At 72.0% G+C, this 49,857-nt stretch carries 42 protein-coding genes, 3 tRNA genes and 1 pseudogene; 20 read left to right on the top strand and 26 right to left on the bottom strand.

Translation table 11 applies throughout. The features are described from left to right. Positions 1-66 precede the first annotated feature (66 nt). Positions 67-345 (bottom strand): hypothetical protein, encoded by a 279-nt coding sequence (locus tag ACZ3YO_RS13605; protein WP_465568896.1) that lies wholly within the window; start codon positions 343-345, stop codon positions 67-69. Between the two features lie 33 nt (positions 346-378). Beyond that, a complete protein-coding gene (locus ACZ3YO_RS13600; RefSeq protein WP_465568895.1) occupies positions 379-1,539 on the bottom strand; it encodes a rhodanese-like domain-containing protein in 1,161 nt (386 codons plus the stop codon). Positions 1,540-1,858: 319 nt separating this feature from the next. Between ACZ3YO_RS13600 and ACZ3YO_RS13595 the strand changes: the two genes are divergently transcribed. Next, positions 1,859-4,621, top strand: coding sequence for an ATP-binding SpoIIE family protein phosphatase (locus tag ACZ3YO_RS13595; protein ID WP_465568893.1), 2,763 nt, complete (start codon positions 1,859-1,861; stop codon positions 4,619-4,621). Between the two features lie 149 nt (positions 4,622-4,770). Here the strand turns inward: ACZ3YO_RS13595 and ACZ3YO_RS13590 are convergent, their stop codons facing one another. Both ACZ3YO_RS13590 and ACZ3YO_RS13585 read right to left on the bottom strand, forming a co-directional pair. Continuing rightward, a complete protein-coding gene (locus ACZ3YO_RS13590) occupies positions 4,771-5,547 on the bottom strand; it encodes a hypothetical protein (RefSeq protein WP_465568891.1) in 777 nt (258 codons plus the stop codon). A gap of 214 nt (positions 5,548-5,761) precedes the next feature. Then, positions 5,762-7,582 carry a phosphatidylglycerol lysyltransferase domain-containing protein gene (locus ACZ3YO_RS13585; RefSeq protein ID WP_465568889.1) on the bottom strand — a complete coding sequence of 607 codons (1,821 nt, stop codon included), beginning with the start codon at positions 7,580-7,582 and terminating at the stop codon, positions 5,762-5,764. A 338-nt stretch (positions 7,583-7,920) separates the two neighbouring features. Between ACZ3YO_RS13585 and ACZ3YO_RS13580 the strand changes: the two genes are divergently transcribed. After that, entirely contained in the window at positions 7,921-8,571 is a 651-nt protein-coding gene (locus tag ACZ3YO_RS13580) for a response regulator (protein WP_465569295.1), read from the top strand. Then, positions 8,568-9,710, top strand: coding sequence for a sensor histidine kinase (locus ACZ3YO_RS13575; RefSeq protein WP_465568887.1), 1,143 nt, complete (start codon positions 8,568-8,570; stop codon positions 9,708-9,710). Before ACZ3YO_RS13580 ends, ACZ3YO_RS13575 begins: the two co-directional genes overlap by 4 nt. Before the next feature lie 111 nt (positions 9,711-9,821). Here the strand turns inward: ACZ3YO_RS13575 and ACZ3YO_RS13570 are convergent. Further along, positions 9,822-9,905: transfer RNA gene (locus ACZ3YO_RS13570), tRNA-Leu, on the bottom strand. Positions 9,906-10,324: 419 nt separating this feature from the next. Between ACZ3YO_RS13570 and ACZ3YO_RS13565 the strand changes: the two genes are divergently transcribed. The 6 genes from ACZ3YO_RS13565 to pknB all read left to right on the top strand — a co-directional run bounded on the left by ACZ3YO_RS13565 (position 10,325) and on the right by pknB (position 18,933). Further along, complete coding sequence (locus tag ACZ3YO_RS13565) at positions 10,325-11,191, top strand: FhaA domain-containing protein (RefSeq protein WP_465549153.1); 867 nt, start codon at positions 10,325-10,327, stop codon at positions 11,189-11,191. A gap of 46 nt (positions 11,192-11,237) precedes the next feature. Further along, positions 11,238-11,777: an FHA domain-containing protein FhaB/FipA gene (locus tag ACZ3YO_RS13560; RefSeq protein WP_396322966.1), complete on the top strand. Its 540-nt coding sequence runs from the start codon at positions 11,238-11,240 to the stop codon at positions 11,775-11,777. Between the two features lie 53 nt (positions 11,778-11,830). Next, entirely contained in the window at positions 11,831-13,477 is a 1,647-nt protein-coding gene (locus ACZ3YO_RS13555; protein ID WP_465568885.1) for a PP2C family protein-serine/threonine phosphatase, read from the top strand. Between the two features lie 141 nt (positions 13,478-13,618). After that, positions 13,619-15,088, top strand: a complete 1,470-nt coding sequence (locus ACZ3YO_RS13550) for an FtsW/RodA/SpoVE family cell cycle protein (protein WP_396322968.1) — start codon at positions 13,619-13,621, stop codon at positions 15,086-15,088. Then, complete coding sequence (locus tag ACZ3YO_RS13545) at positions 15,085-16,539, top strand: peptidoglycan D,D-transpeptidase FtsI family protein (RefSeq protein WP_465568883.1); 1,455 nt, start codon at positions 15,085-15,087, stop codon at positions 16,537-16,539. Before ACZ3YO_RS13550 ends, ACZ3YO_RS13545 begins: the two co-directional genes overlap by 4 nt. A gap of 261 nt (positions 16,540-16,800) precedes the next feature. After that, the gene (gene pknB, locus ACZ3YO_RS13540; RefSeq protein WP_465568881.1) at positions 16,801-18,933 is read left to right on the top strand and encodes a Stk1 family PASTA domain-containing Ser/Thr kinase; all 2,133 of its coding nucleotides are present in this window, start codon (positions 16,801-16,803) and stop codon (positions 18,931-18,933) included. A 94-nt stretch (positions 18,934-19,027) separates the two neighbouring features. Here the strand turns inward: pknB and ACZ3YO_RS13535 are convergent, their stop codons facing one another. The 5 genes from ACZ3YO_RS13535 to ACZ3YO_RS13515 form a co-directional block, all read right to left on the bottom strand. Continuing rightward, on the bottom strand, positions 19,028-19,873 hold the full coding sequence (locus tag ACZ3YO_RS13535; protein ID WP_465568879.1) for a class E sortase: 846 nt from the start codon (positions 19,871-19,873) through the stop codon (positions 19,028-19,030). Positions 19,874-19,939: 66 nt separating this feature from the next. Then, complete coding sequence (locus ACZ3YO_RS13530; protein WP_465568877.1) at positions 19,940-21,190, bottom strand: class E sortase; 1,251 nt, start codon at positions 21,188-21,190, stop codon at positions 19,940-19,942. A 5-nt stretch (positions 21,191-21,195) separates the two neighbouring features. Continuing rightward, positions 21,196-21,858, bottom strand: a complete 663-nt coding sequence (locus tag ACZ3YO_RS13525; RefSeq protein ID WP_465549166.1) for an aminodeoxychorismate/anthranilate synthase component II — start codon at positions 21,856-21,858, stop codon at positions 21,196-21,198. 54 nt (positions 21,859-21,912) lie between these two features. Further along, positions 21,913-22,089, bottom strand: coding sequence for a hypothetical protein (locus ACZ3YO_RS13520; RefSeq protein ID WP_465568876.1), 177 nt, complete (start codon positions 22,087-22,089; stop codon positions 21,913-21,915). 185 nt (positions 22,090-22,274) lie between these two features. After that, positions 22,275-23,036, bottom strand: a complete 762-nt coding sequence (locus ACZ3YO_RS13515) for a DUF881 domain-containing protein (RefSeq protein WP_465568874.1) — start codon at positions 23,034-23,036, stop codon at positions 22,275-22,277. Between the two features lie 174 nt (positions 23,037-23,210). Between ACZ3YO_RS13515 and crgA the strand changes: the two genes are divergently transcribed. Beyond that, positions 23,211-23,462, top strand: a complete 252-nt coding sequence (gene crgA / locus ACZ3YO_RS13510; protein WP_209415492.1) for a cell division protein CrgA — start codon at positions 23,211-23,213, stop codon at positions 23,460-23,462. 338 nt (positions 23,463-23,800) lie between these two features. Here crgA and ACZ3YO_RS13505 read toward each other — a convergent pair whose 3' ends face one another. After that, the gene (locus ACZ3YO_RS13505) at positions 23,801-24,706 is read right to left on the bottom strand and encodes a rhomboid family intramembrane serine protease (protein ID WP_465568873.1); all 906 of its coding nucleotides are present in this window, start codon (positions 24,704-24,706) and stop codon (positions 23,801-23,803) included. A gap of 365 nt (positions 24,707-25,071) precedes the next feature. Between ACZ3YO_RS13505 and ACZ3YO_RS13500 the strand changes: the two genes are divergently transcribed. After that, complete coding sequence (locus ACZ3YO_RS13500; RefSeq protein WP_465568872.1) at positions 25,072-25,944, top strand: DUF5324 family protein; 873 nt, start codon at positions 25,072-25,074, stop codon at positions 25,942-25,944. A gap of 85 nt (positions 25,945-26,029) precedes the next feature. Here the strand turns inward: ACZ3YO_RS13500 and ACZ3YO_RS13495 are convergent. The 13 genes from ACZ3YO_RS13495 to dnaA form a co-directional block, all read right to left on the bottom strand. Beyond that, positions 26,030-26,102, bottom strand: a tRNA-Ala gene (locus ACZ3YO_RS13495). A gap of 191 nt (positions 26,103-26,293) precedes the next feature. Further along, positions 26,294-26,422 carry a DLW-39 family protein gene (locus ACZ3YO_RS13490; RefSeq protein ID WP_014137031.1) on the bottom strand — a complete coding sequence of 43 codons (129 nt, stop codon included), beginning with the start codon at positions 26,420-26,422 and terminating at the stop codon, positions 26,294-26,296. A 349-nt stretch (positions 26,423-26,771) separates the two neighbouring features. Beyond that, positions 26,772-27,086 carry a DUF6191 domain-containing protein gene (locus tag ACZ3YO_RS13485; protein WP_465568870.1) on the bottom strand — a complete coding sequence of 105 codons (315 nt, stop codon included), beginning with the start codon at positions 27,084-27,086 and terminating at the stop codon, positions 26,772-26,774. A gap of 120 nt (positions 27,087-27,206) precedes the next feature. Beyond that, positions 27,207-27,283: transfer RNA gene (locus ACZ3YO_RS13480), tRNA-Ile, on the bottom strand. A gap of 16 nt (positions 27,284-27,299) precedes the next feature. Then, the gene (locus ACZ3YO_RS13475; RefSeq protein WP_465568868.1) at positions 27,300-28,685 is read right to left on the bottom strand and encodes a class I SAM-dependent methyltransferase; all 1,386 of its coding nucleotides are present in this window, start codon (positions 28,683-28,685) and stop codon (positions 27,300-27,302) included. A gap of 241 nt (positions 28,686-28,926) precedes the next feature. Next, a complete protein-coding gene (locus tag ACZ3YO_RS13470; RefSeq protein ID WP_465568867.1) occupies positions 28,927-29,679 on the bottom strand; it encodes a DUF3566 domain-containing protein in 753 nt (250 codons plus the stop codon). A 150-nt stretch (positions 29,680-29,829) separates the two neighbouring features. After that, entirely contained in the window at positions 29,830-32,433 is a 2,604-nt protein-coding gene (gyrA, locus tag ACZ3YO_RS13465) for a DNA gyrase subunit A (RefSeq protein ID WP_465568865.1), read from the bottom strand. 56 nt (positions 32,434-32,489) lie between these two features. Continuing rightward, positions 32,490-34,514, bottom strand: a complete 2,025-nt coding sequence (gene gyrB, locus ACZ3YO_RS13460; RefSeq protein WP_465568863.1) for a DNA topoisomerase (ATP-hydrolyzing) subunit B — start codon at positions 34,512-34,514, stop codon at positions 32,490-32,492. Between the two features lie 259 nt (positions 34,515-34,773). Next, on the bottom strand, positions 34,774-35,268 hold the full coding sequence (locus ACZ3YO_RS13455) for a DciA family protein (protein ID WP_396323003.1): 495 nt from the start codon (positions 35,266-35,268) through the stop codon (positions 34,774-34,776). A 293-nt stretch (positions 35,269-35,561) separates the two neighbouring features. Beyond that, entirely contained in the window at positions 35,562-36,695 is a 1,134-nt protein-coding gene (gene recF / locus ACZ3YO_RS13450; protein ID WP_396322982.1) for a DNA replication/repair protein RecF, read from the bottom strand. A gap of 48 nt (positions 36,696-36,743) precedes the next feature. Further along, complete coding sequence (gene gnd, locus ACZ3YO_RS13445) at positions 36,744-37,619, bottom strand: phosphogluconate dehydrogenase (NAD(+)-dependent, decarboxylating) (RefSeq protein ID WP_396322983.1); 876 nt, start codon at positions 37,617-37,619, stop codon at positions 36,744-36,746. A gap of 157 nt (positions 37,620-37,776) precedes the next feature. Continuing rightward, positions 37,777-38,907, bottom strand: coding sequence for a DNA polymerase III subunit beta (gene dnaN / locus ACZ3YO_RS13440; protein WP_396322984.1), 1,131 nt, complete (start codon positions 38,905-38,907; stop codon positions 37,777-37,779). 930 nt (positions 38,908-39,837) lie between these two features. Then, positions 39,838-41,727, bottom strand: a complete 1,890-nt coding sequence (gene dnaA, locus ACZ3YO_RS13435) for a chromosomal replication initiator protein DnaA (RefSeq protein ID WP_465568861.1) — start codon at positions 41,725-41,727, stop codon at positions 39,838-39,840. Positions 41,728-42,191: 464 nt separating this feature from the next. Here dnaA and rpmH point away from each other — a divergent pair, with 464 nt between their 5' ends. From rpmH to ACZ3YO_RS13390, 9 genes are all read left to right on the top strand, one after another. Continuing rightward, a complete protein-coding gene (gene rpmH, locus ACZ3YO_RS13430) occupies positions 42,192-42,329 on the top strand; it encodes a 50S ribosomal protein L34 (RefSeq protein ID WP_148643823.1) in 138 nt (45 codons plus the stop codon). 19 nt (positions 42,330-42,348) lie between these two features. Next, positions 42,349-42,777 (top strand): ribonuclease P protein component, encoded by a 429-nt coding sequence (gene rnpA, locus ACZ3YO_RS13425; protein WP_396322986.1) that lies wholly within the window; start codon positions 42,349-42,351, stop codon positions 42,775-42,777. Beyond that, the gene (gene yidD, locus ACZ3YO_RS13420; RefSeq protein ID WP_396322987.1) at positions 42,774-43,145 is read left to right on the top strand and encodes a membrane protein insertion efficiency factor YidD; all 372 of its coding nucleotides are present in this window, start codon (positions 42,774-42,776) and stop codon (positions 43,143-43,145) included. Before rnpA ends, yidD begins: the two co-directional genes overlap by 4 nt. Beyond that, positions 43,142-44,314, top strand: a complete 1,173-nt coding sequence (gene yidC / locus ACZ3YO_RS13415; RefSeq protein ID WP_465568858.1) for a membrane protein insertase YidC — start codon at positions 43,142-43,144, stop codon at positions 44,312-44,314. The genes yidD and yidC overlap by 4 nt, the downstream gene beginning before the upstream one ends. Positions 44,315-44,396: 82 nt before the next feature. Then, positions 44,397-44,927, top strand: coding sequence for a Jag family protein (locus ACZ3YO_RS13410; protein WP_396322989.1), 531 nt, complete (start codon positions 44,397-44,399; stop codon positions 44,925-44,927). Positions 44,928-45,107: 180 nt separating this feature from the next. Beyond that, positions 45,108-45,959: a 16S rRNA (guanine(527)-N(7))-methyltransferase RsmG gene (gene rsmG / locus ACZ3YO_RS13405; protein ID WP_465549190.1), complete on the top strand. Its 852-nt coding sequence runs from the start codon at positions 45,108-45,110 to the stop codon at positions 45,957-45,959. 357 nt (positions 45,960-46,316) lie between these two features. Beyond that, positions 46,317-47,270, top strand: a complete 954-nt coding sequence (locus ACZ3YO_RS13400) for a ParA family protein (protein WP_465549213.1) — start codon at positions 46,317-46,319, stop codon at positions 47,268-47,270. Further along, positions 47,267-48,379 carry a ParB/RepB/Spo0J family partition protein gene (locus tag ACZ3YO_RS13395; protein WP_465549192.1) on the top strand — a complete coding sequence of 371 codons (1,113 nt, stop codon included), beginning with the start codon at positions 47,267-47,269 and terminating at the stop codon, positions 48,377-48,379. The genes ACZ3YO_RS13400 and ACZ3YO_RS13395 overlap by 4 nt, the downstream gene beginning before the upstream one ends. 122 nt (positions 48,380-48,501) lie before the next feature. Next, the gene (locus ACZ3YO_RS13390) at positions 48,502-49,119 is read left to right on the top strand and encodes a GNAT family N-acetyltransferase (protein ID WP_465549194.1); all 618 of its coding nucleotides are present in this window, start codon (positions 48,502-48,504) and stop codon (positions 49,117-49,119) included. A 98-nt stretch (positions 49,120-49,217) separates the two neighbouring features. Here the strand turns inward: ACZ3YO_RS13390 and trxA are convergent, their stop codons facing one another. Both trxA and ACZ3YO_RS13380 read right to left on the bottom strand, forming a co-directional pair. Further along, on the bottom strand, positions 49,218-49,544 hold the full coding sequence (trxA, locus tag ACZ3YO_RS13385) for a thioredoxin (RefSeq protein ID WP_396322993.1): 327 nt from the start codon (positions 49,542-49,544) through the stop codon (positions 49,218-49,220). 136 nt (positions 49,545-49,680) lie between these two features. Continuing rightward, positions 49,681-49,857: pseudogene (locus ACZ3YO_RS13380) on the bottom strand (thioredoxin-disulfide reductase); the annotation flags it as partial.

Below are 49,857 nucleotides of genomic sequence, written 5' to 3'. Positions count from 1 at the left end.
CCCGGACGGGCGCCGCCGGTCCGTCCCGGCTCGGTCGCGCGCCCATCCTGCCCTACTCCCGTGGGCTCAGCGGAGCGTGTCCGGCGCGGGCGGCGGGGGGCCGGCGTCGCCGCGGTGCGCCCCGGACGCGTCGGCGATCGCCGACCGGCGCCTCCGGACCGCCCGCAGGGCGGTCATCGCGACGATCCAACCGAGCGCGGCGACCCCGACGGCGACCAGCGGTCGGCCCGTCGCGACGGTGACCTGAGCGACCACCTCGATGATCAACCCGAACACGACCACCAGCACCGGCCCGTGCCGGAGCCACCACCCGCCCTCCGCCGGCGCGACCGTCTCCGGTGGCATCTCCGGCTCCCCCCAGGCTTCCCCGATCGATCGCTACAGGACGTACGCGTCCTGGCCGTTGCTGCCCACCATCGGACGGCCGGCGCCCTCCCAGGCGTACATGCCGCCGTCCACGTTGACCGCGTCCCGGCCGTTCTGCACCAGGTACTGGACGACCTGTGCGGAGCGCCCGCCGACCCGGCAGAGCACGTACAGCTTCTCGTCCGGCAGCTCGCCGATCCGCGCGACCAGCTGTCCCATCGGGATGTGCAGCGCGCCGTCCACGTGTCCGGCGTCCCATTCGTCCTGCTCACGGACGTCCAGCAGAGCGGCGTCGGCGGGCACGGAGGCGGCGTCGGCGGTGGGGATCTGGGCGAACATCGTCTGACTCTCCTGGGGCTCGGTCCGGTCACCGCCATTGTCCCCCACCGGCCGGGCTCCGAGGAGCCGCTCCAGCTCGGCCTGCTGGGCGGCGGCCTTGGCGAGCAGCTGCTCGGCCAGCTCCTCCAGCAGCCCGTCCGGGTCCTGCGGGGCGAGGGCGAGCAGCTGGCCCATCGCGGTGTTCTCCAGCCGGACCTGCTCGGTGGCGGTCGCGGCGATCTTGGCGTTGAGCCACTCCAGCCGGCGGCGCAGCCAGCCGAGCCGGTCGGGCGAGTCGAGCGCGGGCGCCGCCTCGGGGGCGGTGGACCACTCGGCGGCCAGGCCCTCCAGTGCGACGCTGTCGCCGTACGCGTAGGCCTCGTTGACCCGGGCGATGAAGGCGGCCCGGCGCTCCTGCTCCGCCGGGTCGGTGGTCAGGTCGGGGTGGGCGCGGCGGACGAGGTCACGGTAGATCCGCTGGGCCTCCCGGCCGGGCCGCACCCGGGCCGGAGCGGCCGGCGGCGGGGCCGCGTCCTGCTCCCGCACACTGTCGAACAGCACGTCCAGGTCGGGGAGTTCGTCCACCCGCCGGCGCGCCTCGGCGGCCAGCCGGAGGTCCTCCGGGCGCCCGGTCCGGGCGGCCACCGTCTCGGCCACCAGCGCGTCCAGCTCGTCCAGCCGGGCGTAGAGCGGGCCGAGCAGCTGGTGGTGGATCAGGGCGAAGTTGTCGATCTCGACCCGCAGCGTCTGCATGTCGACGTCCATGGTGAGCCAGGCGAGTTCGGCGGCGGCGACCCGCTCCTCCAGCTCCTGCTGCTCCGGGTCCGTCCAGCGGACGGGGATCTGCGCGGTCACTTCTCGCCTCTGTCTCGTCCTGTCGCGGCCTGGACCGGTCCGGCCCGGCCGGCCCTGCGGGCGACCCTCCCGGTACGGCGTACCCGCGCCCCGGGCGGCCCGGCCGCCCACCCTACCCTCGCACGCGCTGCTCCGACCGGGTGGACAAGGAGTGCGGAGCGGCACACACCCAGTGACACGCAACTGATACTGATGAATCTCCCCGTTTCGCTATCGAGCCCGGCCCTGTCCATGCTTCGCTGGTATCCGCACAGCGTGCCTTCCCCCAGAGAGACGGCCGCCTCCAGGCGTGGCGGCCAGGCGGGAGCAGACCGAATCCATGGTGGACGAGCCCAACTCCACACCGCGCCCGGCGGCCACCGCCGCCGAGCCCGCGGCCGCGCCGGGTGACCAGCCGTCAGGCGTGGTCGCCCTGGTGCGGCTCGCCCTCGTGCTGGTCGACCGGTCGGGCCGGATCGCCCAGTGGAGCCGGGCCGCCGAGGAGCTCTTCGGGCACCGCGCCGAGGTCGTCCGCGACCGCCCGGCCACCGGGCTGCTGCCCGCCGTCGAGCCACGCGGCGTCCCCGGGCCCGCCGGCACCGCCCGCCGCCGCTGCGACGCACTGGACACCCTCGCCGCGCTGACCGCCGACGGCCGCCCGTGGGCCGGGCGGATGCCGGTCGTCGACCGCGAGGAGCACCTGCGCGACGTGCTCTGGTGGGCCTACCGGCCGGCCGGCCCGGGCAGCGGCCTGCTGGCCCTGGCCGCCGACGCCCGCCCGCTGCGCTCGGCCGGCCCGCGGCTGGCCCTCGGCGAGCGCCTGCTGCCGTTCGCCGCCGCGCCCGCCGCCCGCGGCGGCTTCCACCGCCTCTCCGCCGCGCTCGCCCCGCCCGGCCGCCCGGTGCCCGAACCGCTCGCCCGGATGCTGCCGGCCGGCCCCGCCGACCACCGGGAGCAGCTGCTCGACGGGCTGGGCCGGGCCGGGCTCCCCGCCCTGCGGCTCGACCCGGTCACCGTGCTGCCCGTGCTGCCCGCCGACCCGCCGGCCGGCACCGCGCACGCGGCCGCCGGAATCGGCCGCCGCTACCCGACGGCCCAGCAGCGCGCCGCCCGGCTCGGCCCACCGCCGCCGCCCGAACAGGGCGCTCCCGGTCGGCGCCCGCCCGGCCCGCTGCCCACCCAGCGTGAGACCGCCGAGCGGCCCGCCCGACCCGCCGGCGCCGTCGGCGGCGCGCCCGCCGCGGCCCCGTCCGTCCCGGCCCCGCCCAGAGGAGGCGCCACCATCGAGCAGGCCGCCGTCGAGTCGTCCGCCAACGGCCACCAGGCCCGTCGGGGCGACCAGGCCCCACCCGCGACCGTCCCCGCCCCCTCCGGTGCGGACGGCGGCGCTCCGCCCGGCGGGCGGCTCGGCCCGTTCCTCACCAACGGCCAGGCCGGTGAGCAGCTGGCGCTGCTGAACGAGGTCGGCGGCAAGGTCGGCACCACCCTGGACCTCGGCTTCACCGCGCACGAGCTCTGCCAGGTGCTCGTCCCCCGGGTCGCCGACTTCGCCTGCGTCGACCTGGTGGACGGCCTGATCTCCGACTCCGAGCTGCCCGAGGCCCGGCCGGACGACGACACGATGCTGCGCCGGGTCGCCCTGGTCTTCAACGAGTCCGCCGGCCAGTGGGACCACGTCCTCACCGAGGGCTCGCTGGTCGCGATGCCCCGCCACACCCCGCCCGGCATGGCCCTCCAGCTGAACCAGCCGGTCCTGGTCCCGGTGGTCAGCCAGGACGTCGCGGTCGACTACGCCGTCGCGCTCGGCGGCGCCCGGCTCGCCTCGGTGGTCTCCGGCCGCTCGATGCTGGTGGTGCCCCTCTCCGCCCGGGGCACCGTGCTCGGCATCCTCAAGCTGCTCCGGCTGCCCGACCGCGCCCCCTTCGACGAGGGCGACGCCGCCACCCTCAAGGAGCTGGCCGCCCGCGCCGCGCTCTCGCTGGACAACGCCCGGCTGCACCGCGCCGAGTCCAAGGTCGCCACCACCCTGCAACGGTCGATGATCCCGACCCGCCCGCCGCAGATCCCCGGCGTGCAGATCGCCCACCGCTACCTGCCGGGCGACTCCAAGGCCGAGGTCGGCGGGGACTGGTTCGACGCGATCCAGCTCCCCGGCAGCCGGGTCGCCCTGGTCGTCGGCGACGTGATGGGTCACGGCCTGCACTCCGCCGCCGCGATGGGCCGCTTCCGCACCGCCATGCAGACCCTCGCCGCCCTCGACCTGCCGCCCGGCCAGCTGCTGCGCCATCTGGACAACCTGGCCCACAAGCTCGGCGACGACCATCTCGCGACCTGTCTGTACGCGGTCTACGACCCGATCAACCGGACGTGCGAGCTGGCCAGCGCCGGCCACGTCCCCCCGGTACTGGTGCACCCGGACGGCCGCGGCGAGCTGCTGGAGATCCCGGCCGGCGCGCCGATCGGCGTCGGCGGGGTGCCCTTCGTCGCCAAGACCATCGAGGTCACCGACGGCTCGATGCTGGTGCTCTGCACCGACGGCCTGGTCGAGGTCCGGGGCGGGGACATAGGAGCCGGGCTGGCCGCGCTCTGCGGCAACCTGATCGACCCTCAGCAGAGCCCCGAGCAGGCCTGCGACGTGGTGCTGGAGCGGCTGCACTCGGACGACCGCAAGGACGACGTCGCCCTGCTGGTGGCCCGCTTCGACGGGGTCGCACCGACCGAGGTGGCCACCTGGGACCTCACCGTGGACCACCGCGAGGTCCGCCGGGCCCGCGCGCTCGTGCGCGAGCAGCTGGCCGGCTGGCACCTGGAGGCGCTCGCCGACACCACCGAGCTGCTGGTCAGCGAGCTGGTGACGAACGCCGTCCGGGTCGCCCGGGACCGCGTCCAGCTCCAGCTGATCCGGGTGGACAAGCTGCTGGTCGAGGTCAGCGACGACAACCACAACCTGCCGTCGCTGGAGCCGGCCGAGCAGCTCGGCGAGACCGGCCGCGGTCTCACCCTGGTCACCAAGCTGGCCGAGCGCTGGGGTACGGCCCGCAAGGCGGTCGGCAAGGTGGTCTGGTTCGAGCTGCCGCTGCCGCCGGCCCCGCCCGGCGGCTGACCGCCGTCACCGGGTGCGGGCTCCGGCCCGCCCCCGGGGGTACCGGGCGCCGTCGCGCGAGTCACCGCTCCGGGCCGGAGGGTGGGCCCGGCGGTCGGGCCGGCTCTCACCACCGGATCCGGGCGCCCCCAAAGAGGCGTGCGGGCGGGTTACGGCAGGGCCGCGCCTGCGGGCGTCCGCCGCCGGGCCTCCGCCGCCACCTCGATCGAGGCCGCCGCGGCCACGGAGGTCGCCGCCCCCACCCCGGCCAGGACCCGTGGCCAGAAGTCCCCGAAGACCTCCACCGAGACGGCGATCAGCAGCGCGCTGATCACTGCGACGACGTGCTCCAGGCCCGCCAGGTTCGGCAGGATGACCGCCTCGCCGACCATCAGCGCCGTCACCAGCCCGGCCGTGAACCACGCCCGGCAGCGGAACGCGATGCAGATCGCCAGAGCCACCACGGCCGCCGAGGGGCCGGTGTCGCGGACGTACGCCACCCACTTCGGGAAGCCGAACATGTGGTGCGGCCCGATCGCCACGCCCACTCGGGCGAACAGCGTCCCGGCCAGGGTGCAGGCGTAGGCCACCACCAGGGTCAGCCGCCGCCCGAGCACGATCTCGGCGATGCCGAAGACCACGAAGACCTGGGCCAGCGCTCCCCAGACCGGGAGGTCCAGCGCCGGCACGTACAGCGAGAGCGGCGTGCGCAGCAGCGAGACGTCCAGCGGCAGTGCCGCCTTCACCACCCCGATGTGGGTGACGAACCGCTCGCCGCCCGGCAGGTGCTGCACGACGCTGAACAGCAGGATCAGGGCGGTCGCCGAGGTGGCGAGCGGAACGGCGGCGAGTTTCTTCGCCACCAGCCGCTCACGGACCACCCCGAACAACGTTCCCCACTCGGCGACAGCGGCCGCACCGGCAATAGCCAGCGGCCCCTTCCGCACGCCCCCCGCGTGGGTCCTGTGAATCACAGCCGTCTCTCCAAATCCCCGAAGCCATCCCCGAAGCCGGAACGCCTTCCCGACCACTCCAACATTAGAAGCCGATTAATGAATCCACATCGGCATAAATGTTGATCGCCGTCATCCTCTGGGGGGAGACATAACCCCGAAGCACCCCCATTCGGACGACGGTCCCCTCCGCCCCCCGGCGGAGGGACTACCCCTTCCCATCCCGCGCCGCCACCGGCACCCGGGGAGCCGCGGTCACGGCTCCGGAGTGTCGACGACGGAACAGGGCGGGCAGGCTCGGTGCGGTGATGAAGCCCTCGGCCCGCGCGCTGGCGATACCGATCCGCGGAATCTCACTGCTCTTCTCGAACAGCAGGTAGCGCGGCTCCCAGATCGGCCGGTACTTGGCGTTGGCCCGGTACAGCGATTCGATCTGCCACCAGCGCGAGAAGAAGCCCAGGACCGAGCGCCAGAGCCGGAGGACCGGCCCCGCACCGAGCCGTGAACCACGCTCGAAAACGGAACGGAACATCGCGAAGTTCAACGACACCCGGGCCAGTCCGACCTCGTCCGCCCGCTGGAGAAGTTCGATCACCATGAACTCCATCAGGCCGTTCTCGGTGTCCCGGGCCCGGCGCATCAGATCCAGCGACAGTCCGTCCGCCCCCCACGGCACGAAGCTCAGCAGCGCCTTCAGCTCGCCGTCCCCGTCGTGGCACTCCAGCATCACGCAGCGCCCGTCGCCCGGGTCGCCGAGCCGGCCGAGCGCCATCGAGAAGCCGCGCTCGGTCGCCCCGTCGCGCCACTGGTCGGCCTTGGCCACCAGGTCGGCCATCTCCGACTCGGGAATGGACTCGTGGCGGCGGATCCGCACGGTGTAGCCGGCCCGCTTGACCCGGTTGTAGGCCTGGCGCACCACCCGCATCGCCCGGCCGTCCAGCGAGAACTCGTCCAGCTCGACGATCGCCTCGTCGCCCAGCTCCAGCGCGTCCAGCCCGTGCCGGGCGTAGATCACCCCGGCCTCCTCGGAGGCGCCCATCACGGCCGGCGCCCAGGCGTGCTCGCGGGCCTCGGCCAGCCACGCGTCGATCGCGCCGGGCCAGGCCTCCGGGTCCCCGATCGGGTCGCCCGAGGCGAGCGAGACACCACCGACAACCCGGTACGTCACGGCCGCCTTGCCGCTGGGGGAGAAGACCACGGCCTTGTCCCGGCGCAGCGCGAAGTAGCCCAGCGAGTCCCGCTCGCCCTGCTTGTCCAGCAGCCCGCGCAGCTTCGCCTCGTCCTCCTCGGTCAGCAGCTCCTTGTCCCTGGGGCTGCGGAACGCCACGTAGAGCACCAGCAGGAACAGCGCCCCGCCCATGAAGTTGATGACGGCGTCCACCCAGGTCGGCGAGTCGATCACCGAACGCAGGTGCTGGGTCGGCGTGATGGTGATCATCCGGCCGACCGAGTAACGGAAGAGGTCCCAGAAGCCGGCGCCCGTGAGGCCGTTGTTCAGCCAGACCAGCAGCGCCCCGACCAGGCCGCCGAAGACCAGGCCGCCGACGAAGGTCGCGGCCGCCGTCTTCGGGTTGGAACGGTCGCCCTTGGAGGTGAACTCCTTCCGCCCGACCAGCAGCGCCAGCACGAACAGGCAGGTCAGCATGGTGGAGATGTAGTTCAGCGCGTGGTGGTTGAACCGCTCGCCCGGGAGCACCATGGCGACCAGGTAGAGCACCGCGAAGAGCCCGGCCAGCGCCATGTTGAAGATCCACGCGGCCCGCTTGCGCCGCCGCATCGCGACCGCCAGGAACGCCGACAGCACCGCGCTGCTCAGGCCGGCCGTCATCAGGTAGGGAGTGAAGTACTCGCCCTCGTTGTGCTCGGTCACCTGGTCCTTGAACGGCACCAGCAGCACCGTCACCAGGTTCAGCAGAGCCAGCAGCCGCAGGTACCAGACGGTGGCCGCGGCGGCCCGCGGCCGCCAGCGCTCACTCAGGGCGGCGGACCTGGGCTCGGCGGACGGCTCCGGCTTCACAGTGGACGACACAGCTCAATTCCAAACGATCAGATGGTGGGGCGCATCCGCACACGGCCCGGCGCCGGGCGCCCGCACGGGCCCGACGGACTGACCGGCGGCCCGGGAACCGCGGCCGTGGAACCGCAAAGGGGCAGCCAACTCCATGGTTCCCCACCCAAGCTGAGAATTGCGTGAACCCGGTTGCCGATTCCGACCCCCGCCGAACGGCGGGGGTCCGCCCGCCGCGCGTTTCGGCACCCCGGGCCGTCACGCCCTAGTCTCGAACTGCTCAGGGAGACTGCACCGAACGGACCGGCCCGCCCGGCCGCCCGAACCGAGGAGGGACCATCACCACCACCCGCGTGCTGATCGTGGACGACGAGATCCTGGTCCGCTCCGGCCTCGGCCTCATCGTCGGTTCCGCGCCCGATCTGGAGGTGGTCGGCGACTGCTCCGGCGGCCAGGCCGAGCAGTGCGTCCAGCGCCTGCGACCGCACGTGGTACTGCTCGACATCCGGATGCCCGACCTGGACGGCATCTCGGTGCTGCGCCGGCTGCGCGCCCTGCCCGAGCCGCCGGCCGTGGCGATGCTCACCACCTTCGACAGCGACGAGTACATCGGTACCGCGCTGCGCGCCGGCGCGGCCGGGTTCCTCCTCAAGGACACCGCCCCGGACCAGCTCGTCCACGCCGTCCGGGTGCTCGCGGCCGGCGGCAACATCCTCTCCCCGACCGTGACCCGCACCGTGATCGGCGGCTACGTGGACGGCGGCGGCCCGGACGCCGAGGCCGCCACGCTGGCCCGTACCCTCACCAGCCGCGAGCTCGACGTGCTGGCACTGCTCGGCGAGGGCCTGTCCAACGCCGAGATCGCCGACCGCCTCTTCCTCGGCACCGGCACCGTGAAGGACCACATAAGCGCGATCCTCGGCAAGCTCGGCGCCGCCAACCGGGTCCAGGCCGCCGTCATCGCCCACCGGGCCGGTCTGGTCCGGCCCAAGCCCGGCGACGGGGCATGACCGCCGAGCCGGCCCCCGCCAGACGCACCCCGGCCTGGTTCACCGCACCCTGGCTGATGCTGCTGCTGCCCACCCTCTACTCCCTGGTGGACGCCGCGCTGGTGGCCCGGGACGCGCCCTGGTGGCAGGTGGCGCTCTCCACGCTCGCCGCCGTCGTCCTGCTCTGGCGCCGGCGCTTCCCGGTCACCGTGCTGCTGCTGACCATGCCCGGCAGCTACATCGACGACATCTGGCTCGCCCCGATCACCGCCGTCTACACGGTGGCCGCCGAGCGCTCCAGCCCGCGCGTGGTGGTGCCGTGCGCGACCCTCTTCGCCCTGGTCGAGTTCTTCCACTGGCCGATCTCCGAACAGAGCTTCGCCCTCAGCCGGGACACCGCGCTGTACGCCATCCAGTCCGTGATGCTGGCCGCCGGCCCGGCCGCCACCGGCATGCTCGCGCGGACCAGGCGGGAGCTGGCGACCCGGCTGGACGAGCTGACCCGGGGCCAGGAGCGGGAGAGCCGGCTGCTCGCCGAGCGGGTGCTGATCACCGAGCGCGGCCGCCTCGCCCGGGAGATGCACGACGTGGTCTCCCACCAGGTCAGCCTGATCAGCATCCAGGCCGGCGCACTCCAGGTCAGCACCGCCGACCCGGCCGCCGCGGCCACCGCCCGGACCATCCGGGAGCTCTCCGTGCGCACCCTCGACGAGCTGCGCCAGATGGTCGGGGTGCTGCGCGCCGCCGGCACGCGCGGGGACGCCCCGCTGGCCCCGCAGCCCCGGCTGGCCGACCTGACCCGCCTGATCGAGGAGAGCGGCCTGGCCGCCGAGGCCGAGCTGTCCCCCGGTGACCGACCGTGGCCGGAGGCGGTCGAACGGGCCGCCTACCGCACCGTGCAGGAGGCGCTCACCAACATCACCAAGTACGCCCCGGACGCCGCCGTGCACGTGAAGGTCCGGGCCCGCGGCCACCGGCTGCGGGTGGAGGTCCGCAACGACGCCCCGCCGGTCCGGCCCGCCGAGACCCTGCCCGGCGGCGGCCACGGCCTGGTCGGCCTGCGCGAGCGCGCCCAGCTGCTCGGCGGCACCCTGTCGGCCGGCCCGACCGCCGACGGCGGCTTCGAGGTCCGCGCCGACCTCCCCGCCGCCCGCGGGTGAAGCCACCGCCACCGGGGGCCGCACGGTGGCGGCCCGCTCGGGGCGGCCCGGGTGGGACTCTCCGGGGAACGAGAAAGCCCCGCAGATCCGAAGATCTGCGGGGCTTCGCTGTGCGCGAGGGGGGAGTTGAACCCCCACGCCCTTTCGGGCACTGGAACCTGAATCCAGCGCGTCTGCCTATTCCGCCACCCGCGCATGGGTGTTTGTCGTGGTTGCCAGCCGATCAGCCGACCCGCTCGGTACCATGTGGCCTTCGCGGTTCTTCGATCCGGCTCCCTTGCGGGCGCCCCTTCCGACGTGGAAAACAGTAGCACGACCTGCGGGTCACCTCCGAATCCGTTTCCCGGGGAGGCCGAGCGCATCCGAACGGATGCCCGGCGAACAGGCGAGCGAGGGATGGCAGCCCCCTCCGGCGGGTAGCCCTGGCATGCTGCCGCCGGGATGCGTCACCCTGTGTGTCCGATCCCACCTGCGGTCACCACTCGGTCGGGGAACCGTACGGATGGCCCCGGCGTGGATACGATCAGTACGGAAGTACCGCAAGTAGGCGTCACCGGCTCTCCCCCGGGATCCGGTCGGCAGGCAGGCGAACGAACCCTGGAAGGGGGTGCCCCATGGGAGTGCTGAAGAAGTTCGAGCAGCGACTTGAGGGTCTCGTCAACGGCACCTTCGCCAAGGTGTTCAAGTCCGAGGTCCAGCCCGTGGAGATCGCCGGCGCTCTGCAGCGTGAGTGCGACAACAACGCGAGCATCTGGAACCGCGACCGCACGGTCGTGCCCAACGACTTCATCGTCGAGCTGAGCCCGCACGACTTCGAGCGCCTGAGCCCCTACTCCGGCCAGCTGGGCACCGAGCTCGCCGGAATGGTCCGCGAGTACGCGGAGGCCCAGCGGTACTCCTTCATGGGCCCGCTCCAGGTGAACCTGGAGAAGGCCGACGACCTGGACACCGGTCTGTACCGGGTGCGCAGCCGCACGCTGGCCTCCGAGGAGCCGCAGCAGCAGGCCCCGGCGCAGCCCGCCCCGGGCGGCTACGGCCGCCCGCCGGCCGCCCCGGCCCCCGGCGCACCGTGGCAGCAGCAGGGCGCCGCCCAGTACGGTGCGCCCCCGCCGCCGGCCGCGCCCCCCGCCATGCCCCCGGGCCAGCCCGCTCCCGCCGGCGGCAACGTCCGCCCGTTCCCCGGTGCCGGCCACGGCACCTCGGTCCGCCGCTGGATCGAGGTGAACGGCGCCCGCCACCAGATCACCGGGAACGCCTGCGTGCTCGGCCGCTCCACCGAGGCCGACGTGCGGATCGACGACCCCGGGGTCTCCCGCAAGCACGCCGAGATCCGTCCCGGAACGCCCTCGATGGTGCTCGACCTGGGGTCCACCAACGGCATCGTGGTGGACGGACAGCACACCCAGCGCGCTACGCTCCGCGACGGCTCTCGAATCGTCGTGGGCTCCACCACCATCGTCTACCGACAGGTCGAAGGGTAGTGTCCGATTTGTTCGCTCGCTTCGCTCACTCACGGGCGGGCCGGCCATGTCAGAACTGACCCTCACGGTCATGCGGCTGGGCTTCCTCGCCGTACTGTGGCTGTTCGTCATCGTCGCGGTCCAGGTGATCCGCAGTGACCTGTTCGGGACGCGGGTGAACCCCCGTTCCTCCCGCCGTGGCGGCGCCGCCGCGGCGGCCGCTGCGCCGGCTCCCGCGCCCGGGCGCGCCCCACAGGGCCCGTCCGGCGCCCCCGCTGTCCAGCAGACCCAGGGCGGCGGGCGCCGCCGCGGTGCCCCGACCCAGCTGGTCGTGGTGGCGGGCTCGCTGGCCGGCACGACCGTTGCGCTGCAGGGCCAGACCATCACGCTGGGCCGCGCTCACGACTCCACCATCGTGCTGGACGACGACTACGCGTCCTCCCGGCATGCCAGGATCTATCCGGATCAGACTGGGCAGTGGACGGTCGAGGATCTAGGCTCCACCAACGGCACCTATCTGGACCGGCAGCGCCTGACGGCGCCGACGCCACTCCAGCCGGGCATGCCGATCCGTATCGGCAGGACCGTCATCGAACTGCGGAAGTAGTAGCGCATGAGGGACAGCATCCCGTCCATGACCCAGAGGGGGGCTCAGGTCGCATGACCCTGGTGCTGCGCTTCGCCGCCGGCTCCCACAAGGGGCTGATCCGGGAGGGTAACGAGGACTCCGGCTATGCCGGGCCACGGCTGCTGGCCGTGGCCGACGGCATGGGCGGCGCCGCGGCCGGCGAGGTCGCGTCCTCCGAGGTGCTCGGCTCGATCGTCCGGTTGGACGAGGACGTGCCCGGCGCCGACCTGCTGACCCTGCTCGGCGAAGCCGTCCAGGGTGCCAACGACCGCCTCCGGCAGATGGTCGAGGAGGACCCGCAGCTGGAGGGCATGGGCTGCACCCTCACCGCGATGCTCTGGACCGGGCAGCGGATGGGCCTGGTGCACGTCGGCGACTCGCGCGCCTACCTGCTGCGGGACGGCTCGCTGGTACAGATCACCCAGGACCACACCTGGGTGCAGCGGCTGGTCGACGAGGGCCGGATCACGCCCGAGGAGGCCGAGACCCACCCGCAGCGCTCGCTGCTGATGCGGGCGCTGGACGGCCGCGGCCAGGTCGAGCCCGACCTGTCGATCCGCGAGGTCCGGGCCGGCGACCGCTACCTGATCTGCTCCGACGGCCTCTCGGGCCCGGTCAGCCACCAGACCCTCCAGGACACCCTCGGGAGCTTCTACTCCCCCGAGCAGACCGTGCAGGAGCTGATCCAGCTCGCGCTGCGCGGCGGCGGTCCGGACAACATCACCTGCATCGTGGCGGACGTCATCGACGTCGGCGCCACGGACACCCTGAGCGGCCAGTTCAACGACGTCCCGGTGGTCGTCGGCGCGGTCGCCGAGACCCCGCCGTCCTCGGCCGCCGCCGACCAGTCGATCCGGGACACCCCGGCCGGCCGGGCGGCCGGCCTCGGGCGCTCCCCGCAGGGCGCCTTCGGCCCCGCCGAGGGCTACGACGCCGGCTACGGCGCCGCCCCGGCCGGCTTCGGCCCGGCCGAGGGCTACGACGCGGGCGAGCCGCCGGTCTACGGCACCGAGGAGTTCGACGAGGAGCAGCCGAAGCGCAAGGGCAAGGCGCTCAAGCTCTCGCTGGTCGCGCTGGTCACCCTGGGCCTGCTCGGCGGCGCCGGCTTCTTCGGCTACCAGTGGACCCAGGACCAGTACTACGTCGGCGCGGACGGCGACCACGTCGCCGTATACCAGGGCCTCAACCAGAGCCTGGCCGGCCTGAGCCTGTCCTCGGTGCACACCTCGTACAAGGACGTCGAACTCAAGTACCTGCCGCAGGACCAGCGCACCCTCGTCGCCAACACCATCTCCGCCAGCAGCCTCGGCGACGCCGGCGACAAGGTGAAGAAGCTGAGCGAGCAGGCCGCGTTCTGCCACCGGGTCGCGGAGACCCGGGCCAACGCCGCCAACCAGCCGGCGGGCACCCCCGCCGCCGGGCAGCCGGGCACCGCGCCCGCCGCGGCGGTGTCGCACGTCGGGTTCGTGACGGCCACCTCGCCCAGCCCGGCGGCGACCAACCGGGGCCCGGCGGCGGTCGCGCCCAGCGCAGCCCCCACCACCCCGACCCCGACCCAGACCCCGAGTACGGCGGCTCCCAGCCAGAGCGCCGCCGCCCCGGCCACCGGGCCGCAGAACGACCTGCCCGGCTTCAGCGACGAGGAGCGGCAGAAGGCCGACTCCTGCCCGAAGCCGTGACGGCCGCGACCCGACATAGGCCCGCCCGGAGCGGGCCTGCCGGCCGTCAGGGAGCGGCCACGAAGTGAGACAGCGAAGCGAGCGAACCGTCGAAGGGCCTGTGCGGGCGACTGCCCCTGCCGAGCGGAGCGAGGTGGGAGCATGAGTACGTCTGATGTGAGCAACGGCGCGAACAGCCGGGCCGGGAACGTGCCGGCCGACCGCGCCTCCTCCCGGCGCCGGGGCAACACCACCATCTCCCCCCAGGGCACGCCCAACCGGCGCAACACCGAGCTGGCGATGCTGGCCTTCGCGGTGGTGCTGCCGGTCCTGGCGTACGCCAACGTGGGCCTGGCGATGGACGACTCGCTGCCCGCCGGCATGCTCGGCTACGGCCTCGGCATGGGCGCGCTCGCGCTGATCGCGCACCTGCTGATGCGCCGCTTCGCGCCGTACGCGGACCCGCTGATGCTGCCGATCGCCACCCTGCTCAACGGGCTCGGCGTGGTGATGATCTGGCGGCTCGACAAGGCCGGGAAGCTGCTGCACAACAACTACCCCGCGGCCGCCAACCAGCTGATGTGGTCGGGCCTCGGGGTCGCGTTCTTCATCTTCGTGATGATCTTCCTGAAGGACCACCGGGTCCTCCAGCGCTACACCTACATCTCGATGGCGGCGGCCCTGGTGCTGCTCGCGGCGCCGGCCTTCTTCCCGGCCCGCAAGGAGGACTTCGGCGCCAAGATCTGGATCCGGATGGGCGCCTTCTCGATCCAGCCCGGCGAGTTCGCCAAGATCATCCTGACCGTCTTCTTCGCCGGCTACCTGATGGTGAAGCGGGACGCCCTGGCGCTGGCCAGCCGGCGGTTCATGGGCCTCTACCTGCCGCGCGGCCGCGACCTCGGACCGATCATCGTGATCTGGCTGCTCAGCCTGCTGATCCTGATCTTCGAGAACGACCTCGGCTCGTCCTTCCTGTACTTCGGCCTCTTCGTGGTGATGCTCTACGTCGCCACGGAGCGCACCAGCTGGATCGTCTTCGGCCTGCTGATGTCCGTCGGCGGCGCCGTCGCGGTGGCCTCCACCGCGAGCCACGTCAAGGTCCGCATCGACGCCTGGCTCGACCCGATGGCCGCCTTCGGGCCCAAACCGCCACCGGGCTCGACCGAACAGATCGGCCAGTCGCTGATGGCACTGGGCTCCGGCGGGGTCACCGGCTCCGGCCTCGGCCAGGGTCGCTCCTGGCTGATCGACTTCGCCGCCAAGAGCGACTTCATCCTCGGCTCGTTCGGCGAGGAGCTCGGGCTCACCGGCCTGATGGCGATCTTCATGCTCTACGCCCTGCTGGTCCAGCGCGGCCTGCGCACCGCGGTCGCCGCCCGTGACCCGTTCGGCAAGCTGTTCGCCGTCGGCCTCTCCTCGGCCATGGCGCTCCAGGTCTTCGTGGTGGCCGGCGGCGTCACCGGCCTGATCCCGCTGACCGGTATGACCATGCCGTTCCTCGCCCAGGGCGGGTCCTCGGTGGTCGCCAACTGGGCCCTGGTCGCGATCCTGCTGAAGATCAGCGACAGCGCCCGCCGCCCCGGGGCGGAACCGGCCCCGGCCACCGAGACCCAGGGGGGAACCGCCTCGTGAACAAGCCGATCCGCCGGGTCTCGATCTTCTGCCTCGTCCTGATCCTGGCCCTGATGGTGCGCACCAACTGGGTGCAGGGGGTCCAGGCCGACGCCTGGGCCACCAACAAGAACAACAAGCGCCAGGTCTACGACCGGTACGCACACCCGCGCGGCAACATCGTCGTCGGCGGGCAGCCGGTCACCCAGTCCGACTTCGTGAACGGCCTGCGCTTCAAGTACAAGCGCTCCTACACGGACGGGCAGCTCTACGCCCCGGTCACCGGTTACACCTCGGCGTTCCAGAACACCGGTCTCGAGGGCCTGGAGGACGACTTCCTCTCCGGCACCGACGACCGGCTGTTCTTCCGCAACACCCTGGACATGCTGACCGGGGAGCAGAAGAAGGGCGGCGACGTCCTCACGACGATCAACGCCAAGGCCCAGAAGGCCGCCTTCGACGGCCTCGCCGGCAAGAAGGGCGCGGTGGCGGCGATCGACCCGCGCACCGGGGCGATCCTGGCGCTGGTCTCCACCCCGTCCTACGACCCCAGCACCTTCGCCGGCTTCGAGTCGTCCGACTCCAAGGCCTACAACGACCTGCTCAACGACCCGAACAAGCCGCTTCTCAACCGCGCGCTGCGCGAGACGTACCCGCCCGGTTCGACGTTCAAGCTGGTCACCGCGGCGGCGGCGTTCGAGAACGGCGTGTTCCAGGGCATCGACGACCAGACCCAGACCCCGAAGCCGTACGTCCTGCCGGGCACCAAGACCGAGCTCAAGAACGAGAGCGACAACGAGCCCTGCGAGAACGCCACGCTCAAGGTCGCCATGGACTGGTCCTGCAACACCGTCTACGGGAAGATCGGCGCCGAGCTCGGCAAGGAGAAGATGCGGGCCCAGGCCGAGAAGTTCGGCTTCAACAGCACGGTGGACACCCCGGTCCGCTCCGAGAAGAGCGTCTTCCCGACCGACTCCACCCCGGACGGGGTCGCGCTGGACTCGATCGGCCAGCACGACACCCGGGCCACCCCGCTGCAGATGGCCATGGTCTCCGCCGCGATCGCCAACAACGGCTCGCTGATGCAGCCGTACCTGATCGACCAGGAGCGCTCGGCCTCGCTGACCACCATCTCCAAGCACACCGAGAAGCAGTTCTCCCAGGCGATGAGCCCCGCCACCGCGCAGAAGCTGCAGGACATGATGGTCTCGGTGGTCGAGAACGGCACCGGCAAGAACGCCAGGATCCCGGGCCTGACCGTGGGCGGCAAGACCGGTACCGCGCAGCACGGCGAGGACAACGCCGGCCTGCCGTTCGCCTGGTTCACCTCGTACGCCAAGACCGCCGACGGCCAGTCCGTCGCGGTGGCGGTCGTGGTCGAGGACGGCTCCAACAACCGTGACGGCATCAGCGGCGGCCGGCTGGCCGCGCCCATCGCCAAGGCGGTCATGCAGGCCGCCCTCGGCAAGTAGGGGGCGGCGTCACGGGTGAGTGGAATGTCACGATCGGCACCCCCGTCCGGATACCGGTCTGGTATCGGCCGACGGGCGGCTCCGGTCCGGCGCCGTGCGACCGGTAGCGTATCCGCAAGCAGCGGGTGTGCCCGTTGCCGCCCGCGAGGCGTCACAGGGTCCTGATCGCAGAACCACCCGGGGCCGGGCCGGCGTCACTCAGAGCGTGCGGGGACACCTACGTCACAACCTCACCGGCGGGTGAGGGAGAGGGTCGGAACTATGGAAGAGCCTCGTCGCCTAGGCGGCAGGTACGAGCTCGGCGGCGTCCTCGGACGCGGCGGCATGGCCGAGGTGTACCTCGCCCATGACTCCCGGCTCGGCCGTTCCGTCGCAGTGAAGACGCTCCGGGCCGACATGGCCCGCGATCCGTCCTTCCAGGCCCGCTTCCGTCGTGAGGCACAGTCCGCGGCGTCGCTGAACCACCCCGCCATCGTCGCCGTGTACGACACCGGCGAGGACTACATCGACGGCATCTCCATCCCGTACATCGTGATGGAGTACGTCGAGGGGTCCACCCTGCGCGAGCTGCTGCACTCCGGCCGCCGGCTGCTGCCGGAGCGTGCGCTGGAGATGACCATCGGCATCCTCCAGGCCCTGGAGTACTCGCACCGGGCCGGCATCGTGCACCGCGACATCAAGCCCGCCAACGTCATGCTGACCCGGCAGGGCAACGTCAAGGTCATGGACTTCGGCATCGCGCGGGCGATGGGCGACGCCGGGATGACGATGACGCAGACCTCCGCCGTCATCGGCACCGCCCAGTACCTCTCCCCCGAGCAGGCCAAGGGCGAGCAGGTCGACGCCCGCTCCGACCTCTACTCCACCGGCTGCCTGCTGTACGAGCTGCTGACCGTGCGTCCGCCGTTCGTCGGCGACTCGCCGGTCGCGGTGGCGTACCAGCACGTCCGGGAGGAGGCGCAGCCGCCGTCCGTCTTCGACTCCGAGGTGCGCCCCGAGATCGACGCGATCGTGCTGAAGGCGCTCGCCAAGGACCGCGACTACCGGTACCAGAGCGCCGACGAGATGCGCGACGACATCGAGCGCTTCCTCGACGGCCTGCCGGTGGCCGCCGCCCAGCAGGCCGCCGCGTACGGCATGGGCGCCGGCGGGTACGGCTACGACCAGAACGGCTACCCGCAGCAGCACGACCCGTACGGCCAGACCAACGTGCTGCCGCAGCAGCCCGGCGGGCCCACCACGGTGCTTCCGCAGGCCGGCGGCCAGCCCGGTTACGGCCAGCAGCCCGGTTACCCGGACGACGGCTACGGCCAGACCTACGCGGGCGGCCCGGGCGGCGGCAACGACGGCTACGACGACGGCCACCGCGGCGGCCGTCGCGGCGAGGAGCCCCCGAAGAAGAGCAACACGTCCTGGATCGTGCTGGCGGTCGCCGCCGTGCTGGTCCTGGTCGGCACCTTCTTCGTCGCCCAGGCGATGTTCAACAACAAGAAGGACACCCCCAAGGAGGCGCCCAAGATCGCGGCGCCGAACCTGGTGGGCAAGAGCCTGGCCGAGGCCAGGACCGTGGCCCAGCAGGCCGGTCCCAAGCTGGTGGTGACCGAGGGCGAGAAGATCGCCTGCCCGGACTCCACCATCAAGAAGGACCAGATCTGCACCCAGACCCCCGCGGCCCCCACCCAGGTCGCCGAGACCGCCACGATCACGGTGCAGCTCTCCTCCGGCCCGGCCAAGGCGAACGTGCCGAGCGTGGTCGGCAAGACGAAGGACCAGGCCACCAAGGCGCTCGCCGACGCCGGCTTCACCAACGTCACCACCGAGTACAAGGACGACGACACCGCTCCCCAGGAGACGGTCACCGCCCAGGACCCGGCGGGCAACGCGCCCGGTGACCCGACCGCCCCGGTCAAGCTCACCGTCTCGCAGGGCAAGACCAAGGTCACCGTCCCCGGCGTGGTCGGCCAGCAGAAGGAGGCCGCGCAGACCGCGCTGGAAAGCGCCGGCTTCCAGGTCGACGCCTCGAAGACCACGCCGACCAACGACCCGACCAAGGTCAACACCGTCGCCTCGCAGTCGGTCCCGCCGAACAGCAAGGCCCCGGCCAACTCGAAGATCGTCCTGACCATCTACAAGGCGCCGGACAAGGCCACCGTCCCGCCGCTGCAGAACGTCCTGGTCAAGGACGCCATCAAGCAGCTGCAGCAGGCCGGGCTGGGCTACACGCTGCTCGGCTCGCAGGACCCGAACGGCATGGTCACGGGTTCCATGCCGGCCGCGGGCACCCAGGTGGATCCGAACACGTCGATCACCCTGGTGGTGAAGCCGCCGGAGCCGACCAAAGGGGGCGACTCCCCCAACCCCTCACCCTCCAACACCAAAGGGGGCACCCCCTAGCCGCCCGTTCCCCTGGTTCTGAGGCCGGAACCGCCCGAGGGCCCGTCGCAACCTCTGCGACGGGCCCTCGGGCGTCTCCGGCCCTGCGGCGCGGTCAGTGGCGCAGCTCCGGCGGCGGAGTGCGCTCGGCGTCCATGTCGTCCGCCCGGACCAGGCTGCCCCAGACCGCCATCCGGTAGCGCGAGGTGTAGACCGGGGTGCAGGTGGTCAGCGTGATGTAGCGGCCCGGGCCCTGGTAGCCGGAGCCCTTGGGGACGGGCGCCACGATGCCGGTGTCGTACTTGGAGGTCTCCGGCAGGGTGTTGTCCACCTTGTAGACGTACCACTTGTCCTTGGTCTCGACCACGATCGCGTCGCCCTTGTGGACGGCGTCGAGGTCGTGGAACTTCGCCCCGTGGCCGTCCCGGTGCGCGGCCAGCGCGAAGTTGCCGGTCTCGTCCCAGGGCATCGCCGCCCGGTACGGCTGCTCGTACACCCCGGCGACGCCCTCGGCCAGGGTGGCGGTGTCGGTGCCCATCCGGATCAGCACCTGGAAGTCCTTGCCCATCGCCGGGACGTACAGGAATCCGACCCCGTCACCCGCGCCGTAGGCCGGGCCGGGCGCGGCGGGAGCGCCGCTCGCGGCGGGAGCACCGCTCTCGGCAGGAGCACCGGGGGCGGTCGTCGCGCCGGGGGCGGCCGGGGGAGTGGTGGCCGGGGCGGCCGCCCAGGAGCTGCGCAGCTTGTCGGAGGCCCGGTCCGCCGAGGCGTCGGCCTGCACGTTGGTCCACCAGAGCGAGTACGCGACGAAGAGGCCGAGCACGAGGCCCAGGGTGATCAGCAGCTCGCCGAAGACGCCGAGGGCGGCCAGCGCACGGCTACGACCCCTGCCGGCCGGCGGGGGCGGGGGTGGCGGGAAGGCCTCCTCGGCCGCCGGTTGCGCCGTCGCGTCCTGGGTCACTGTGCTCCCCCTCGTACCTGTCCACGGGTGCGGCGGCGGTCCGCCGCACCCCTGCTGCCTCGGGCCCTAGCCGACCGTGAGTCCCGGCGGCTTGCCCTGGCTCCGCGGCCGTTCCTCGATCATCTTGCCAAAGACGATCAGGCGCGCCTTGGAACTGAACTCCGGGGTGCAGGTGGTCAGGGTGATGTACCGACCGGCCTGGCCGTACCCGGAGCCGTTGGGCACCGGCTTGATCACACTCACGTTGGACGGCGGGGTCTCCGGGATGCCGCCGGTGACCTCGTACGTGTAGTACGCGGTCGCGGTCTCCACCACGATCTTGTCGCCCTTGGTGAGCTGGTTGATGTGCCGGAACGGCTCACCGTGGGTGTTGCGGTGCGCGGCCAGCGCGAAGTTGCCGGTCTTGTCGGCCGGCATCCCGGTGCCCGTGTAGTGGCCGACCAGGCCCTTGTCGAGCACCGCCGGCTTGGAGGTGCCCTCGGCGATCGGGAACTTCAGGCCCAGCTTCGGCAGGTGGATGATCGCGAAGCCCTTGCCGGGCTCGAAGGTCTCAGGCTTGGCCGGATCCGGCGCCGGCGGCCCGGACGCACCGGGCGCCGGCTGGGCGGCGCCGAACTGCTGCTCCAGCTGGTTGCGGGCGCCGTCGGCGGCCGCGTCCGCCTGCACGTTGGTCCACCAGAGCTGGTAGGAGACGAACAGCAGCATCACCAGGCCGAGCGTGATGCAGAGCTCGCCGACGAACCGGGCGGCCACCACGGCCACCGACTCCTTGGGCCGCGCGGGCCCTCCGGCCGCGGCCCGGCCGCTCGCCCGGCGGCGCCCGCCGCCCGAGCGCACCGACATCCGGCCCTGCGCGGCCCGGCGCCGTTCCGCCCGGCCGCCGACCGGCGGCGCGTCCGCACCGACGGCGGCCGGCAGGAGGCGCAGCTGAAGGGTCTGGTCGGCCAGCCAGGGGTACTCGGGCTGGTCCGGGACACCGGGGCCCCCGGCGCCGCCAGGGCCGTCAGGGGCGCCTGAGCCGCCCTGCCGGGGCCCGTGGGGCTGCCGGGGAGGTTCGGCCTGCTCGTAGACGCCCCAGGCGTCCTCGGCCCCGCCCTGCGCCGGGTGGCCCGGCCGGCCGGGGACGGCCCCGCCCTGCGGGAACTGCTGCGCCTGGTACGGGTCGTACTGGCCGTTCTGGCCACTCCGGCCGTACCGCTCGGTCTGACCGTACTGGCCGCTCTGGCCGTTCTGCGGGCCCTGGCCGTAGCCGTACCGGTCGCCCTCGTGCGGGCCGGACCCCGACTGGTAACGCCCCTCCGGACGCACCGCGGTCACGCGGCTCAGCCCCGGCCGATCACCGGGGCGAGCCCGGCCGAACGGCCGACGGCCAGCGGATCGCCGCACTCGGCCAGCCAGTTGGCGAGCATCCGGTGCCCGCCCTCGGTGAGCACCGACTCCGGGTGGAACTGCACGCCCTCGACCGGCAGCTCGCGGTGGCGCAGCCCCATGATCACGCCGCTCTCGGTCCGGGCGGTGACCACCAGCTCGTCCGGCACGGTGGCGGGCTCGACCGCCAGCGAGTGGTAGCGGGTCGCGGTGAGCGGCGAGGCCAGGCCCTCGAAGACCCCGCCGTCCTCGTGCTCGACCAGCGAGGTCTTGCCGTGCAGCAGCTCGGGCGCCCGGCCGACCACCGCGCCGTACGCGACCGCGATCGACTGCAGACCGAGACAGACGCCGAAGACCGGCAGCCCGATCGCCGCGCAGTGGTGGACCATCTCGATGCAGACCCCGGCCTCCTCCGGCGCACCGGGCCCGGGGGAGAGCAGCACCCCGTCGAAGCCCGTCGCCCCGTCACGGCGCACCGCGTGCTCGACCGTCACCTCGTCGTTGCGCACCACCTCGCAGGTGGCGCCGAGCTGGTAGAGGTACTGGACCAGGTTGAAGACGAAGCTGTCGTAGTTGTCGACGACCAGGATGCGGGGCGGGGTCGGCTGGGTGGTCATTCGCGCGCTATCTCCGTGGGATGCGGGGGCTGGGAGGAGGAGCAGGGCCGCCGGTCAGCCGGCGGCGCCGTCGCCGCCGTCCACTGTGACGTCACCGAAGGGGAGCAGCGGTTCCGCCCACGGGAAGACGTACGTGAAGAGGAGGTAGACCAGCCCCACGACGAGGAGCAGCGAGATGAAGGCCCGGACCAGGGAGTTCCCCGGGAGGTGACGCCAGATCCAGCCGTACATGGTGCTCCCTCGACGTAACAGACTGGGGACAAGAGTAGACCCGTGATCCGCGGCCGCGGGGCGGGCTTCCCACAGTGGCACCGGCCCGTCGCCGCCCGGCCGTTGCCGCCCGCCGCCGGCCCCGCCCGCGACGGCGCGACCACCGCCGGCCGCCCGCTCCCGGCGGCCCGCCGCAGGCCGCCCCGCTACTGGCCGGTCGCCGAACGCAGGTCGGCGGTGCCGGAGTAGCCCGGCACGGTGAGGTCGCCGCTCTCCTGGACCTTCCAGCCCAGCCCGTAAGCCTGCACGTACTGCAGGTAGTTGCGGATGGTCGGGTCCGTCTCCACCGCCGTCCGCAGCCCGTCGGTCTTCCCGACCGCCTTGACCACGTAGGGCGGCGAGTAGACCCGTCCTTGCAGCAGCAGGGTGTTGCCGACGCAGCGGACGGCGCTGGTGGAGATCAGCCGCTGGTCCATCACCTGCACGCCCTCCGCGCCGCCGCGCCAGAGCGCGTTGACCACCGCCTGGATGTCCTGCTGGTGGATGACCAGGTCGTTGACGCCGGGCTCGGGTACCCCGGGGATGCGCGCGGTGGCGTTGGGCGGGGCGTCGTTGAGGGTGACGGTCAGGCCGGGCCCCTGCAACGGCTCCAGCGCGGCGCCCTGCCGGAGCGCGTCCTGCCGGGAGACCTCGGCCGGACTGCCGCCCTGCTGCTCGGTGAGCTCCTGCGAGCGGGCCTGGAGGTCGGCGAGCTGCGCCTGCGACTGCTGGTTCTGCGCGCTGCGCTGGCGTATCACGTCGCTGAGGCTGAGCAGCGAGTTGTCGGTGCGCAGGTCGGTCCCGCGGGCGGTCTGCGCGCTGATGTAGAAGAGCAGCCCGGCGAGCGCGAAAACCGCGCAGGTCAGGGCACGGCCGACAATTCGGGTGCCGGAGGCGCGGGTACGGCCCGGCCGAGGGGGAATCGACAAATTAGTCACCGTACCCTTATCTCCTTCGGACCCGCCGAACCACTACGCTAACGGACGCCGGTGGCACGTGCGGGGGCGGTCCCCATAGCGTTCTCCACAACCGCCACTGCCGGCCGCCCGACCCCCCGGTGAACCCCTGCGCGGTCTCACAGCGCATCGACAGGAGAGCTCCTCGTGCCGAAGTCTCGACTCCGCAAGAAGTCCGATTACACGCCGCCGACCACGGCCGCCGCGGTGAAGATCAGCACGGGCCGCAGCTGGGTGGCCCCCTTGATGCTGGCCCTGTTCCTGGTCGGACTGGTGTGGATCGTCACCTACTACGTGACCAGTGGCAGCTGGCCGGTCGAGAGCTGGCACAACTGGAACATCCTGGTGGGCTTCGGCTTCATCGCGGCGGGGTTCGGCGTCTCCACCCAGTGGAAGTGACGCCGGGGCTCCAGCCCTGAGCGCATTCCGCCGTCCCGGGCGAGTTCCGCCCGGGACGGCGCTGTGGCGCGCCCGGACGCGGTGGTGCGGATCGGCTCCGTGGAGTTCGCCGTCGGTTATCCCGCTTATCGCGCTTATCCACATGGTTATCCACACTGGGGAAAAGTCCCCACCGCCTGTGGATAACTCACGCCCGGCGCGCTTTCCACGCCCCCGCACGCCATCCCCCGAATGCCGAACAGCCGCAGCGGGACACGCGTAGAACAGGGGTCCACAGGGCGGTAGCCCAACTGGCTGTGCACTACTCCCCACCCGCTGTGGACAAACGTCCGGATGCGTCACCCGCCGTAGCGGGCCATCCCGACCAGGACCATCAGCAGGACCAGGCCCGCCACCGCGACCACCGTCAGCGTCTGGACCGGCACCCGGCGCTCCCGGGGGGCGTACATCAGCCCGATCGCGGTCAGCGTCCCGGCGACCAGCCCGCCGATGTGCGCGCGCCAGTCGATGCCGGTCACCGAGAAGGTGACGATCAGGTTGAAGACCAGCAGCGCGACCACGGGGCCGAGCGGCGCCCTGACCCGCTTGTACATCACCACGGTGGCGCCGAGCAGGCCGAAGATGGCGCCGGAGGCCCCCAGCGAGTTCATGAAGCCGCCGGCCAGCAGGAAGGCGAAGGCGCTGCCGGCCAGACCGGAGAGCAGGTAGACGGCCAGGAAGCGGAGCCGGCCGAGCGCCATCTCCAACGTCGGGCCGATCACCCACAGCATCACCATGTTGGTGGCGATGTGCCAGGGCTCGATGTGGAGGAAGGTCGCGGTCAGCAGTCGGTACCACTGGTCCGGCCCGGCCGCGACGCCGTACGGGAAGCCGGTGATCTGCGGGCCCACGCTGAACAGCGAGAGGTCCTCGGACAGCCACGGCTCGAGCACGTAGGCCGCGAGGACGAAGACCACCAGGTTGATCCCGACCAGGGCCTTGGTGACCAGCGCACCGTCCGCGGTCAGCTGCCCGCCGAACCGGGTCGTCGCCTGCCGCACCTCCCGCTGGGCGCCGTGGACGCACTCCGGGCAGTGGAAGCCGACCGATGCGTTCACCATGCACTGCGGGCAGATCGGCCGGCCGCACCGGGAACAGCCGATCCCGGTCTCCTGCTCGGGGTGCCGGTAGCAGCGCGCCGGGCCGGCCCCGCCCTCGGGCCCCGGGGTCCGGTCCGTCGGCGGCCTGGGCTCGTCCGGGAGCATCAGCGGTTTCCCCTTCTCGCACGCCTGCTACACGATCCCGGCGACGCCCCGCCGAACGGGGTACCACCGGGATCGCCAGCGTACTGCGGCGCGCCCGGCCGCGGGCGGTCCCCGGCACCTCCCCGCTCGTCCGCTCCCCGCCTCCCCGCTCGCCGTCTCCCCCGCACCGTCCACGGCCTCGTACGGCCCGCTCCGGTGCCCGCCCCCTCCACCCCGTCTCCCCCGCCTCCCCCGCCTCCCCGGCCTCCTTCGCTCCGCCGGCCCCGCGTACGGCCCATCCCGGAATGCTGAGGGACAAATAAGCATGCATGATCAGCATTCAGGTGGATATGTGCATAAAGGACGCCACCCAGGAGGAGAGACTCGTGACCCGTTTGGACTCAGCTCGTGAGACGGCCGGCAAGACCCGGGACACCCTCGCGCCCTACGCCGCCACCGCCAAGGAAACCGCGGTGAACCTCGCGGACGGCGCCAAGCAGCGCCTGGGGCCCGCCCTGGACTCGATCGGGCCGAAGGCCGCCCACGCCGCCCACCATGCCCGCGTCCAGTACGACAAGCGCATCGCCACGCAGCTCGGCCACGCCTTCGCCAGCCTGCCGCCCGAGGCCCAGCAGAACGCGCTCAAGGCCCTGCACCGCGCGCAGGAGGCCGCGCTGGCCGCCCGGCTCTCCGCGGCCCACGCGGCCGACCACGCCCGGACCACCGTCGGCCCGAGGGTCGCCCACGTGGTCGACGGGGCCCGCGCCACCGTCGTCCCGGTCGCGCAGGAGGCCCACACCCGCGGCGCCGCCGCGCTGACCGCCCTGCACGGCCACGTCACGTCCGCCGAGATCAGCGACCTGGCCGCCCGGAACCTCAAGAAGGAGCACCGCAACGGCTGGGCCACCGGCCTGGCGGTGGCCGGCGCCGTGGCGATCGGCAGCGGCATCGTGGCCTGGCAGTGGTGGCGCCACCACAGCAACCCCGAGTGGCTGGTCGAGCCACCGGCCACCGGCTCCGCCACCGCGCCCCAGCACTCCGGCGCCCACGCCGCCAGCAGTGCCGGCAGCAACGCCACCGGCGGGGCCGACACCCTGGTGAACGGCTCCACGGCCGGGCCGGCCTCCGGCGGCACCTCCGACGCCGCCACGGCCCGTGACGAGGCCGGCACCGGCGCCCCCGAGCCCGGCCCGACGCCCGGCAAGCCCGGCCCCGGCGACGACCACCCGAAGCCGCACGACCCGCGCAAGCCGCACTGACCGGCGGCCGTGACCGCCCGCCCCCGCCAACGCCGATCGGCCGCTGACCCGGATTCAGGTCAGCGGCCGATCGGCTTTTCCACTGTGGAGCTTAGGAGACTCGAACTCCTGACATCTGCCTTGCAAAGGCAGCGCTCTACCAACTGAGCTAAAGCCCCTCGACGGCACTGTGCGCACCGCCGGGCACTAGCGTACCGGGTTCCGGCGCGAATCCCACGCCCTCCCCGGCACCTCATGCCCGAACGGTGCCAGGAAGCCGGCCCGCCCGGTCACCAGACCGGGCCGACCGGCCCAGGAGACGCCGGTGCGGCGCCTCCGAAGATCGTCGATCGTCAGATCGTCCGGGTCCTCAGCGACCGGCCGGGACCGGGTCGGTGGCCTCGGTCCACAGGTCCTGCTCGGCGCGGTCCGCCTGGACCTGACGGTAGACAAAGAAGCCGCCGAGGGCGACCAGGGCGACCAGGAGAAGCTTCTTCACCGCGGGACCTCGTCCTTCTTGCGTAGCGGACTCAACAGCCGTGCCCCGACCGGATGGCCTGGTCGACGAGTCCATGAATTGTTACGAGCACGAACGGGCGGCCGGGTGCCAGACTGCCCTTGCGGCCGATGATACACACCGGTGTCCCAATCGTGACCAGCCACCGCTGCCTCCAACCGACCGGTCCGGCCGGAGGATTGACGCCGCACCTTCTGTCGTACGGTCGGCCCGGCCCGAAGGAGCCCGGAAGCCGGCCCGGGCGCGGCCGGAACCCGTCCCGAACCCGGCCGGATACCGACCCGGGGCCCGCCGGACACCGCCCTTGACCTGCCCCGTAGCGGTCCGGGACCTAGCCCCGCGCCAGCGGCACCACCACGGCGGTACCGGCCGCGAGGTCCACCCTGGTCCGCGGCGGCGCCCCCTCGCCCTCCTCGTCGCGCAGCATCAGCGTGCTGCGCCGCTCGTCGAGCTCGTGCTGCTTGCCCGCCGCGAACTGCGCGTGCAGCTGCTCGAACCCGGTCGCCGAGACCTGCCCCTCCCGGCCCGTCCCCCGCCAGGGGATCCGGCGCGACTTCCGTGCCCGGAGCGCCAGCTGGTCGACGAAGGCCAGCGCGACCAGCGCACAGACCAGCCCGGGAATGCTCATCGCCCAGAACCACGCCATATCGCCACCACCTCCACACCCGCCCCACCCGTACAACCCCCGGGCCGGGCACGCGGTTCCGGCAGACGGCCGCGGGAACGCCGAAGGGCCCGGAGCGAGATCGCTCCGGGCCCTTCGCGGTGGTGGGCCTAACAGGACTTGAACCTGTGGCCTCTTCCTTATCAGGGAAGCGCTCTAACCGTCTGAGCTATAGGCCCTTGCCGCACTGAAAGATTAGCGGACCGACGGCCGATCTCCAAAATCCGGTCCGGCGGGGCTCGCGGCAGGGCTCTGCTGGTGAGGGGCGGTGGCGGGGCGGAGCAGCCACTCCTCGCGGGTGGCCGGGAGGTGGGCGGCGCCCTCGGGACCGGTGCGGACGGCGAGGATCTGGTTCACACCGATCCGGTTCTCCTCGAAGGCGAGCGCCGAGGCCGCCATGTAGAGCCGCCAGACCCTGGCCCGCCCGCGGCCGGCCAGGCGGACCGCCTCCGTCCAGCGCGCCTCCAGGTTGGCCACCCACTCGCGCAGGGTCAGCCCGTAGTGCTCGCGCAGTGACTCGACGTCGCGTACCTCGAAGCCGGCCTCCTCCAGCCGGGCCACGGTGGAACCGACGGGGGAGAGCTCGCCGTCCGGGAAAACGTAGCGGTCGATGAACGGGCTGGGGCGGTACGGCTCGCCGGGGAGGCCCGGGCGTCGGGCGATCTGGTGGTTGAGCAGCCGGCCGCCGGGCACCACGAGCCGGTAGAGCCCCTCGGCGTAGACGCGGTACTGCGCGGCGCCGACGTGCTCGGCCATGCCGACGCTGGAGATCGCGTCGAACGGGTCGTCCCGGATCTCCCGGTAGTCCTGCAAGCGGATCTCCACCCGGCCTGTCAGGCCGGCCTCCTCGACCCGGTGGCGGGCCAGCGCGACCTGCTCGGCGGAGATGGAGACGCCGACCGCCGTGACGCCGTAGTGCCGGGCCGCGTGCAGCACCAGCGAGCCCCAGCCGCAGCCGACGTCCAGCAGCCGCATCCCGGGCCGCAGGCCGAGCTTGCGGCAGATGAGGTCGAGCTTGGCCTCCTGGGCCGCCTCCAGGCTCTTGGCGGCGGGCGCCCAATAAGCGCAGGAGTACACCATCGACGAGCCCAGCACGAGGCCGTAGAAGTCGTTGCCGACGTCGTAGTGGTGGCTGATGGCCGCGCGGTCCCGGCTGCGGCTGTGCAGCCGCCCCTGGACCGTCCTGGCCTCCTCCGGCGGCGGGGCGGGCTGCGGGCCCAGCGCACCGGCCCGCAGCAGGACCCCCAGGGCCCGGCGGCCCTTGGGGCCGAGGACGTCGTCCGGGCGCAGCCGCAGCCGCCGGATCTCGGGGCGCTCGGAGAAGTGCGCGACGGCCGTGAGCACCTCGTAGAGGTCGGTACCGGGGGCGACCTCGAGGTCCCCCGCGACATAGGCCCGGGCCAGGCCCAGCTCGCCCGGCTGCCAGAGCAGGCGGCGCAGTGCCCGCCGGTTGCGCAGCACGACGGTGGGCGCCCCCGGCGGCCCGGCCGTGCTGCCGTCCCAGATCTGCACCCGCAGCGGCACCGGGAGCCCCAGGAGCCCCTCCAGGGCCTCGACCAGTTGCCTTGCGAGCTGAGCCATCGCGCGCCTCCGTCCAGCCGTACCTGCACAGCCGTACCAGCCCCGGCCGGTCGGGCCGGGGGCGGCCAGCGGCACTCGGAAACTCGGAACGAGCGCACCCAGCTAATCCCACCGCGGCGGACGCCGATCCGGGCGGCACGCCGCGGGGGCCGGCTGTCACCCGAATGCCGACGGGCCCCGCAGGCTGAAACAGCCTGCGGGGCCCGCTCATTCCGTCCGCGGAGGGAATTCTGACCGAGGGTCAGTCCTCTTCGGCCAGGGTCAGCTCGATGCCGCCGGTGAAACCGGCCGCGGCGTTGTAGATGAACGCCGACAGCGTGGAGAGCGCGGTCAGCAGCACCACGTCGACCAGCGCGATCAGCGAGGTGAAGGTCATCACCTTGCCGAACCCGACGTAGTCCATCAGATTGATGCCGCTGTTCGGGGCCTCGCCGGCGGTGACCTCCTTGAGGGTCTTCGTCAGCGAGTCGAAGACGCCGAGCGAGTCCAGCGTCATCCACAGCACGGCGGCCGCCACGATGATGATGATCCCGACCGCCACCGACAGCAGGAAGCTGACCTTCATGACCGACCACGGGTCGGCCTTGGTCACCCGCAGCCGGGCCTTGCGGGTACGGCCCAGGCCGGAGCCTGCGGCGGCCGGCGCGGCGGCCGGACGGCGCGGGGCACCGCCCGCGACCGGCGTGCCGCCGGGCGGGGTGTTACCGCTCACCCGGGTGCCCCGGGGCGGCGTCGGCTGCCCCTTGGCGTACGTGGTCGGCTGCGAGAACCCGCTCCCACCCGGCGCCGGAGCGCTCGGCGGCGGAGGCGTGGCCGACTGACCGCCGTACGTCGCCCCGCCGCCCTGGCCCGCCGCACCGACCGGTGGCATCAGCGAGGTGGACGAGGCCGGGTGCTCGGCCGGCGGCTGCGGCACCCCGTAGCCCCCGCCGCCCTGTGCTGCGCCCGGACGGCCGCCGGTGGCTCCTCCCGCAGCACCCGTGGCTCCACTCACTGGTCCTCCCGCACTTCCCACCAGGACGGCGGCACCGCCCTGCGTCGTCACTCGTCATCCAGCGCCCGGCGGGATTGCCCGGAACTGGTCGGCGGCCGGTGCCGCCGCGCCTCTTCGTCTGGACGCGGCGGCACCGGCCTGCGGTTCGGATCAGGCCTGGGCGTCGTCGCCGACCGCCGTCACCGTACCCTCGGCCACCTCGGGGGACTCGGCGCCTTCGACCTCGTCCTCCACCGACTCCTCGTCCTCGGCCTCCGCGTTGCGGGCCATGCCCACGACCGCATCGCGCTTTCCGAGGTTGATCAGTTGGACGCCCATGGTGTCACGTCCGGTTTCACGAACCTCGGAAACCCTCGTGCGGATCACCCCACCCGACAGGGTGATCGCCATGATCTCGTCGGTGTCGTCGACCACCAGGGCGCCGACCAGCGAACCCCGGCCCTCGACGATCTTCGCCGCCTTGGTGCCGTAGCCACCGCGTCCCTGGACACGGTACTCGTCCACCCCAGTGCGCTTGGCGTAGCCGCCGTCGGTGGCGGTGAAGACGTACGTGCCCGAGCGGACGACGTTCATCGAGAGCAGCTCGTCGTCCTCGCGGAACGCCATGCCCTTGACGCCGGAGGTGGCGCGGCCGGTGGGCCGCAGGGCGTCGTCGGTGGCGGTGAACCGGATCGACTGGGCCTTCTTGGAGACCAGCAGCAGGTCGTCCTCGGCGGAGACCAGCTCGGCGCCGATCAGCTCGTCGTCCCGGCCCTGCTCGTCCTGGCGCAGGTTGATCGCGATCAGGCCGCCGGAGCGCGGGGAGTCGTAGTCCTTCAGCGCGGACTTCTTCACCAGGCCGGCCCGGGTGGCGAGGACGAGGTAGGGCTTGTCCTCGTAGGTGCGCACGGCCATCACCTGGGTGATGTGCTCCTCCGGCTGGAAGGCCAGCAGGTTGGCCACGTGCTGGCCGCGGGCGTCGCGCCCGGCGTCGGGCAGCTCGTAGCCCTTGGCGCGGTAGACCCGGCCCTTGTTGGTGAAGAACAGGATCCAGTTGTGCGTCGTCGTCACGAAGAAGTGGTCGACGATGTCGTCCTGCTTCAGCTGGGCGCCGCGCACGCCCTTGCCGCCGCGCTTCTGCGAGCGGTAGAGGTCGGAGCGGGTCCGCTTGACGTAGCCGCCACGGGTGATCGTGACGACGATGTCCTCCTCGGCGATGAGGTCCTCGATGGAGAGGTCGCCGTCGGAGGGGATGAGGGTCGAGCGCCGCTCGTCGCCGTACTTCTCGACGATCGCGGTGAGCTCCTCGGAGATGATCTCCCGCTGGCGGACCGGCGAGGCCAGGATCGCGTTGTACTCGTCGATCTTGCGCTGCAGCTCGTCGTGCTCGTCCATGATCCGCTGGCGCTCCAGGGCGGCCAGCCGGCGCAGCTGCATCTCCAGGATCGCGTTGGCCTGGAGCTCGTCGATCGTGAGCAGGTTCATCAGGCCGCTGCGGGCCGCCTCGGCCGACTCGGAGGCCCGGATCAGCGCGATGACCTCGTCGATCATGTCCAGCGCCTTGAGCAGGGCGCGCAGGATGTGCGCGCGCTCCTCGGCCTTGCGCAGCCGGAACCGGGTGCGCCGGACGATGACGTCGACCTGGTGGTTGACCCAGTGCCGGATGAAGGCGTCCAGCGACAGCGTGCGCGGCACGCCGTCGACCAGGGCCAGCATGTTGGCGCCGAAGTTGGTCTGCAGGTCGGTGTGCTTGTAGAGGTTGTTCAGCACGACCTTGGCGACGGCGTCGCGCTTGAGCACGATCACCAGGCGCTGACCGGTGCGCGAGGAGGACTCGTCGCGGACGTCGGCGATGCCGGCGACCTTGCCGTCCTTGACCAGGTCGGCGATCTTCAGCGCGAGGTTGTCCGGGTTGACCTGGTAGGGCAGCTCGGTGATCACCAGGCACTGGCGGCCCTGGATCTCCTCGACCTCGACCACCGCACGCATCGTGATCGAGCCGCGCCCGGTCCGGTACGCCTCCTCGATCCCGCGGCGGCCGACGATCAGGGCGCCGGTCGGGAAGTCCGGGCCCTTGATCCGCTCGATCAGGGCCTCCAGCAGCTCCTCGTTGGAGGCGTCCGGGTGCTCCAGCGCCCAGAGCGCGCCGGAGGCGACCTCGCGGAGGTTGTGCGGCGGGATGTTGGTGGCCATGCCGACGGCGATGCCGGTGGCACCGTTGATCAGCAGGTTGGGGATGCGCGCGGGCAGGACGGTGGGCTCCTGCGAGCGGCCGTCGTAGTTGGCGGCGAAGTCGACGGTCTCCTCGTCGATGTCGCGCATCATCTCCATGGCCAGCGGCATCATCTTGCACTCGGTGTAGCGCATGGCCGCGGCCGGGTCGTTGCCCGGCGAGCCGAAGTTGCCGTTGCCGTCCACCAGCGGCATCCGCAGCGACCACGGCTGGGCCAGGCGGACCACGGTGTCGTAGATCGAGGTGTCGCCGTGCGGGTGGTAGTTGCCCATGACGTCGCCGACGACGCGGGCGCACTTGTAGTAGCCCTTCTCGGGGCGGTACCCGCCGTCGTACATCGCGTAGAGCACGCGCCGGTGCACCGGCTTGAGGCCGTCGCGGACCTCGGGCAGCGCGCGGCTCACGATCACGCTCATCGCGTAGTCGAGGTAGGAGCGCTGCATCTCGGTCTCGAGCTCGATCGGCTCGACCCGGGACACGAAGGTGTCGATGGCGGTGCTGGCGTCCGGCTGCTCGCCGTCGGGACGGTTGTCGTCGACCACTGGTGGTCAGTTTCCTTTCACGCGTGACTGGACTGTGCTGGCAGGGGCGGGCCCCGTCACACGTCCAGGAAGCGGACGTCCTTGGCGTTGCGCTGGATGAAGGAGCGGCGGGCCTCGACGTCCTCGCCCATCAGGACGGAGAAGAGGTCGTCGGCGCGGGCCGCGTCCTCCAGGGTGACCTGCATGAGCAGACGGTGGGCCTGGTCCATGGTGGTGACGCGCAGCTCCTCGGCGTTCATCTCGCCGAGACCCTTGAACCGCTGGATCGCGTCGTCCTTGGGCAGCCGGCGCCCGGCCGCCACGCCCGCGGCGATGGTGGCGTCGCGCTCGCGGTCGGAGTAGACGTAGTCGAAGTCGTCCTTGCCCCACTTGATCTTGTACAGCGGCGGCATGGCCAGGTACACGTACCCGGACTCCACCAGCGGCCGCATGAAGCGGAACAGCAGGGTGAGCAGCAGGGTGCGGATGTGCTGCCCGTCGACGTCGGCGTCCGCCATCAGGACGATCTTGTGATAGCGGAGCTTGGACTCGTCGTAGTCCTCCTGGATGCCGCAGCCGAAGGCCGAGATCAGCGCCTGGACCTCGGTGTTCTGCAGCACCTTGTCGATCCGGGCCTTCTCGACGTTCAGGATCTTGCCGCGGATCGGCAGGATGGCCTGGATGCGCGGGTCGCGGCCCTGCTTGGCGGAGCCGCCGGCGGAGTCACCCTCGACGATGAAGATCTCGCACTCTGACGGGTCCTTGGACTGGCAGTCGCTCAGCTTGCCCGGCAGCGAGGCGGATTCCAGCAGGCCCTTGCGGCGGGTCAGGTCGCGCGCCTTGCGGGCGGCGACGCGCGCGGTGGCGGCCTGGATGGACTTGCGGATGATGTCCGCGGCCTCGTTGGGGTTGCGGTCGAGCCAGTCGTTCAGCTGCTCGTGGACGACCCGCTGGACGAAGGTCTTCGCCTCGGTGTTGCCCAGCTTGTCCTTGGTCTGGCCCTCGAACTGCGGCTCGCCGAGCTTGACCGAGATGATCGCGGTCAGACCCTCGCGGATGTCCTCGCCGGAGAGGTTGTCGTCCTTCTCGCGGAGCAGCTTCTTGTCGCGCGCGTAGCGGTTCACCAGACCGGTCAGCGCGGCGCGGAAGCCCTCTTCGTGGGTACCGCCGCCGTGCGTGTGGATGGTGTTGGCGAAGGAGTAGACACCCTCGGTGTAGGAGGAGTTCCACTGCATCGCGACCTCCACCGAGATCGTCTTCTCCTTGTCCTCCGCCTCGAAGTCGATGACCGAGGGGTGGATCACCTCGCCCTTGCGGGAGTTGAGGTGGGCGACGAAGTCGGCGATGCCGCCGTCGTACCGGTAGGTGACGGAGAGCGGGTTGCCCTCCTCGTCGGCGTGCTCCGGGCGCTCGTCGGTCAGCGAGATGGTCAGGCCCTTGTTGAGGAACGCCATCTCCTGGAACCGCCGGGAGAGCGTCTCGAAGGAGTAGACCGTGGTCTCGAAGATGTCCGGGTCCGCCCAGAAGGTGACGCTGGTGCCGGTCCGGTCGGTCGGCTCGTGCTTGGCCAGCGGGGCGGTCGGCTCGCCCAGCTTGTACTCCTGCGTCCAGCGGTGGCCGTCGGTGTGGATCTCCACCGCGAGCCGGGTGGAGAGCGCGTTGACGACCGAGACGCCCACGCCGTGCAGGCCGCCGGAGACGGCGTAGCCGCCGCCGCCGAACTTGCCGCCCGCGTGCAGCACCGTGAGCACGACCTCGACGGCCGGCTTCCCCTGGCTCGCGACCATGCCCACCGGGATGCCGCGGCCGTTGTCGACCACCCGCACCGCGCCGTCGGCCAGGATCGTGACGTCGATGGTGTCCGCGTGCCCGGCCATGGCCTCGTCGACGGAGTTGTCCACGACCTCCTGGACCAGGTGGTGCAGGCCGCGCTCACCGGTCGAGCCGATGTACATGCCGGGGCGCTTGCGGACAGCGTCGAGGCCCTCCAACACCTGGATGGCGTCGGCGTCGTAGGCCTTTCCGGTCGTCGGGTCGATGGGTTCTTGGTTCTGGCTGGGGTTGCCGGAATCGGCCACGAAGCGCCCTCTCTGGCACAGCACGGGCCGCATCCCCTCCCACTGGACGGGAGGGCGTGCGACCACGGCATTTCGACTCGGTTGCTGCTAGCAACAGTGTTTGGCTTTCAGTCTACCGGTACGACTGACAGAGATGGGCGTTTGGCAGCCTCTGAGGGCAGATATGCCGCCCTGAATCCCCTCTGCACATGTCCCGATACTCGCCCCGGGGGCTCAGAGCGCCTGGAAGGGCCGTCAGGGGTTCCGGAAGATCCCGATCCGCTCGGCGCGCGGCCGGCTCCGGTCACCCCCAGGTGTCGCCCGGCCCCTTGCTCCCCGGGGCGCGCAGCCGGCCGTAGCCGCGGACCGGCGCGGCCGGGCCCAGCACCTTGATGGTCTTCACCGTTCCGTGGCCCAGCTCGTGATTCAGGCGGGCCACCAACTGCCGTGCCAGCCAGCGGAGTTGGGTGGCCCAGGCAGTGGAGTCGCACTGCACGGTGAGCACCGCGGCCTCGTCGTCATAGGACGTGGGTGCGCAGTGCGCGGCGATGTCCGGGCCGACGATCTGCGGCCAGCGGCCCATCACCCCGCCGACCGCGGCGGAGGACTCCCAGCCCCGCTCGGTCAGCAGCCGGTTCAGCGCCGCTCCCAGCGGCACCGGGTCGCGCCCGTCCGAGCGCGCGCCGCTGCGCAGACCGTGCCGCTTCGCCTCGCGCTTCTCCCGGACCTGCTCGCCGCGCTGGCGGGCCTGCGCCCGGGCCGCGCGCAGCGCCGAGCGGGCCAGGTCGGCGCCGGTCAGCCCGGCGGCGGCCGGATCGGCGCCGGCCGGCTGCGGGAGGTTCTCGGCCGGCTCGCTCACGGCGGTCTCCTATCCCCAGGCTGTGGACAACGGTGAGCCGTCCAGCGTACGGGAGCCGGAGGGCGGCGGGCGGCGGGTGCACAGGCTGTGCACGGGCGGAAATCGTGAGGATGTGACGGGGCCGCGGTTGCGGAGGCCGGGGGAGACCCGCGGCGGCCGGGGGCGGATGCCCGGGGCCGGCAGCAGGGGCGGGTCTCGGCGGATGGTCTCGGGGCGGGCTTCAGGGGCGGGCTTCAGGCGTCGACACGGCGCACCGCGCCGTCGGCCACCGCGTACCGGGCGCCGGCCAGGGCCTTCGGCACGTCCTCCGCGACCGCCGCGGTGACCAGCACCTGCTCGCCGCCGGCCACCAGCTCGGCCAGCCGGTCCCGGCGGGTGGCGTCCAGCTCGGCGAAGACGTCGTCGAGGATCAGCACCGGCTCCCCGCCGTCGGCGCGCAGCAGCTCGTACGAGGCCAGCCGCAGGGCCAGCGCGAACGACCAGGACTCGCCGTGGCTGGCGTAGCCCTTGGCGGGCAGCGGGCCGAGTCTGAGCACCAGCTCGTCGCGGTGCGGGCCGACCAGGGTGATCCCGCGCTCGACCTCCTGCTTGCGGACGGCCTGGAGAGCCTGGAGGAGCTGCTCCTCGGCCTGCTCGCGACTGGACGGCAGCTCACCCTCGAAGGAGCTGCGGTACTCCAGCGCGGTCTCGCCCCCGGCCGGCGCAAGCTGCCCGTACGCGGCCGCCACCAGCGGCTGCAGGGCGGCCACCAGCTGGATCCGGAACGCGGTCAACTCGGCTCCGGCGCGCGCCAGATGGCCGTCCCAGACCTCCAGGGTGGAGAGGTCGGCACCCTTGCCGCCACCGGCCCGGCGGGCCATCGCGGCGGTCTTCAGCAGCGCGTTGCGCTGCTTGAGCACCCGTTCGTAGTCCTGCCGGACCCCGGCCAGCCGGGGGGCGCGGGCGGTCAGCAGCTCGTCCAGGAAGCGCCGGCGCTCGCCCGGGTCGCCCTTGACCAGGGAGAGGTCCTCGGGGGCGAACAGCACGGTGCGCAGCAGGCCCAGCACGTCGCGCGGGCGGACGTTGTCCGAGCGGTTGATCCGGGCGCGGTTGGCCTTGCCCGGGGCGATCTCCAGCTCCACCAGGGTGGAACGGCCACGGTCCACCACGGAGGTGCGGATCACCGCCCGTTCGGCGCCCAGCCGGATCAGCGGCGCGTCGGTGGCGACCCGGTGGCTGCCCAGGGTGGCGACGTAGCCGATCGCCTCGACCAGGTTGGTCTTGCCCTGGCCGTTCGGGCCGACGAAGGCCGTCACGCCCGGGTCGAGGGGCACCTCGGCCCGGGCGTACGACCGGAAGTCGGCGAGCGACAGATGCGCGACGTGCATGGCTGTGGACTGCGCTCGCCTTCTGGGGATGTCTCTGCGGGTGCCGGACTACTTCGACTCGACCGCGTGGCCGCCGAACTGGTTGCGCAGCGCGGCGATCATCTTCATCTGCGGCGAGTCCTCCTGGCGGGAGGCGAAGCGGGCGAAGAGCGAGGCGGTGATCGCCGGCAGCGGGACGGCGTGGTCGATCGCGGCCTCGACGGTCCAGCGGCCCTCGCCGGAGTCGGCGGCCCAGCCCTTGAGCTTGGCCAGGTGCTCGTCGTCGTCTAGGGCGCGGACGGCCAGGTCGAGCAGCCAGGAGCGGATGACGGTGCCCTCCTGCCAGCTGCGGAAGACCTCGCGGACGTCGGTGACCTCGGGGGCGGCCTCCAGCAGCTCCCAGCCCTCGGCGAAGGCCTGCATCATCGCGTACTCGATGCCGTTGTGGACCATCTTGGCGAAGTGGCCGGCGCCGACCGCGCCCGCGTGCACCGAGCCGAAGTCGCCCTCGGGCTTGAGCGCGTCGAAGACCGGCTGGACCTTGGCGACGTACTCGGCGTTGCCGCCGTACATCAGCGCGTAGCCGTTCTCCAGGCCCCAGACACCGCCGGAGACGCCGCAGTCGACGAAGCCGATGCCCTTGGCGGCCAGCGCCTCGGCGTGCTTGATGTCGTCCGTCCAGCGGGAGTTGCCGCCGTCGACCACCACGTCGCCGGGGGAGAGCAGCTCGGCGAGCTCGTCCACGGTCGCCTGGGTGGCGGCGCCGGCCGGGACCATGACCCAGACCACGCGCGGGCCCTGGAGCTTGGTGACGAGCTCCTGGAGGCTCTCGACGTCCGAGACGTCCGGGTTGCGGTCGTAGCCGATGACGGTGTGGCCGGCGCGGCGGATCCGCTCGCGCATGTTGCCGCCCATCTTGCCGAGACCGATGAGGCCGAGCTCCATGACCAAGTCCTTACCTGTGGTGACATGCCTGCCGGCGGCGCCGTTGCCGCGCTGTCCTGAGCCTACGCGCTGAAGTGACAGGGCCTCCCCCGGTCGGAGCCCGACCGGGGGAGGCCGTCCACAGGCTGTGCACAGCCTGTGGATGTCAGCGGTGAGGTCAGCCGGAGAGGCGCACCGGCATGATCAGGTACTGGTAGGCCTCGTCCGCCTCGGTGTCGACCGAGGCCTTGCCGCTGAGCAGGGCCGGCTTGGTCGGCGTGGTGAAGCTCAGCTGGGCGTAGGCGGAGTCGATGGCCTTGAGGCCCTCCTCCAGGTAGCCCGGGTTGAAGGCGATCGAGATGGCGTCGCCCTCCAGGGAGGCGTCGATCCGCTCGGTGGCCTGTGCGTCGTCGCCCGAGCCGGCCTCCAGCGTCAGGACGCCCTCCTCGAAGTTCAGCCGGACCGGGGTGTTGCGCTCGGCGACCAGCGAGACGCGCTTGAGCGCCTCCAGGAAGGGCTGCGTCTGGATCGCCGCGATCGCGTTGAACTCGGTCGGGAAGAGGCTGCGGAACTTGGGGAACTCGCCCTCCAGCAGCCGGGTGGTCGTCCGGCGGCCGGCGCCCTCGAAGCCGATCAGGCCCTCGCCCGCGCCGCCCGAGGAGAGGGCGATCGAGACGTTGTCGCCGCTGCCCAGGGACTTGGCGATGTCCTGAAGGGTCTTGGCGGGCACCAGTGCGACCGCCGAGATGTCCGGCTGCTCGGGCTTCCAGAGCAGTTCGCGGACGGCGAAGCGGTAGCGGTCGGTGGCGGCCAGGGTGATCCGGTCGCCCTCGATCTCGACCCGGACACCGGTGAGCACCGGCAGGGTGTCGTCGCGGCCGGCGGCCACCGCGGCCTGGCTGACGGCCGAGGCGAAGACGTCACCGGGGACGGTGCCGGTGGCGGTCGGCATCTGGGGCAGGGCCGGGTACTCGTCCACCGGGAGGGTGGGGAGGGTGAACCGGGAGCTGCCGCAGACCACGCTGACCCGCTGGCCGTCGGTGGAGATCTCCACAGGCCTGTTGGGAAGGTTGCGCGAGATGTCGTTCAGCAGCCGGCCGGAGACCAGGACGGTGCCGGCCTCCTCGATGTCGGCCTCCAGCTCGACCCGGGCCGAAACCTCGTAGTCGAAGCCGGACAGCGCCAGGCTGCCGTCCTGTGCCGTCAGCAGCAGGCCGGCCAGCACCGGCACCGGCGGCCGTGCCGGGAGGCTGCGGGCAGCCCAGGCCACCGCCTCCGCGAGGACGTCACGCTCCACCCGGAACTTCACCGGTAACCGCCTCCTGGATCGAGCGCTCCCGCTCGCACGTCTGGTTCTTCTGATCTTGGTCTTCGGTGCGCCTGTCCGCCGAGCTCTGCCACTCCGCTTCCAGTCGCCGAGGACAGTCTGACGTACTCCACCGACAGACGGGGCAGACGGGCGGAAGCAAGCCGAACAGATGTCGGGGTCCGGTTGTCCACAGATTTCGGGCCCACCCGCTTTTGAACGAGTCGACTGGTCTATAGGTGTAGCAGTAGTAGTAGGGCCTGTGGAAACCGTGGATAACCCCGTTTGCGCAGGTCAAGCCCGGTTTTTTGTCCACAGGAGGTGTGGACGGCGGCTGTGGACGGACACGGGCCGCTGTGGACAGCGGAGCGTTACCCACAGGCCACGGTGGGTATCCACAGGTTATCCCCAGCGCTGTCCCCAGATCCGGGCCCGGTTATCCACGGGCGCCGGTCAACATTACGTGACGCCTTTCACACCAGGGCATGAACGCTACCTCACGGTTGTCGAACTGTGGACCCAGCTGTGGACAACCTGGGGATAACCCGGACGGCCCTGGGGACAACCGGTGGATAACCCGGACGGCCCTCTGACGGCCCGCCAATTGTCCACACCCTGTGGATAACCGTTGTGCACAAGTCCACAGGCACCTGACCTGCGCCGAAGAGCGTAGCGGCGGCCGGCCTGTGGAGGAATTCTGGATAACTCGGGACTCCCCGGCCTGTGGACGGTGGAGAGGGGGCTCCGGCTGTGGACAACGGCCTTGCGCGCCCGGCGGGTTCGAATCCCCGGTCAGATGTTCGGGCGCGGCCCGTGGGCCGGCGGAGCGTCCGTCACCGGCATCCCTGCCCAGCGGATCGGCGGCACACACCTGTGGATATGCCGAAAGGGCGTCAGGATGGCTCCTGACGCCCTTCAACGGCCGTGTACGGCCTAGCTCTTGATGCGGTTGGTCAGCTCGGTCACCTGGTTGTAGATCGAGCGGCGCTCGGCCATCAGGGACCGGATCTTGCGGTCGGCGTGCATCACCGTGGTGTGGTCGCGGCCGCCGAACTGGGCGCCGATCTTCGGCAGCGAGAGGTCGGTCAGCTCGCGGCAGAGGTACATGGCGATCTGGCGGGCCGTCACCAGCACACGGCTGCGCGAGGAGCCGCAGAGGTCGTCCACACCCAGCCCGAAGTACGCGGCGGTCTGCTGCATGATGACCTGCGCGGTGATCTCCGGGCCGGCGTCCTCGTCCCCGCCCGGGATCAGGTCCTTGAGGACGATGCCGGCCAACTCCAGGTCCACCGGCGCCCGGTTGAGGTTGGCGAAGGCGGTGACCCGGATCAGGGCGCCCTCCAACTCCCGGATGTTGCGGGTGATCCGGGAGGCGATGAACTCCAACACGTCCGCCGGGGCGTTCAGTTGCTCCTGGATCGCCTTCTTGCGCAGGATCGCGATCCGGGTCTCCAGCTCGGGCGGGGTGACGTCGGTGATCAGCCCCCACTCGAAGCGGTTGCGGAGCCGGTCCTCCAGCGTGATCAGCTGCTTGGGCGGCCGGTCCGAGGAGAGGACGATCTGCTTGTTGGCGTTGTGCAGGGTGTTGAAGGTGTGGAAGAACTCCTCCTGCGTGGACTCCTTGCTCGCCAGGAACTGCACGTCGTCCACGAGCAGGATGTCCATGTCCCGGTAGCGCTTGCGGAACGCGTCCGCCTTGCCGTCCCGGATCGAGTTGATGAACTCGTTGGTGAACTCCTCCGAGGACACGTAGCGCACCCTGGTCCCCGGGAAGAGACTGCGCGAGTAGTGCCCGATGGCGTGCAGCAGGTGGGTCTTGCCCAGCCCGGACTCGCCGTAGATGAAGAGCGGGTTGTACGCCTTGGCCGGGGCTTCGGCGACCGCCACCGCCGCCGCGTGCGCGAAGCGGTTGCTCGCGCCGATGACGAAGGTGTCGAACAGGTATTTGGGGTTCAGCCGGGCGGCGGGCTCGTCCTTGCGGGAGCCGCCGGCCGGGGGAGCGCCGGGCGGGGCGGGGACGCCGGGCACGGCCGGGCGGTCGGTGGCGCGCTCGGGGCCCTTGTCCGAGGGACGGCCGGGGGCCGGTCGGGCCGCGGGGGAGCGGCGGCCGGCGGCGGTCCGGGGGTGCTCGCCGGGACCGGGACCGTAGGCGCCGCCGAACAGGTCGCCCTGGGTGGTCGCGGACGGTCCGGGGAGCGGCCGGGGAGCCGGGCGCGAGGTCGGCGGCTCCGGCTCGGGGTAGCCGGAGGACTGCTCGGGGTAGCCCTGGTGGTTCTCCCAGGGCGGCTGCTGGGCCGGCCCGCCGTACGGCGAGGGCTGGCCGCCGCCGTACGCCGGGGCCTGGTGCTCCTCGTAGCCGCCCGTCCCGTACTGGTCGCGCTCGTACTCGGACTCGTAGGGCCGCTCGTACTGCTGGTGGCCCGGGTGGGGCTGGCGCTGACCGTGGGCCTGGTGGTGGCCGTACTCGCCGCCGCCCTCGGAGCGCTCCCAGGGCTCGGCGGCCTGCGGCTCGGTGGTCTGCGGTTCGGCCGGGCCCGGCGCGGGGGCGGTGGGCACCGCGTTCGCGTCGACCATCACGGCGATCCGGACCGGGCGGCTGAGCTCGCGGCTGAGGGCCTCGGTCAGCTGCGGCAGCAGCCGGCCCTCCAGCACCTGCTTGGCCCGCTCGTTGGGGGTCGCCAGCAGGGCGGTGTCGTGCATCATCCACATCGGCTGGGTGCGCTGCACCCACTGCTTGTCCATCTCCCCGACATCCGGGTCGCTGACCAGCCGCTCGACGACTCTCGCCCAGACCGGGACGAGGTCGCTGTTGACATCAGCCACTGGTGCACGCTTTCTCGGTTCCCCGCGGCTCCAGCAGGGGTGGTGGATCAAGAGACTGTGGATCTTCGGTCCGTTGACGAAGAACAAACCAGACAAGTCCTGCAACGGTAGTCAGCGAACAGAGCCGGATCAAGTCGTTGTCCACAGGCTGTGGGCGACGGGGTCGGTGGGTGGGACTCCGAGCGGGCCCCCGGGCGGTTCCGGGCCGGCCGGCTCGAACGGCTGGTTTGACCCTCGTGCCCCGTCCCGCGTACCGTAACCAGGTCGAGTTGTCGATGGCCGCTGCCGCATGTCCGCGGGTCCACCCGCTCCATAAGGCGCGCAGCACGGGCGCCGTGGATTGCCTCCAACCCCAGCCGAACTGGGGCGATGGGCCGGATTTCCGTACAGGGGAGATCACGCGGACGCACGGTGACGGCCAAGCGACACCCCGTCATCCTACGATTCACCTCAGGAGCCCCCGAGTGAGCAAGCGCACCTTCCAGCCGAACAACCGTCGCCGCGCGAAGACCCACGGCTTCCGGCTGCGTATGCGTACCCGCGCCGGCCGCGCCATCCTGGCCGCCCGCCGTGGCAAGGGCCGCAGCGCCATCTCCGCCTGATCCGCGCCAAGAGTCTGTTGTGCTGCCCTCCGAAAACCGGCTGCGGCGGCGCCAGGACTTCGCGACCGCAGTGAAACGCGGTCGCCGGGCCGGCCGGCCCCTACTGGTCGTCCATCTCAGCAGAGACGGTGACCCGAAGGGACCGGCCGACCGGACCAGCGACTCCCGCCCGCACGTCGCCGAGGGGACTCCTTCGGCGCGTGCGGGTTTCGTCGTGAGCAAGGCCGTCGGCCCGGCCGTCGTCCGCAACCTGGTCAAGCGCCGGCTTCGCCATCTCGTCCGTGATCGTCTGTCCAGGCTGCCCGCCGGTAGCCTGATAGTGGTGCGTGCGCTGCCCCAGGCCGCGTCCGCCTCGTACCAGGACCTCGAACGCGACCTGGACGCGGCGCTCAAGCGGCTGCTGAAGGTGGAGCCCGCCGCGACGGCGCCGACGGGAGCAGGGCGATGAAGTACCTGCTGATGGGTCTGATCAGGGTCTACCAGTGGACCATCAGCCCACTGCTCGGTCCGGTCTGCCGTTACTACCCCTCCTGCTCGCACTACGGCTTCGAGGCCGTGAAGGTGCACGGGGCGGTCAAGGGCGGTGGCCTGACCGTGTGGCGCATCCTGCGCTGCAACCCGTGGACGCCGGGCGGGGTCGATCATGTCCCGCCGCGTAAGCACCCGGTGTGGCACCGACGACTGCGCGACCTGCTGAACAGCCGGTCCGCCGCCGAGCAGCCGGTGACCACGCCCCCCGCCGGTCCGGACCCCGAGGGCCCGGCGACCATTGGTCCCTTGGGGCCGATCCCAATGTCCAAGGAGCCTGACCGGTGACCTTCTCCTTCCTGAATCCCCTGTACACAGCGGTGTCCTGGATCATCGTCCAGTTCCACTCGCTGTACAGCCACGTCTTCGACCCGAACGGTGGCTGGGCCTGGGGTCTGGCCATCGCCTCCATGGTGGTCGTGATCCGGATCTGCCTGATCCCGCTCTTCGTGAAGCAGATCAAGGCGACCCGGGCCATGCAGGCGATCCAGCCGAAGATGAAGGCCATCCAGGAGCGCTACAAGAACGACAAGCAGCGCCAGTCCGAAGAGATGATGAAGCTGTACAAGGAGGCGGGTACCAACCCGTTCTCCAGCTGCCTTCCCATCATCGTGCAGGCGCCGTTCTTCACCGCCCTCTACGGCGTGCTGGCCAAGGTCGCCAAGAGCCAGCCGATCGGCGTCATCAACGGTGACCTGCTGACCAGCGCCGGCCAGGCACACATCTTCGGTGCCCCGCTCTCGGCGACCTTCGTCGGCAGCAGCGAGACCAGCGTCAAGATCGTCGTCGCCGTCATGATCATCATGATGTCGCTGTCGCAGTTCATCACGCAGCGCCAGCTGATGACCAAGAACGTGGACCTCACGGTCAAGACGCCGTTCATGCAGCAGCAGAAGATGCTGATGTACGTCTTCCCGATCATGTTCGCCGTGATGGGCATCAACTTCCCCGTCGGTGTGCTGGTCTACTGGCTGACCACCAACGTCTGGTCGATGGGCCAGCAGCTGATCGTCATCCGCAACAACCCGACTCCGGGCAGCAAGGCCTGGGACGAGCGCCAGGACCGCCTGAAGAAGCAGGGCCGGCTCAACCCGGACGGCTCGGTCATCAAGGGCGCGCTCTGGGGCCTCCTGCCTCCGAAGAAGACGGCCGCGACCTCCGCCGAGGCCGTGGTCGAGGACGCGGTGCAGGTGCGCCGCCAGCAGCCGCGCAAGCAGACCAAGGCACAGCGCCAGCACGGCGGTGGCGCCCAGACCGCCAGCCTGACCAAGGATGACGCGGCCCCGGCCGAGGAGCCCGCCAAGGCCGAGCAGGCCGTCCCGGCCGAGTCCGGCAGCGCCAAGCCGGCCGCGAGCCGGCCCGGTGGTGCCAAGTCGGGCCCGGCCCGGCAGACGGGCGGCCGGCAGCAGCCGAAGCGCGGCGGGCAGGGCGGCCAGCGGCCGAAGAAGAAGTCCTGACCCGACCGGCCGGCCCCGCCCAGCGGCCCCCGAACCTCGTTCCCGGCCCACCACCCGGGCCCATCCCTGAAGGAGTCCATCAGTGACGGAAGGCACCACCTCCGCCGTCGAGGTCGAGGACGCTGCCAGCGCCGACGAGAGCCTCATCTCCCGTCTGGAGCAGGAGGGCGACATCGCGGCGGACTACCTGGAGGGTCTGCTCGACATTGCCGACCTCGACGGTGACATCGACATGGACGTGGAGGGCGACCGAGCCCTGGTGTCCATCGTCAGCGACGGCAACGACCGCGCGCTGCACCGCCTGGTCGGCCAGGACGGCGAGGTGCTGGAGGCCCTGCAGGAGCTGACCCGGTTGGCTGTCCACCGGGAGACCGGCGAGCGCAGCCGCCTCATGCTGGACATTGCCGGCTTCCGGGCCCGCAAGCGGTCCGAGCTGGCCGCGCTCGGCGCCAAGGCCGCCGACCAGGCGAAGAGCACGGGGGAGCAGGTCAAGCTGCGGCCGATGACGCCGTTCGAGCGCAAGGTCGTCCACGACGCGGTCGCCGCGGCCGGGCTGCGCAGCGAGTCGGAGGGCGAGGAGCCCCAGCGGTGCGTGGTCGTGCTGCCGGCCTGAGCCTGGGGAAGTCGATGACCGGCCGCTCCGGCGACCGGTGACCGTCAGAGGACTCGACCCCGTCCGCCACGTGCGGGCGGGGTCGTTGTCCCTTCGCAGGGCGTTGCTGCCCGGCGAGAGATGTTTCACGTGAAACGGTGCGAGAACGGGTCGGTGGATCCGGGGAGCAGAGAGGTCGAGATGGACACGGAGAGCGCGGCCGCCGGTGGGCCGGTGGCGGGTGCCGGTGGTTCCGAGGCCGAGGGTCCGGCGGGTCCGGTCACCGAGGGCGCGGCCGACCCGGCCGCCGAGGGGCTGGCCGAGGCCCCGGCCGTGGCCCGGGAGGTCTTCGGCGACCGCTTCGACGCCGCGGTCCGGTACACCGAGCTGCTGGCCACCGCGGGTGTCCAGCGCGGGCTGATCGGCCCCCGCGAGGTGCCGCGGCTCTGGGACCGCCATGTGCTGAACTGCGCGGTGCTGGCCGAGCTGCTGCCGCCCGGCTCCACCCTGTGCGACGTCGGCTCCGGGGCCGGCCTGCCCGGCATCCCGGTCGCGCTGGCCCGCCCGGACGTCTCGGTGACGCTGCTGGAGCCGCTGCTGCGCCGGACCACCTTCCTGGAGGAGGTGGTCCGGGAGCTCGGGCTGGAGAACGTCACCGTGCTCCGCGGCCGGGCCGAGGAGATGGTCGGCAAGCTCGCGGTGGACGTGGTGACGGCCCGGGCGGTCGCCCCGCTCGACCGGCTGGCCGGCTGGGGCCTGCCGCTGCTCCGCCCGCACGGACAGATGCTGGCGCTCAAGGGCGACAGCGCCGAGCAGGAGCTGGCGGAGTCGCGGGCCGGGCTGGCCAAACTGGGCGCTGTCGAGTGGACGGTGATCTCGGTCGGCGAGGGCACCCTGGAGACGTCGACCCGGGTGATCCAGGTCAAGGCGGGGGAGAGCCCCGGCGGGGTGAAGGCGGCCACCCGGCGGGCCAAGGCGGCCCGGGCCGGACGCGCCGCCGGTGCGGTGCGCGGCGGCGAGCGCGGCCGGACCGGGCGGCGCCGCAGCCGCTGACGTTCGGGTCCGGGCGATGGCCCGGGCGGTGCACGACGCTCGACACGGGCGGGTGGTCCTCGGACCGCCCGCCCGTTCGCATGGGGAGCCGTGGCGCGGTGAAGTGGCGCGGTGAGGCGTGGCGCGGCGGCGTCGGGTGGGTGGACGGAGGGGTGACGCGAACCTATCGGAGTGTCGCACCGTCAGATTTCCGACATAGCGGGCATGGTGTTTCACGTGAAACGTCGCTCTCTCCTCTCCGACGGTATCGATCTTCGGCTCCGCCGCGGGCTCGGCCTCTTCCGGGCGGCGACTGTTGCCGCTCCGGTTCCACGTGAAACACTGACCCCCATGCAGGACTCGGAGACCATCGACCAGATCGATGACACGCCCATCGCGCGTGCTGCCCAGGCTGCGGTCCAGGCGATCGGCCGCGCGGGCGAAGGCCTGCCCCGGCCCGCCGACACCCGGGTGATCGTGGTGGCCAACCAGAAGGGCGGGGTGGGCAAGACCACCAGCACCGTCAACATGGCCGCCTCGCTCGCCATGCACGGACTGCGCGTCCTGGTGGTCGACCTCGACCCGCAGGGCAACGCCTCCACCGCGCTCGGCATCGACCACCACGCCGAAGTGCCGTCGATCTACGACGTCCTGGTGGAGGGCAAGCCGCTGGCCGACGTGGTGCAGCCGGTGGTGGACGTCGAAGGCCTTTTCTGCGTCCCCGCCACCATCGACCTCGCCGGAGCGGAGATCGAGCTGGTCTCGCTGGTCGCCCGGGAGAGCCGGCTCCAGCGCGCCATCGCCGCGTACGAGCAGCCGCTGGACTACATCCTGATCGACTGCCCGCCCTCGCTCGGCCTGCTGACCGTCAACGCCCTGGTCGCCGGCCAGGAGGTGCTGATCCCGATCCAGTGCGAGTACTACGCGCTGGAGGGCCTCGGCCAGCTACTGCGCAACGTCGAGCTGGTCCGGGCGCACCTCAACCCGACGCTCCACGTCTCCACCATCCTGCTCACCATGTACGACGCCCGGACCAGGCTGGCCGCCCAGGTCGCCGAGGAGGTCCGGACGCACTTCCAGCAGGAGGTGCTGAGCACCGCGATCCCGCGCTCGGTCCGGATCTCCGAGGCACCCAGCTACGGTCAGACGGTGCTCACCTACGACCCGGGCTCGACCGGCGCGCTCTCCTACCTGGAGGCCGCCCGGGAGCTGGCGATGCGGGCGGTGCCCGCAGGCGGCAACGGCTCGTTGGTGGGGCAGCAGCGGGACGGCAGCGGGACGGGGCAGGGCGCCCCGACGGCACAGCACGGTACGACGGAGGGCAATCGGTGAGTGGTCGCAGGGGTCTGGGACGAGGGCTCGGGGCGCTGATCCCGGCTGCCACACCGGCAGCCGGCGCGGCGGCGGCGGAGCCCGCGGCGGCCACGGCCGCACCGGCCCCGGTGGTCTCCACCGGGACGGTGTCGCCGGTCGCGGTGCCGGTGCTGCCGACCGGCCGCGGCACGGTGGCGGCGAAGGCCGCCGCGGAGAGCCTGCGGGAGCAGGCCGACCGGGAGCGGGCCACGGCGGAGCCCGCCGGACCGGAGCTCGCCCAGGTGGCCGGCGCGCGCTTCGCCGAGCTGCCGCTGGACTCGATCACGCCCAACCCGCGCCAGCCGCGCGAGGTCTTCGACGAGGACAAGCTGGCCGAGCTGGTCGCCTCGATCAAGGAGGTGGGCCTCCTCCAGCCGGTCGTGGTGCGCCAGGTCGCGCCCGAGCGCTTCGAGCTCATCATGGGCGAGCGCCGCTGGCGGGCCTCCCGGGAGGCCGGGCTGGAGCAGATCCCGGCGATCGTCCGGGCCACCGAGGACGACAAGCTGCTGCTGGACGCCCTGCTGGAGAACCTGCACCGGGCGGAGCTGAACGCGCTGGAGGAGGCCGCCGCCTACGACCAGCTGCTGCGGGACTTCTCCTGCACCCACGACGAGCTGGCGGACCGGATCGGCCGCTCGCGTCCGCACGTGTCCAACACCCTGCGGCTGCTGAAGCTCTCGCCCTCCGTGCAGCGCCGGGTGGCCGCCGGCACGCTGACCGCCGGGCACGCCAAGGCGCTGGTCGGTGTGCCGGACGCGGAGCGGCAGGAGGAGCTGGCGAAGCGGATCATCGCGGAGGGCCTCTCGGTGCGGACCACCGAGGAGATCGTCAAGCTGATGGACCCGGAGCAGAAGCCGAAGCGCCCGGCGGGGCCCCAGGCCGGCAAGCTGCTCTCCCCGGCCTTCAACGACCTGGCGAGCCGGCTCTCGGACCGCTTCGACACCCGGGTCAAGGTCGAGGTCTCGCAGCGCGGCGGCAAGCTGGGCAAGGGCAAGGTCGTGCTGGAGTTCGGCTCGGTGGAGGACCTCAACCGGATCCTGGACAGCCTGGCCCCGGGCGAGGACGGGCTCCGGCTGTCGCAGGGCTGAGCGGGCTTAGGGCGTGACCCGATGGGTGCATGTTCCACGTGAGCGGTGTTTCACGTGAAACATGCACCCATCGCCGTTCGGGGGGAATGCTCGACTGTGGAGTGGACGAGGAGGTGCGGGGTATGGGACGCCGGATCGCTCCGCTGACACTGGACAACCTCGCGGATCTGCCGACCACCTGCCGCTCCTGCGTCTTCTGGGAGCTGGACCCGGTGAGCGGCCGCGCGGCGGTGGAGTCCGGGAAGCCGGAGCTGGAGAAGGAGGGGTGGATCTCCGCGGTGCTCCTGGAGTGGGGCTCCTGCGGCCGGATCGTCTACGTGGACGACAACCCCGCCGGCTTCGTGCTCTACGCCCCGCCCGCGTACGTCCCGCGGTCGCAGTCCTTCCCGACCAGCCCGGTCTCGCCGGATGCGGTGCAGCTGATGATCAGCCGGGTGCTGCCGGGCTACCAGCGGCAGGGACTCGGCCGGGTGCTGGTGCAGACGGTGGCCAAGGACCTGCTGGGGCGCGGGGTGAAGGCCATCGAGGCGTTCGGCGCGGTCGGGCGGCAGCCGCCGAGCTGCGTCCTGCCGGCCGACCACCTGCTCGCGGTCGGCTTCAAGACCGTCCGCCCGCACCAGCGCTACCCGCGGCTGCGGTTGGAGGCCAGGACCACGCTCTCCTGGCGCGGGGACGTGGAGGTGGCGCTGGAGCGGCTGCTGGGCGGGGCGCGCAAGGAGCCGGCGCTGCGGCCGTTCTAGGGGGCGGGACGGAGCTGCGGAGGGTGGCGGGGCGGAGACGACGAGGGCGGGGCTCCCGGTGGGGAGCCCCGCCCTCGTGGCGTCGCGGTGGGCCGGACCTAGATGAACTCGGCCAGCTCGCGCAGCAGCGCGGCCTTCGGACGGGCGCCGGTGATCGACTTCACCGGCTCGCCGCCCTTGTAGACGATCAGGGTCGGGATGGAGATCACGTTGTACGCCGCAGCGGTCTGCTGGTTGGCGTCGACGTCGAGCTTGGCGATGGTCAGCTTGTCAGCGTGCTCGGCCGCGATCTCGTCCAGGATCGGGGCGACCTGGCGGCACGGGCCGCACCAGGTGGCCCAGAAGTCGACCAGAACGGGCTTCTCGCTGTCCAGGACATCGGCCTTGAACGTCGCGTCGGTGACGGTGGTGGTGGCGCCGGCCACGGGGACTCCTCGGGGTCAAACGGAGAGGGCTGCTGCCAGGAGAACAACGGGCGGGCCCGTTCTGTTTCTTGCCTGGCCGGAACGGGGGTGTTCCACGTGGAACACCCCCGCGGGGTCGATCGGGTCGTGCGGTGGCTCAGACCGCGACGGTGGCGGCCTGGGCCTCCAGGTCGGCCAGCGAGGCCAGGTAGCGCTCGGCGTCCAGCGCCGAGGAGCAACCGGTGCCGGCGGCGGTGATGGCCTGGCGGTAGGTGTGGTCCACGACGTCGCCGGCGCCGAAGACGCCCGGGACGTTGGTCCGGGTCGAGGGGGC

This window comes from Kitasatospora sp. NPDC022785 (genome assembly GCF_055561295.1).
This window is presented reverse-complemented; position numbering and strand designations above follow the sequence as displayed.

What these genes read in the sequence shown, in the direction of transcription:
- gnd (WP_396322983.1), bottom strand. Translation starts at nt 37,619, where the DNA reads ATGGAGCTCGGCCTCATCGGTCTCGGCAAGATGGGCGGCAACATGCGC.
- ACZ3YO_RS13575 (WP_465568887.1), top strand. Translation starts at nt 8,568, where the DNA reads ATGACCGCCGAGCCGGCCCCCGCCAGACGCACCCCGGCCTGGTTCACC.
- ACZ3YO_RS13505 (WP_465568873.1), bottom strand. Translation starts at nt 24,706, where the DNA reads ATGCTCCCGGACGAGCCCAGGCCGCCGACGGACCGGACCCCGGGGCCC.
- ACZ3YO_RS13550 (WP_396322968.1), top strand. Translation starts at nt 13,619, where the DNA reads ATGAGTACGTCTGATGTGAGCAACGGCGCGAACAGCCGGGCCGGGAAC.
- ACZ3YO_RS13390 (WP_465549194.1), top strand. Translation starts at nt 48,502, where the DNA reads ATGGGACGCCGGATCGCTCCGCTGACACTGGACAACCTCGCGGATCTG.
- ACZ3YO_RS13475 (WP_465568868.1), bottom strand. Translation starts at nt 28,685, where the DNA reads ATGGCTCAGCTCGCAAGGCAACTGGTCGAGGCCCTGGAGGGGCTCCTG.
- ACZ3YO_RS13595 (WP_465568893.1), top strand. Translation starts at nt 1,859, where the DNA reads ATGGTGGACGAGCCCAACTCCACACCGCGCCCGGCGGCCACCGCCGCC.
- rsmG (WP_465549190.1), top strand. Translation starts at nt 45,108, where the DNA reads ATGGACACGGAGAGCGCGGCCGCCGGTGGGCCGGTGGCGGGTGCCGGT.
- ACZ3YO_RS13565 (WP_465549153.1), top strand. Translation starts at nt 10,325, where the DNA reads ATGGGAGTGCTGAAGAAGTTCGAGCAGCGACTTGAGGGTCTCGTCAAC.
- ACZ3YO_RS13560 (WP_396322966.1), top strand. Translation starts at nt 11,238, where the DNA reads ATGTCAGAACTGACCCTCACGGTCATGCGGCTGGGCTTCCTCGCCGTA.
- ACZ3YO_RS13520 (WP_465568876.1), bottom strand. Translation starts at nt 22,089, where the DNA reads ATGTACGGCTGGATCTGGCGTCACCTCCCGGGGAACTCCCTGGTCCGG.
- yidD (WP_396322987.1), top strand. Translation starts at nt 42,774, where the DNA reads ATGAAGTACCTGCTGATGGGTCTGATCAGGGTCTACCAGTGGACCATC.
- recF (WP_396322982.1), bottom strand. Translation starts at nt 36,695, where the DNA reads ATGCACGTCGCGCATCTGTCGCTCGCCGACTTCCGGTCGTACGCCCGG.
- ACZ3YO_RS13605 (WP_465568896.1), bottom strand. Translation starts at nt 345, where the DNA reads ATGCCACCGGAGACGGTCGCGCCGGCGGAGGGCGGGTGGTGGCTCCGG.
- ACZ3YO_RS13525 (WP_465549166.1), bottom strand. Translation starts at nt 21,858, where the DNA reads ATGACCACCCAGCCGACCCCGCCCCGCATCCTGGTCGTCGACAACTAC.
- ACZ3YO_RS13485 (WP_465568870.1), bottom strand. Translation starts at nt 27,086, where the DNA reads ATGGCGTGGTTCTGGGCGATGAGCATTCCCGGGCTGGTCTGTGCGCTG.
- pknB (WP_465568881.1), top strand. Translation starts at nt 16,801, where the DNA reads ATGGAAGAGCCTCGTCGCCTAGGCGGCAGGTACGAGCTCGGCGGCGTC.
- ACZ3YO_RS13555 (WP_465568885.1), top strand. Translation starts at nt 11,831, where the DNA reads ATGACCCTGGTGCTGCGCTTCGCCGCCGGCTCCCACAAGGGGCTGATC.